Source organism: Klebsiella sp. 10-1, from assembly GCF_009758445.1.
In the GTDB taxonomy this organism is placed as follows: domain Bacteria; phylum Pseudomonadota; class Gammaproteobacteria; order Enterobacterales; family Enterobacteriaceae; genus Klebsiella; species Klebsiella scottii.
Genome location: NZ_WQRE01000006.1, coordinates 1 through 57,671 on the forward strand (window position 1 = coordinate 1; position 57,671 = coordinate 57,671).

Annotated in this window: 46 protein-coding genes, 3 tRNA genes and 1 pseudogene (1 of these 50 running past the window's edge); 18 read left to right on the forward strand and 32 right to left on the reverse strand. The window is 57.5% G+C overall.

All coding sequences use genetic code 11. The annotated features are described in order from the left end of the window. Together GO007_RS19955 and GO007_RS19960 are read right to left on the reverse strand one after the other, a co-directional pair. Nucleotides 1–944: molybdopterin-dependent oxidoreductase (locus tag GO007_RS19955; RefSeq protein WP_145980613.1), on the reverse strand; the 944-nt coding region annotated here is incomplete at its 3' end. A gap of 240 nt (nucleotides 945–1,184) precedes the next feature. Next, complete coding sequence (locus tag GO007_RS19960) at nucleotides 1,185–2,630, reverse strand: nucleobase:cation symporter-2 family protein (protein WP_095102995.1); 1,446 nt, start codon at nucleotides 2,628–2,630, stop codon at nucleotides 1,185–1,187. A gap of 412 nt (nucleotides 2,631–3,042) precedes the next feature. On the opposite strand from GO007_RS19960, the gene ygfT reads away from it, so the two are divergent. Both ygfT and GO007_RS19970 read left to right on the forward strand, forming a co-directional pair. Continuing rightward, nucleotides 3,043–4,986 carry a formate-dependent uric acid utilization protein YgfT gene (gene ygfT / locus GO007_RS19965; protein ID WP_095102996.1) on the forward strand — a complete coding sequence of 648 codons (1,944 nt, stop codon included), beginning with the start codon at nucleotides 3,043–3,045 and terminating at the stop codon, nucleotides 4,984–4,986. Further along, nucleotides 4,983–5,456, forward strand: a complete 474-nt coding sequence (locus tag GO007_RS19970) for a 4Fe-4S dicluster domain-containing protein (RefSeq protein WP_095102997.1) — start codon at nucleotides 4,983–4,985, stop codon at nucleotides 5,454–5,456. The genes ygfT and GO007_RS19970 overlap by 4 nt, the downstream gene beginning before the upstream one ends. A 514-nt stretch (nucleotides 5,457–5,970) precedes the next feature. On the opposite strand, the gene ssnA is transcribed toward GO007_RS19970, so the two are convergent. Beyond that, nucleotides 5,971–7,299 carry a putative aminohydrolase SsnA gene (gene ssnA / locus GO007_RS19975; protein WP_189339907.1) on the reverse strand — a complete coding sequence of 443 codons (1,329 nt, stop codon included), beginning with the start codon at nucleotides 7,297–7,299 and terminating at the stop codon, nucleotides 5,971–5,973. A gap of 2 nt (nucleotides 7,300–7,301) precedes the next feature. Beyond that, the gene (gene ygfK, locus GO007_RS19980; protein WP_095103000.1) at nucleotides 7,302–10,406 is read right to left on the reverse strand and encodes a putative selenate reductase subunit YgfK; all 3,105 of its coding nucleotides are present in this window, start codon (nucleotides 10,404–10,406) and stop codon (nucleotides 7,302–7,304) included. 657 nt (nucleotides 10,407–11,063) lie between these two features. Here ygfK and GO007_RS19985 point away from each other — a divergent pair. Continuing rightward, nucleotides 11,064–11,843: pseudogene (locus GO007_RS19985) on the forward strand (XdhC family protein); the annotation flags it as partial. Between the two features lie 95 nt (nucleotides 11,844–11,938). On the opposite strand, the gene arcC reads toward GO007_RS19985, so the two are convergent. The 5 genes from arcC to ygeW all read right to left on the reverse strand — a co-directional run bounded on the left by arcC (nucleotide 11,939) and on the right by ygeW (nucleotide 18,056). Then, nucleotides 11,939–12,871: a carbamate kinase gene (arcC, locus tag GO007_RS19990; RefSeq protein WP_095103001.1), complete on the reverse strand. Its 933-nt coding sequence runs from the start codon at nucleotides 12,869–12,871 to the stop codon at nucleotides 11,939–11,941. Nucleotides 12,872–12,883: 12 nt separating this feature from the next. Then, nucleotides 12,884–14,290: a dihydropyrimidinase gene (gene hydA / locus GO007_RS19995; RefSeq protein WP_095103003.1), complete on the reverse strand. Its 1,407-nt coding sequence runs from the start codon at nucleotides 14,288–14,290 to the stop codon at nucleotides 12,884–12,886. A gap of 51 nt (nucleotides 14,291–14,341) precedes the next feature. Further along, a complete protein-coding gene (locus tag GO007_RS20000) occupies nucleotides 14,342–15,553 on the reverse strand; it encodes a YgeY family selenium metabolism-linked hydrolase (protein WP_095103004.1) in 1,212 nt (403 codons plus the stop codon). Nucleotides 15,554–15,614: 61 nt separating this feature from the next. Next, on the reverse strand, nucleotides 15,615–16,814 hold the full coding sequence (dpaL, locus tag GO007_RS20005; RefSeq protein WP_095103005.1) for a diaminopropionate ammonia-lyase: 1,200 nt from the start codon (nucleotides 16,812–16,814) through the stop codon (nucleotides 15,615–15,617). Between the two features lie 60 nt (nucleotides 16,815–16,874). Then, nucleotides 16,875–18,056, reverse strand: coding sequence for a knotted carbamoyltransferase YgeW (ygeW, locus tag GO007_RS20010; RefSeq protein WP_095103007.1), 1,182 nt, complete (start codon nucleotides 18,054–18,056; stop codon nucleotides 16,875–16,877). Between the two features lie 485 nt (nucleotides 18,057–18,541). Here ygeW and GO007_RS20015 point away from each other — a divergent pair, with 485 nt between their 5' ends. The 3 genes from GO007_RS20015 to GO007_RS20025 all read left to right on the forward strand — a co-directional run bounded on the left by GO007_RS20015 (nucleotide 18,542) and on the right by GO007_RS20025 (nucleotide 23,029). Further along, nucleotides 18,542–20,320 carry a sigma-54 interaction domain-containing protein gene (locus tag GO007_RS20015; protein WP_095103014.1) on the forward strand — a complete coding sequence of 593 codons (1,779 nt, stop codon included), beginning with the start codon at nucleotides 18,542–18,544 and terminating at the stop codon, nucleotides 20,318–20,320. 272 nt (nucleotides 20,321–20,592) lie between these two features. Then, nucleotides 20,593–22,242, forward strand: a complete 1,650-nt coding sequence (locus GO007_RS20020) for an OFA family MFS transporter (protein WP_095103567.1) — start codon at nucleotides 20,593–20,595, stop codon at nucleotides 22,240–22,242. Nucleotides 22,243–22,393: 151 nt separating this feature from the next. Beyond that, nucleotides 22,394–23,029: a carbonic anhydrase gene (locus tag GO007_RS20025; protein ID WP_095103016.1), complete on the forward strand. Its 636-nt coding sequence runs from the start codon at nucleotides 22,394–22,396 to the stop codon at nucleotides 23,027–23,029. A 53-nt stretch (nucleotides 23,030–23,082) separates the two neighbouring features. Here the strand turns inward: GO007_RS20025 and GO007_RS20030 are convergent, their stop codons facing one another. Together GO007_RS20030 and GO007_RS20035 are read right to left on the reverse strand one after the other, a co-directional pair. Beyond that, nucleotides 23,083–24,297, reverse strand: coding sequence for an MFS transporter (locus tag GO007_RS20030; protein WP_095103018.1), 1,215 nt, complete (start codon nucleotides 24,295–24,297; stop codon nucleotides 23,083–23,085). A 221-nt stretch (nucleotides 24,298–24,518) separates the two neighbouring features. After that, on the reverse strand, nucleotides 24,519–25,403 hold the full coding sequence (locus GO007_RS20035) for an SDR family oxidoreductase (protein ID WP_095103020.1): 885 nt from the start codon (nucleotides 25,401–25,403) through the stop codon (nucleotides 24,519–24,521). A gap of 556 nt (nucleotides 25,404–25,959) precedes the next feature. Here GO007_RS20035 and GO007_RS29210 point away from each other — a divergent pair. Next, nucleotides 25,960–26,109, forward strand: coding sequence for a hypothetical protein (locus tag GO007_RS29210; protein WP_223261812.1), 150 nt, complete (start codon nucleotides 25,960–25,962; stop codon nucleotides 26,107–26,109). Nucleotides 26,110–26,152: 43 nt separating this feature from the next. Here GO007_RS29210 and GO007_RS20045 read toward each other — a convergent pair whose 3' ends face one another. Then, nucleotides 26,153–27,763 carry an FAD-NAD(P)-binding protein gene (locus tag GO007_RS20045; RefSeq protein WP_095103023.1) on the reverse strand — a complete coding sequence of 537 codons (1,611 nt, stop codon included), beginning with the start codon at nucleotides 27,761–27,763 and terminating at the stop codon, nucleotides 26,153–26,155. A 730-nt stretch (nucleotides 27,764–28,493) separates the two neighbouring features. Here GO007_RS20045 and GO007_RS20050 point away from each other — a divergent pair. After that, nucleotides 28,494–30,761 (forward strand): TonB-dependent siderophore receptor, encoded by a 2,268-nt coding sequence (locus tag GO007_RS20050; RefSeq protein ID WP_095103025.1) that lies wholly within the window; start codon nucleotides 28,494–28,496, stop codon nucleotides 30,759–30,761. Nucleotides 30,762–31,067: 306 nt separating this feature from the next. Here GO007_RS20050 and GO007_RS20055 read toward each other — a convergent pair. From GO007_RS20055 to GO007_RS20075, 6 genes are all read right to left on the reverse strand, one after another. Further along, nucleotides 31,068–31,144, reverse strand: a tRNA-Val gene (locus GO007_RS20055). Between the two features lie 3 nt (nucleotides 31,145–31,147). Next, a tRNA-Val gene (locus GO007_RS20060) sits at nucleotides 31,148–31,224 on the reverse strand. A 4-nt stretch (nucleotides 31,225–31,228) separates the two neighbouring features. Next, nucleotides 31,229–31,305: transfer RNA gene (locus GO007_RS20065), tRNA-Val, on the reverse strand. Nucleotides 31,306–31,723: 418 nt separating this feature from the next. Then, entirely contained in the window at nucleotides 31,724–31,807 is an 84-nt protein-coding gene (gene ydgU, locus GO007_RS29735) for a small membrane protein YdgU (RefSeq protein ID WP_455430947.1), read from the reverse strand. Nucleotides 31,808–31,876: 69 nt separating this feature from the next. After that, entirely contained in the window at nucleotides 31,877–32,302 is a 426-nt protein-coding gene (asr, locus tag GO007_RS20070) for an acid resistance repetitive basic protein Asr (RefSeq protein WP_095103027.1), read from the reverse strand. A gap of 188 nt (nucleotides 32,303–32,490) precedes the next feature. After that, nucleotides 32,491–33,120: an NADPH-dependent F420 reductase gene (locus GO007_RS20075; protein ID WP_095103029.1), complete on the reverse strand. Its 630-nt coding sequence runs from the start codon at nucleotides 33,118–33,120 to the stop codon at nucleotides 32,491–32,493. 107 nt (nucleotides 33,121–33,227) lie between these two features. Between GO007_RS20075 and GO007_RS20080 the strand changes: the two genes are divergently transcribed. After that, a complete protein-coding gene (locus GO007_RS20080) occupies nucleotides 33,228–34,136 on the forward strand; it encodes a LysR family transcriptional regulator (RefSeq protein ID WP_095103031.1) in 909 nt (302 codons plus the stop codon). Between the two features lie 35 nt (nucleotides 34,137–34,171). Here GO007_RS20080 and mdtK read toward each other — a convergent pair whose 3' ends face one another. Further along, entirely contained in the window at nucleotides 34,172–35,545 is a 1,374-nt protein-coding gene (mdtK, locus tag GO007_RS20085) for an MdtK family multidrug efflux MATE transporter (protein WP_095103033.1), read from the reverse strand. Nucleotides 35,546–35,761: 216 nt separating this feature from the next. On the opposite strand from mdtK, the gene GO007_RS20090 reads away from it, so the two are divergent. Beyond that, entirely contained in the window at nucleotides 35,762–36,397 is a 636-nt protein-coding gene (locus tag GO007_RS20090; RefSeq protein ID WP_095103035.1) for a riboflavin synthase subunit alpha, read from the forward strand. 170 nt (nucleotides 36,398–36,567) lie between these two features. Here the strand turns inward: GO007_RS20090 and cfa are convergent, their stop codons facing one another. Both cfa and punC read right to left on the reverse strand, forming a co-directional pair. Next, the gene (gene cfa / locus GO007_RS20095) at nucleotides 36,568–37,716 is read right to left on the reverse strand and encodes a cyclopropane fatty acyl phospholipid synthase (protein WP_095103037.1); all 1,149 of its coding nucleotides are present in this window, start codon (nucleotides 37,714–37,716) and stop codon (nucleotides 36,568–36,570) included. 298 nt (nucleotides 37,717–38,014) lie between these two features. Next, nucleotides 38,015–39,199, reverse strand: a complete 1,185-nt coding sequence (punC, locus tag GO007_RS20100) for a purine nucleoside transporter PunC (protein WP_095103039.1) — start codon at nucleotides 39,197–39,199, stop codon at nucleotides 38,015–38,017. Nucleotides 39,200–39,311: 112 nt separating this feature from the next. On the opposite strand from punC, the gene punR reads away from it, so the two are divergent. Beyond that, a complete protein-coding gene (gene punR, locus GO007_RS20105; protein ID WP_095103041.1) occupies nucleotides 39,312–40,223 on the forward strand; it encodes a DNA-binding transcriptional activator PunR in 912 nt (303 codons plus the stop codon). A 17-nt stretch (nucleotides 40,224–40,240) separates the two neighbouring features. Here punR and purR read toward each other — a convergent pair whose 3' ends face one another. After that, entirely contained in the window at nucleotides 40,241–41,266 is a 1,026-nt protein-coding gene (gene purR / locus GO007_RS20110) for an HTH-type transcriptional repressor PurR (RefSeq protein WP_095103044.1), read from the reverse strand. A 294-nt stretch (nucleotides 41,267–41,560) separates the two neighbouring features. Here purR and cydH point away from each other — a divergent pair, with 294 nt between their 5' ends. Beyond that, entirely contained in the window at nucleotides 41,561–41,650 is a 90-nt protein-coding gene (cydH, locus tag GO007_RS20115; RefSeq protein WP_004862736.1) for a cytochrome bd-I oxidase subunit CydH, read from the forward strand. 163 nt (nucleotides 41,651–41,813) lie between these two features. Next, entirely contained in the window at nucleotides 41,814–42,980 is a 1,167-nt protein-coding gene (locus GO007_RS20120) for an MFS transporter (protein WP_095103046.1), read from the forward strand. A 39-nt stretch (nucleotides 42,981–43,019) separates the two neighbouring features. Here the strand turns inward: GO007_RS20120 and sodB are convergent, their stop codons facing one another. Continuing rightward, entirely contained in the window at nucleotides 43,020–43,601 is a 582-nt protein-coding gene (gene sodB, locus GO007_RS20125) for a superoxide dismutase [Fe] (protein ID WP_095103048.1), read from the reverse strand. Nucleotides 43,602–43,720: 119 nt separating this feature from the next. Beyond that, a complete protein-coding gene (locus GO007_RS20130) occupies nucleotides 43,721–44,605 on the reverse strand; it encodes a C40 family peptidase (RefSeq protein ID WP_095103050.1) in 885 nt (294 codons plus the stop codon). 337 nt (nucleotides 44,606–44,942) lie between these two features. Here GO007_RS20130 and GO007_RS20135 point away from each other — a divergent pair, with 337 nt between their 5' ends. Further along, nucleotides 44,943–45,290 (forward strand): Grx4 family monothiol glutaredoxin, encoded by a 348-nt coding sequence (locus GO007_RS20135; protein WP_095103052.1) that lies wholly within the window; start codon nucleotides 44,943–44,945, stop codon nucleotides 45,288–45,290. A 52-nt stretch (nucleotides 45,291–45,342) separates the two neighbouring features. On the opposite strand, the gene rnt is transcribed toward GO007_RS20135, so the two are convergent. From rnt to GO007_RS20170, 7 genes are all read right to left on the reverse strand, one after another. Beyond that, nucleotides 45,343–45,990 (reverse strand): ribonuclease T, encoded by a 648-nt coding sequence (rnt, locus tag GO007_RS20140; protein ID WP_095103054.1) that lies wholly within the window; start codon nucleotides 45,988–45,990, stop codon nucleotides 45,343–45,345. A gap of 106 nt (nucleotides 45,991–46,096) precedes the next feature. Further along, nucleotides 46,097–46,504 (reverse strand): lactoylglutathione lyase, encoded by a 408-nt coding sequence (gene gloA, locus GO007_RS20145; RefSeq protein WP_095103056.1) that lies wholly within the window; start codon nucleotides 46,502–46,504, stop codon nucleotides 46,097–46,099. A gap of 199 nt (nucleotides 46,505–46,703) precedes the next feature. Next, a complete protein-coding gene (locus tag GO007_RS20150) occupies nucleotides 46,704–47,879 on the reverse strand; it encodes a YncE family protein (protein ID WP_095103058.1) in 1,176 nt (391 codons plus the stop codon). A gap of 71 nt (nucleotides 47,880–47,950) precedes the next feature. Continuing rightward, on the reverse strand, nucleotides 47,951–50,170 hold the full coding sequence (locus tag GO007_RS20155; protein ID WP_095103060.1) for a TonB-dependent receptor domain-containing protein: 2,220 nt from the start codon (nucleotides 50,168–50,170) through the stop codon (nucleotides 47,951–47,953). A 225-nt stretch (nucleotides 50,171–50,395) separates the two neighbouring features. Further along, nucleotides 50,396–51,175, reverse strand: a complete 780-nt coding sequence (locus GO007_RS20160; RefSeq protein WP_223261801.1) for an energy transducer TonB — start codon at nucleotides 51,173–51,175, stop codon at nucleotides 50,396–50,398. Nucleotides 51,176–51,183: 8 nt separating this feature from the next. Beyond that, nucleotides 51,184–52,050, reverse strand: a complete 867-nt coding sequence (locus GO007_RS20165; protein WP_095103062.1) for a ChaN family lipoprotein — start codon at nucleotides 52,048–52,050, stop codon at nucleotides 51,184–51,186. Between the two features lie 235 nt (nucleotides 52,051–52,285). Beyond that, nucleotides 52,286–53,119 carry an oxidoreductase gene (locus tag GO007_RS20170; protein ID WP_095103064.1) on the reverse strand — a complete coding sequence of 278 codons (834 nt, stop codon included), beginning with the start codon at nucleotides 53,117–53,119 and terminating at the stop codon, nucleotides 52,286–52,288. A 164-nt stretch (nucleotides 53,120–53,283) separates the two neighbouring features. Between GO007_RS20170 and GO007_RS20175 the strand changes: the two genes are divergently transcribed. Further along, entirely contained in the window at nucleotides 53,284–54,216 is a 933-nt protein-coding gene (locus GO007_RS20175; protein WP_095103067.1) for an AraC family transcriptional regulator, read from the forward strand. Here GO007_RS20175 and GO007_RS20180 read toward each other — a convergent pair. Further along, nucleotides 54,205–54,855 carry a GntR family transcriptional regulator gene (locus tag GO007_RS20180; RefSeq protein WP_095103069.1) on the reverse strand — a complete coding sequence of 217 codons (651 nt, stop codon included), beginning with the start codon at nucleotides 54,853–54,855 and terminating at the stop codon, nucleotides 54,205–54,207. The genes GO007_RS20175 and GO007_RS20180 overlap by 12 nt on opposite strands. Nucleotides 54,856–55,083: 228 nt before the next feature. Here GO007_RS20180 and GO007_RS20185 point away from each other — a divergent pair, with 228 nt between their 5' ends. The 3 genes in view from GO007_RS20185 to GO007_RS20195 are tightly spaced (at most 13 nt apart) and all read left to right on the forward strand, a layout consistent with a single transcriptional unit that may run on beyond the window. Then, the gene (locus GO007_RS20185; RefSeq protein WP_095103071.1) at nucleotides 55,084–55,944 is read left to right on the forward strand and encodes an alpha/beta hydrolase; all 861 of its coding nucleotides are present in this window, start codon (nucleotides 55,084–55,086) and stop codon (nucleotides 55,942–55,944) included. A gap of 12 nt (nucleotides 55,945–55,956) precedes the next feature. Next, the gene (locus GO007_RS20190; RefSeq protein ID WP_223261802.1) at nucleotides 55,957–57,063 is read left to right on the forward strand and encodes a C45 family autoproteolytic acyltransferase/hydolase; all 1,107 of its coding nucleotides are present in this window, start codon (nucleotides 55,957–55,959) and stop codon (nucleotides 57,061–57,063) included. Between the two features lie 13 nt (nucleotides 57,064–57,076). After that, nucleotides 57,077–57,671 carry the 5' portion of an ABC transporter substrate-binding protein gene (locus GO007_RS20195; RefSeq protein WP_095103073.1) on the forward strand. 950 nt of this gene lie beyond the right edge of the window, so only the first 595 of its 1,545 coding nucleotides appear in the window; the start codon lies at nucleotides 57,077–57,079; its stop codon lies beyond the right edge, outside the window.

Consider the following 57,671-nt stretch of genomic DNA (forward strand, 5'->3'; position numbering starts at 1 on the left):
AGGCTGGTCAGCGAGCGCACGGTTTCCACGCCCTGATAGAACTGGGTGACGCCCATGCCCCACAGGATGGCGGCGGATTTGGCGCCGGCGTACATCCGGGCGCAGGCGCGGATCTCCCGGGCGCTGATGCCGGTTATCTCTTCCACCGACTCCGGCGTATAGCCTTCAACGATTTTACGGTACTCCTCGAAGCCCTCGGTACGGCTGGCGACGAAGGATTTATCGTAGAGATCCTCTTCGATAATGACGTGTCCGATGGCGTTGAGCAGCGCGATGTTGGAGCCGTTTTTCAAGGCAATATGCATATCGGCAATGCGCGCGGTTTCAATTTTGCGCGGATCGCAGACGATAATCTTCGCCCCGTTGCGTTTGGCGTTAATCACGTGATTCGCCACGATGGGGTGTGAGTCGGCCGGGTTATAGCCGAAGATAAAGACGAGATCGGTGTTATCAATCTCGGTGATGGCATTGCTCATAGCGCCGTTACCGACCGACTGGTGCAGACCTGCAACCGAAGGGCCGTGTCAGACGCGAGCGCAGCAGTCGACGTTATTGGTACCAATAACGGCGCGGGCGAATTTTTGCATCACATAGTTGGTTTCATTCACGGTTCCGCGGGAGGAGCCGGTGGTCTGGATGGCATCCGGGCCGTACTTCTCTTTAATCGCGCTGAGGCGGGTGGCGACGTAGTCGAGGGCCTCGTCCCAGGAGACGGATTCCAGCCTGCCGCCGCGCTGGCGGCGGATCATCGGGGTTTTCAGGCGCGGGGTGAGAATTTGGGTATCGTTAATAAAGTCCCAGCCGTAGTAGCCCTTCAGGCACAGGGTTCCCTGGTTGTTTTTCCCCATCGCCGGCTCGGCGCGGATAATATTCCCCGCTTCAGTCACCAGCCCTATTTTACAGCCGGCGGCGCAGTACGGGCATACGGTCATCACCATTTTCATTGGGATAAGACTCCTTTAATCATGCGGCAGCGATGTCGCGATTAAAAAAACAAAAAAAAACCAAACCGGCTGCTGATAGCGAGATCGATCGCCGCTTGTATAACCGGAAGGCTCAGCAGCAGCAGCAGGGTCGCGGCGAGGGTCAGGCGAAGTAGCATGGTGGTTTCTCCTGAAAAAGAGGGTGCTTATTCGCAACATGAAGCACGGCAGCGGGGGAGCCCGATGCCGCCCTGGTTAGCGCTATTCCTCATGCTGCTGCTTTTTAACCTTGCGCATTAATAGCCACATGCGCACCGTGCGCGGCGCACGCTGCGCCCCCTGGGCTTCCGGCACCAGACCGGTGTGCTTGTTGTAGCCGTTGAAAAACAGGTTCAGGGTGACGGCGCTAAACGTGGCCAGCATGATCCCGCTGTGCAGCAGCGGCTGCAGTACCTCGGGGAATTTAGAGAAAAACTGCGTCGATAGCGTTGGCGTCAGGCCGACGCCAAGGCTGATGGCGACGATATAGAGGTTGTAGCGATTGGTGGAGTAGTTGATGCGCGCGAGAATGCGTATCCCCGTTGCCAGCACCATGCCGAACATTACCAGCCCCGCACCGCCCAGCACGAACTGCGGAATAGAGGCCACCAGCACCGCCATCTTCGGCACCATGCCAAATATAATCAGAATGGCGCCAGATGCGACGCAGACCCAGCGGCTATGGACGCGGGTGACGCTGACCAGGCCAACGTTCTGCGAAAAGGAGGTGTGCGGAAAGCTATTAAACAGCCCGCCGAATAGGGTACCGATGCCGTCAACGCGCAGGCCGCGAATGATATCCTGCGGCGTCAGCTTGCGGCCGACAATTTCGCCAAGCGCCAGAAACATCCCCATTGATTCAATGAAAACGATGATCATGACGGCGGTCATCGTGATGATTGATATCGGATCGAAGACGGGCGTACCTAAGGCCAGCGGAGTGACCACGGCGAACCAGTGGGCGTCATGCAGGCCGTTGAGGTTAACCTCGTTCATCATCATCGACAGGCCGAAGCCGAAAACGATGCCTAACAGTACGGCGACGTTAGACATAAAGCCTTTGGCAAAGCGGGTGACCAGCAGAATAAACAGCAGTACGGCAAACGAAATGCCCAGATAGATGGGGCTGCCATACTCCGGATTACCTTTCCCTCCTGCCGCCCAGTCGATCCCGACCTGCATAATGCTCAGGCCGATGGACGTGATGACGACGCCGGTGACCAGCGGGGGAAAAAGCGGCATCAGTCGTCCGATCAGCGGCGCCAGCAGGGTGGTAATGATCCCGGCCGCAATCGTCGCGCCGAAAATACCCATCAGTCCGGTATCGGGATGCATGCCGATGGCCAGCATCGGCGTCACGGCGGCGAAGGTTACCGACATAATGACCGGCAGACGAATGCCCATAAAACGCCCGACGCCGATACACTGCAGCAGGGTTACGACGCCGCAGCAAAACAGATCGGAGCTGATCAGCAGCGCGACCGTTTCTTTGCTTAGCCCCAGCCGGTCTCCAATCATTAAAGGGACGGCGACGGCGCCGGCATACATAACCAGAACGTGTTGCAAACCAAGAACGACCAGCTTCCCCGGGGATAAGACGCGATCCACCTCATCAATTGTGTGGGGGCTACCAGTGACCGATGGTGGTTGAGAATCAATGGCGCTCATAATGTATTTCTCCTTAATATCCAACGGCGGGCTCAGGAGCCAACCGGGAGGGGGGTGAATAGAGAGAGTGCAAAGCTCGCTATTACCTATGCTTAGGCAGTGCCAGTTTTTCTTCCTGCAGGCAAAATAATGTTGAAATGAGTCAACTATCACAGAAAGAGACGATAACGGCGGCGAGCGGCGGGAGAAAAAACGGCGGAGAGAAAATAGCGTCTCATAATGAGAGGGATATAATCATTCTGACTCACAATATGATTCTGAGGCGCGTCTGACTGATATTTATTAGCGTTGAAGGGGATATTTTTTTGAGGCTGCTCGCAAAAATAAGTTTGCCCTGATTGAGAATGTAAAAAGCGCCTGATTATTGCATCGCGACCCTTTGTCAATTTCAGAATAATAAAAAGGGAAGCCAATGAACCGATTTATTGTTGCCGATGCCGCGAGCTGTATTGGCTGCCATGTTTGCGAAGTGGCCTGTGCTATCGCCCACAGCGAGGATTGCTGGCCGCAGCGGCGTCATGATTTCCTGCCGCGCATTCACCTCGTCTCTGATCGTGACGCCAGCCGCGTGACCACCTGCCGTCACTGCAACGATGCCCCCTGCGTGACCTCCTGCCCGACTCAGGCGCTCTGTTTCGCCAACGACAGTATCCAGCTGAAGCAGGCGAAGTGTATTGGCTGTAAAAACTGCGCAATTGCCTGTCCTTTTGGCGCCATCGAGATGGTGGCCGTCGGAGAGGATGCGCCGCAGCTGGCGCAGAAATGCGATCTTTGTCAGCAGCATCCGTCGGGTCTGCAGGCCTGCGTCGCCAACTGCCCGACGCAGGCGCTGCGGCTGATGGATGAGGCCGGGCTCAGCCGCCTGCGCCGGGAAAGACAAATTCGCGCCGCCCAGGGGCAACCGGTACAGGTGCGGCGCAGCGACCGTCGCGCGGCATTCCTCAGCAAACCGCCTCGGGTGGGCGCGACGAAGATCGCCGCCGAGGAGCGCAAAGCGCATTTCGAGGAGATCTATCACCGACTCGGCGCCTGCGATGCCGAATATGAGAGCGATCGCTGTCTCTACTGCGCGCAGAAAGCGTGGTGCAACTGGACCTGTCCGCTGCATAACGCCATCCCGGATTTTATTCGGTTAGTGAATGAAGGAAAGATTATTGAGGCCGCAGAGCTGTGCCACCAAAGCAGCTCATTGCCGGAAATCTGCGGCCGGGTCTGCCCGCAGGACCGGCTATGCGAAGGCGCCTGTACCATGAAGGAGCGGGGCGGGGCGGTGACGATCGGCAACCTTGAGCGCTATATCACCGATAGCGCGCTGGCGATGGGCTGGCGGCCGCAGACCGGGGACGTCAGCCCTCGCGAGGAGCGGGTGGCGGTGATTGGCGCCGGGCCGGCAGGCCTGGGCTGCGCCGATATCCTGGCGCGCGCGGGGGTGCAGGTCGACGTTTTCGACAGGCATCCGGAAATCGGCGGCCTGCTCACCTTCGGTATTCCGCCGTTTAAGCTGGATAAGAGCGTGCTGGCGGTGAGAAGAGAGATTTTCAGCGCCATGGGCATTCAGTTCCATCTTAACCACGACGTGGGGCGCGACGTGGCGTTCGCCGACCTGCTGGCCGGCTACGATGCGGTATTCCTCGGCGTCGGCACCTATGGCCTGATGGCCGCCGGTCTGGAGGGGGAAGATGCGTCCGGGGTGATTCAGGCGCTGCCGTTTCTGATCGCCAGCACCCGCGAAGTGATGGGACTCGAGGCGACCGAAGAGTATCCGCTGACCGAAATTCAAGGTAAGCACGTTGTGGTCCTCGGCGGCGGCGATACGGCGATGGATTGTCTGCGCACCGCCGTTCGACGCGGCGCGGCGAGCGTGACCTGCGCCTATCGCCGCGATGAGCCGAGCATGCCGGGTTCGAAAAAAGAGGTGCTGAACGCCAGGGAAGAGGGCGTGGAGTTCCGGTTTAACGTGCAGCCGCAGCGGATCCTTCGCGGCCGTAAAGGGGCGGTGCGCGCGGTGAGTATGATCCGCACCGAAATGGGCGCACCGGGGCCGGACGGGCGACGTCGCCCGCGGCCGGTTGCCGGTTCTGAATTTGAGCTTACGGCCGACGTGCTGGTAATGGCGTTTGGCTTCCAGGCGCACGATATGCCCTGGCTGCGCGGTCACGGGGTCCAGCTCGACCGCTGGGGGCAAATTGGCACGGGCGGAGAGGGCCGGGCCAGCACGCAAACCAGCAATGATAAAGTTTTTGCCGGCGGCGATGCGGTACACGGCGCAGATCTGGTGGTGACGGCAATGGCTGCCGGACGCCAGGCTGCGAATGAAATGTTGGCCCTCTTTGCGGATCAAAAGGGGGGGATATGACCCGATTTATCCTGGCCAGCGCGCAGGCCTGTATCGGCTGTCGGACCTGCGAAGTCGCCTGCGCGCTGGAGCATGGCGGCACCGGCGCGGCGTTCCAGCCGCGCCTCAAGGTCCAACGTCTTGATAACGTCACCGTCCCGATTATGTGCCACCAGTGTGAAAACGCCCCCTGCGTCTCGGCCTGTCCGGTGGCGGCGCTGACCATCGGCGAGGCGCGGGTTGAGGCGGATGTGTCGCGCTGCATCGGCTGCCAGAGCTGCGCGGTGGTCTGCCCATTTGGGGCCATCACCGTTGAGAGCGCTGCCGCGCATCCGCCACTGATTATCAAATGCGATCTGTGCGCAGAACGCGAGCGCGGCCCCGCCTGCGTGGAGGTTTGCCCCACGGCGGCACTCAGCATCATGACCCCCGAGCGGCTGGCGGCGCTGCTAAAACAGCGTAAAGAGGCCGCCGCCGCGTCTGGGATATAGCGGCTTGCCAAACGATCCCCGCCCCGAAGGGTGAGGAGCAGCTTTCATGCGGGCCAGCAGGGAGGTATTCCGTTCACCGGACGCTTTGCAGAACATGCGGTGTCGGTGTCGGTGCCAGGTGACCGGGTTAAAGGGAAGATAACCGTCTTTCCCTTAACAATCCCCGCGGTCCCGCACGGAAATTGGTGCTGCGCACTGCGCTCACCTCCCGGCCTGCAGCCTGCGGTCGGCCCAACTCGACCTGCTCGCCCGTTCCGGGGCTCGCTCCTGTCTCGATTCGCCTCTTGCCGCCATCCCTGGCGGACAGCCCTTGTCTTCCGGCCTTCGGTTCGCCGATTTCAGCGGGGAGCCAGGGCCCCGCTGCACGCCTTTTCGCTACGGGACGCGCGTCGTCGCGGTTGAGTCAGGCAGCAAGCGGTGCACTCGCGGAGCAGGTAAAAAAGCCGGTCAGCTGCTCTGCTGACCGGCTTGAGACCTCGTGGAATAACCCGCTCCGATGCATGCCGGCGCCGCCTTAAGGCAGCGCGTCCATCCGCGCCCACATTTTCACCGCCGCCTTCCGCGCCTCGGCAAAGAGCGGTTCGTGATCGAAGGTAAACTGTCGGTTCTCGTAAATCATCTCCCCGTTGACCATCACGCTATGGACGTGATGACTGCCGAGACCAAAGGCGATATGCCCGGCGATATTTTCGGCCATCAGCGGCGTTGGCGCAGGGTAGTCGCAAATCGTCAGGTCGGCTTTATATCCCGCCTCAAGGCGGCCAAAGCGGGCGTTAAAGTTGCGGCTGAGCAGCTCGTTGCCGTTGCTTAAGGCGCGGGCAAAACCGTCCGGCCACAGCGACCCGCCGGCGTCACGGTGCTTAAAGAAGGCAAACTTGAGCTCTTCGAACATATCAGATCCCAGGCCGTCGGTGCCCAGCGCCAGGTTGCGGAAGTCGACCAGCCGCTGGTTATAGCCGACGTGGTTGTTCATATTGGAGCGCGCGTTATGCACCAGGAACCCATCCTGAGAATTGAGGATCTCAATATCTTGATCGGAGAGATACAGGCCGTGGGCAACCAGCGTCCTGCGGTCAATCAGGTTAAACTCCGCCAGCCTGACCAGCAGGTCTTTTGCGTAGCGATGATGGCTGTGGCTGACGTCGTAGCGGTCCTCCGCCGCATGGATATGCAGGCCGCGGCCGGTGGCGCTCAGCGCCTCGCTGAGCATCGCCAGCCCCTCATCCGGCACCGTAAAGGGCGCGTGGGCGCCAATATGCGCTTCAACCAGGTAGGGTTCGCGACCCTGTTTTCGCGCCAGGTCGATTTCGCGGGCAAAGCGAATGTTCTCCTCGACGCCGGCCCGCAGTTCTTTAATCCCGCCGTTGCGATCGGTGGTTTCAAAACAGGTCATTCCCCGCAGGCCGATCCGCAGGAAGGCGTTGCGCAGCTGGCTGAGCGATCCGGCGATATAGTTGGGCGAAGCATGGTGGTCAATCACCGCGGTACAGCCGCTGCGCACGGCTTCCATAGCGCAAATCAGCCCGCTGTAATAGAGGGATTCTTCATCCAGCGCGCGGTCGAGCCGCCACCACATATTTTTCAGCGTCGAGATAAAGTCAGGGCTGGGCGCAATATTGGCCTGAATCCCTCGCGACAGGCCGGAATAGAAGTGGTTATGCGAACACACTATCCCCGGCATCACCAGACGACCGTGCATCTCTTTGACCGTGGCCTGCGGATAGCGCTGAGCGAGACCCGGGGCAATAGCGAGAATTTCGCCGTTTTCGATCGCAATATCGACGCTTTCCGTGACCTTCGCCGGATAGAGCTGCGCGGCGGTGGCATTTTTCAGAATTAAGATACTCATACTTCGACGCCTCCCAGCAGGTATCGGTGGTTAAGATGAACATGGCTAATGATGCGGCAAAGATCGGCAACGGTAGGGGGAACGTCAGCGATATGGCCGCTATCGTCGATTTTTAGCAGCCAGGTTTGCTCGTTTTGCCGTACGTGGACGCTGTCGTCCTCTACGAAGAAGCCGGGGTTGCTGCTGTTGGCGAAATCCTGCGCCAGGCTAAAGACGGTAATTTTGTCTTTGTAGGGCTTGCCCTGCCAGGGGCAGAACTGCGCGCAGTTGCCGCATTCGTTGCAGTATGCGTCGAGATGCAGCGTCTGATAGCGGTTCTGGAACCCCGGCACGGCAATAGAGACGTTGGCGCGGTTTGGGCACACGTCCACGCATTTGCTGCACACGTAGTTGCACTCCAGGCAGCGGGCCGCTTCCTGAGCAACGAACGCCTCGCGGTCATCGCTGGCCACCTCCGCGACGGCGATTGTCCCTTTGCGCTGGTAGATGTCCGCCGGATCGACGTTATTCCACTGTTTATGCTGATAGCGGGTGGCAATGTTTTCTCGCGCCAGAATAGCATCCGCTGCCCGACGGGCGTTGCCGATAGCCGAGACGATGGATGACGGGCCGCGCTGGACGTCGCCGATAAGAAATACGCCCGGCAGCGCGGTTTCGCCGCTGAGATCGACCGCCGGCCAGCCGCTGCCGTCCAGCGGAATGCCCATCGCCGCCAGCGCCTCAACGTCCTGCTGTTCGCCGATGGCGGCGATCGCCGTGTCCGCCCGTAGGGTGCGGGTTTGGTTGGTTGCTAGCGGGCGACGGCGGCCCTGTTCATCGGCGTCGCCGAGCTGCATCACCCGGACGGTCAGCGTTCCGTCGGCGTAGAACTGCTCAGGATTACTCAGAAACTCGAACGACACGCCGTCACGCAGCGCCTCTTCATACTCTTCGCGCCATGCCGGCATCTCCTGCTGCGAACGGCGGTAGACGATGGTGACTTTTTCCACGCCCGGCACCCGCATCGCGGCGCGCGCGCAGTCCATGGCGGTATTGCCCGCGCCGATAATCACCACCTGTTTGCCGAGCTGGAGGGCGTCACCGCGATTATATTCGCGTAAGAACTGCAGCGATTTGCGCACGTTAGGGTTATCACCGCCGAGGCTTACGCCGCTGTTTTTGTCGGTACCGGTGCCGACCAGCACGTAGCGGTAGCCCTCGCGGCGAAGTTTCTCCACCGTCAGCAGCGGATCGCAGCCGTAGACGATATTAACGCCGTGCTCGATCACGAAGTCGATATCGTGCTGGATAAGCTCGGCGGGGATGCGGAACTGAGGAATGATATTGCGCACCACGCCGCCCGCGTTGGCCTCGCGCTCAAACAGGGTCACCGGGTGTCCGGCGCGGGCCAGAAAGTAGCCTGCGGCAAGCCCCGCCGGGCCCGCCCCGATCACCGCCACCGGGTTCATCGCACCGGAACCGGCCGGTTTGTGCCAGCGCCGCTGATACTCTTCCCAGCCTTTCTCGAGCGCGATTTTCTTCAGTTCGCGAATATTGAGCGAACTGTCGTAGTCAAGGCGGGTACAGTTATGCTGGCACTGATGATCGCAAATATGGCCGGTAATGGCCGGCAGCGCGTTACGCTGATAGATAAGCTCAAGGGCGTCGGCATAGCGCTGCTCGCCCAGCAGGCGAATATACTCGGGAATATCCTGCTTAATCGCGCAGGCGCTCACGCACGGCGCGACGTAGCAGTCGGTGAGCGGCAGCGGCTCTGCGACCACAATGCGGTCCTGAGGTTTCCAGTGCTTCTGGGTGTACTCCATGCTGATGGCCTTTTCGGCCAGCGCGCTGAGGCGCCCGACGTCCACCTGCTGCAGCTCCCACCCGTTGGCCTGTTCCAGCTCGCGCATGCAGGCGCTTAGCCGCAGATAGCCGCCCGGTTTTAGCAGGTCGGTGGCCATAGTAATCGGGCGGATCCCGGTTTCAAATATCTCGCGGATCGTCAGCTGGCTGGCGCCGCCGGAGTAGGAAATAGGCAGCCTGCCGTTAAATTCGCGCGACAGCAGGGCGGCGACGTTGATGGCGAGGGGGAAGAGCGCCCGTCCGGACATATACATCTCATCGCCGGGCAAAGCGCCTTTGCGATTGATCGTCCCGAGGGTGTTGGTCAGCTTGACGCCGAAACCTAGCGCTTTTTCTTTCGCCAGCGCCATCAGGCGATGAAGCATCTCCAGCGCCTGACCGATTTTCAGGTCGTGATCGAAGGATTCTTCACTGAGGCCGATATAGCTAAAGCCGCAGGTATCGAGGATTTCACGCACTCGCGGATAGCCAAGCAGCGTCGGATTGAGCTTCACGAAGGTATTAAGCCCTTTCTCTTCCAGCATATAGCGGCAGATGGCCTCAATTTCATCAGGCGGACAGCCGTGCATGGTCGAGAGCGTGACGCCGCTAACCAGCCTGCCCGGGACCCGCTGGGCCAGCTTCGCCAGCTGCGGACGAATGTCCTCAAGCTGATTGCCGACCACAAAGCGGTCGCTATGCGTCCAGCGGTAAAGCGTATCGCGATACTGCGCGAATTTCGGATGAGATCCGGCATCCATCATATTGTCGATAAACTGCTGCATCGGCGGCTGCTTAATGCCGTCGAGGTTATAGCCGACGCTCATATTAAAAATAAACGACTTGGCGGATTTTGACGGCGTGAACGGGAATATCTCTTCCAGCAGATGGAGGATAAACCAGGCCTTCAGATATTCATCCCAGGCTTTGAGCAGCGTAAATTCGGTGGACCATTCGGTGTTAAAACACTCATCTTCGGCGTCAATGCAGGGCTTTTCCAGCTCAAGGCGGTCGAGTATCTGCACGGTTTTCAGCTCAATAAACCTTCCGCCGGTGAGCCATGAGGTGATGATATTTTGCGCCAGCTGGGTGTGCGGCCCGGCGGCGGGGCCGATGGGCGTGGCGCAGCTCTCGCCAAATACGCTCACTCGTCTGGATGTCGCCGGGATATAAAACTGTTGTTCCGGGATACCAAAAATTGAACGGTGGTGCTGATACTCATCAAAAATACGCGTCAAAAGTTCCTCAAACGGGACGGGACGCATAATATCACCCATAACCCTCTCCTTAGATTCATTTATGAGATCAACGTTGCCGGTACGGGCTCGTTATTTTTAAGGCTGCCGCTTTGCGAGCGACGGAAAAATAGCGGGCGTCGCATTAATTCCGACGGATGGGAAAGGAACAGCAACATTCGCACCAGTTATTTCACTGGTGGCAGGATTAGGCATAAATTTGTGAAGGAACTCTAAATTAAAGGTGGTTATTGTCGCGATGACGTCGGTCTAAATGGGAATTAAAATCACTCAATAAAATGTCGGGAGAGTATTGTTAAAAATTATCCGCGAGCTATCACAATGATAATATTTTTTTAGCGGATTTATTATGCTGCGCGCGAATTATTCAGGTAAATGAATAACGGACATTCCGTCGGCAAATAAAGCCGTCCGTCTGACCCCGCTTTCCGCGACGCTGTTCACGAATTTGCGCTAAAAGCCGCGGCTCAGCATGAACCTTGCATACTCAATTCTGCCGTCAGGCCGTTGTCGTCAACGCTGCCCGCCGGTTCAGGCGCGCCGGCAGGGCGTCGCCGATGTGGTTGTTGAATCAGCTGTCTCAAAGTGAGAATGGGCGGCCAGCTCGCAGACGATGCATTGGAGAGTAAAGGACCCGGCCCGGTCGGGCTGACCACAGGAATAGCCATTGAGGTTGTTATGAATATTTTCTCAGAAGCCGCAAGGCTTGAAGCACAAAACTGCCCGTTTGCGCTGGCGCAAATCGTCGAGAGCCGCGGCTCAACGCCCAGGCACTCCGCGCAGATGCTGATCCGCGCTGATGGGAGCATTATTGGCACCATCGGCGGTGGGATGGTCGAACGCAAGGTCATTGATGAAGCGCTGGAGGCCTTGGCTGAAAAGGCCTCGCGCATGTTTCATGGCCGGATGGCGCGCAGCGGCACCGACGCCGTGGGTTCCGACTGCGGCGGGGCAATGTCGGTGTTTATCAGCGTCCACTGCCAGCGACCGCGGCTGGTGCTGGTCGGGGGCGGGCACGTTAATCGCGCAGTTGCGCAGGGCGCCGCGCTGCTGGGATTCGAAGTTGTCGTCGTCGATATCCATTCTGCCAGCCTCGATCCGCAGCTGTTTCCGCCGACGACCCGGCTGCTGCATGCCGACAGCTTCGCCGCAGCCGTTGAACAGCTGGCGGTTCGTCATGATGATTTTGTCCTGATCGCCACGAATAACAAAGATCGTGAAGCGCTGGATAAGCTGATCGCCCGGCCGGTGGCCTGGCTGGGGCTGCTGGCCAGCCGCCGCAAGGTGCAGGTTTTTTTACGCCAGCTGCGGGAAAGCGGGGTGGCGGAAGAGCATATTGCGCGTCTCCATGCGCCGGTAGGCTACAACATTGGCGCCGAAACGCCGCACGAGATTGCCGTCAGCGTACTGGCCGAGATCCTGCAGATTAAAAATCAGGCTCCCGGCGGTCTGATGATGTCTGTACATTCGGAAATTGAGGGACAAAAAGCGCTGACGACCGCATGATGCGACTCCCCCGCGACGGAGGCGAGGGGCCGCTGGCGCCGGGTTGGCTACCCCTCAATCAGCGTCCCCGTTTTTCCTTCTATCCCTTCCCGGGCCTTGCTTAGCATGGTAATTAAGGCCCGGCGCCCAGGCCGCGAACGGGCGAACGCCGCGGCGGCTTCGACTTTCGGCAGCATAGAGCCTTTGGCGAAATGACCTTCGGCAATAAAGCGGTCGATATCGTTAAGCGAGAGCCTGTCCAGCCATTGCTGATTAGGCTGGCCAAAGTTGATCGCCACTTTTTCCACCGCGGTGAGGATAATCAGCATATCGGCATCGATCGTGGCGGCGAGCCTGGCGCTGGCCCGGTCCTTATCAATGACCGCGCTAACCCCGCGCAGGTGGTTCCCCTCGCGGATCACCGGGATACCGCCGCCGCCGACGGTAATCACCACCTGTCCGGCATCCATCAGCGCCTTCACCGTCTCTTTTTCGATAATATCGACGGGCTCCGGGGAGGCCACCACCCGACGATAGCCGCGCCCGGCATCCTCTTTCAGCGTGTAGCCCTGGCGGATCAGGACCTGGGCTTCCGCTGCGCTGAAGAATGAGCCGATGGGTTTGCTGGGATCGCGGAAAGCTTCATCGGCGGCGTCAACCTCAACCTGGGTGATCACCGTGGCGACCGGAACGGGCATCCCGCGCGCGAGCAGCGCCTCACGCAGCGCATTTTGCAGATCGTAGCCAATATACCCCTGGCTGAGCGCGACGCAGACCGACATCGGCAGCATCGGGGTATGGGCCTCGGTTTTGGCGGCGGCCTCGAAGGCCAGATTGATCATCCCGACCTGCGGGCCGTTGCCGTGCGTCACCACGACCTGATGCCCTTGGGCAATGAGATCCACAATCGCCTGCGCCGTTTGCGTAACGGCCTGCATCTGTCCGGCAAGATCGTCCCCTAAGGCATTCCCGCCGAGGGCGAGAACAATTTTCTTACTCATGGATTCCTCTCTTTAAAGGCGTGCGCCGCGCGCCAATGCCTGCGCGGTCGAAAAAGGGTTACGGCGTATAAAACGGCCTTGTCCGGCGCTGCCGGTAAAGGTGCCGTTGCTGAAAATGACCCTGCCATGAGACAGCGTCTGGCGGATGGCGCCCTGGCAAATAAACCCCTCCCACGGCGAGTAGTCGGCGTTGTCGTGGAGCTGCTGGTGGCGGATGGTGGTGGTTCGTCGCGGGTCGATAATGACCACATCGGCATCCGCGCCGGGCGCCAGCAGGCCTTTTTGCGGCCAGAGGCCAAACAGCTTCGCCGGAGTGGCGCTGGTGAGCGCCACGAAGCGCTCCGGCGAGATCCTTCCGCTCATCACGCCGTGCGAAAACAGCAGCAGCAGGCGGTTCTCAACCCCGGGAAGGCCGTTTGGACAGCGGCTAAAATCGCCGCCGGATAGCTGCCGCCGCTGGGCCATCGAGAAGGCGCAGTGATCGGTTGCCACCACGTCAATGGCGCCATCGGCTATGCCGCACCACAGCGCGTCGTTGTTGCTGGCGTTGCGCAGCGGCGGGCTGAGCAGAAACTGCAGCGCGTCATCACGCTCATAGCAGCGATCGTCGAGCAGCAGATACTGCGGGCAGGTTTCGACCCAAACCGGCTGTCGACGCGCCTGGGCAAGGCGGAGATAATCGAGCCCCAGTCGGTTAGACAGGTGCACGATATACAGCGGCGCGTTGCCGGCAAGCCGGGCCAGGTTGATCGTCCTGGCGATGGCTTCGGCCTCGCACTCCGGCGGACGACTCAAGGCGTGGTAGCGGGGCGCGGTTTTGCCGGCGGCGAGAAATTCGGCGCGCTTTTGCGCAATGGCGGCATCGTTTTCCGGGTGGACGGTGGTGAGCGCTCCGGCGTGATGCAGATGCTTTAGCGCCTGAAGCAACTCGTCATCGTTCAGCTTGTACTGGTAGGTTAAATAGAGCTTAAAGCTGCTGATCCCTGCCTCAACCATCGACGGAATTTCATCAAGAATGGCGTGGTTGATATGCTGAATAACGCCGTGAAAGCTGTAATCGATTGTCGCTTTGTAGGCGGCGTAGCCGTGGTAGGCTTCGAGCTGATGGTGCAGCCGGCAGCCGGCTGGCCCGAAGCCCATATGATCGATAATGGTCGTTGTTCCGCCGCAGGCGGCGGCGCGGGTACCGGTAAAAAAATCATCACAGCTGCGGGCGAGGCCGGTATCAATATTGAAATGCGTGTGGACGTCAACGCCCCCCGGCATCACGTAGCATCCCTCGGCGTCAATTATTTCGCAGGGTTGCTCCACGGCGATGTCTGCCGCCAGCTGGCTGATTAATCCGTTTTCAATCAGCAGGTCCTGTTTGGCCTGGCCGTCAGCGTTGACGACGGTGCCATTTTTAATCAGTACGCGCATAAAAAGCTCCAGACTCCCGTCGCAGGCGGCGGGAGGGATTGCGGATCATTATTATTCTGTTGCCAGCCAGCTAAGCGGGATAGCGGCGTACATTGCGGCGCAGGTCACGAGGTGCGATTTCCAGGTTTTTTCATTCGGGGCGTGGGCTTCCGGCTCTTTGCCGGGGCCAAAGCCAATGACCGGGATCCCGTGACGGCCCATGATCGAAACGCCGTTGGTAGAGAACGTCCATTTATCGACCACCGGCGCTTTGCCGAACAGGCCTTCATAGGCGTTGCTGAGCGCCTGGACGGTAAAGTGGTTCTCCTCTACTTTCCAGGTCGGGAAATAGCACTCTGTGGGGTAGACGAGGCCGGTCCAGGAAGGGCGATCGTAGTTGTACATCGACACCACGGCCCCCGTTTTTTGTACCGCCGGCAGGGCGCGGATTTCGTCCAGCGCGCCTTCCCAGGTTTCTCCCCAGGTCAGGCGGCGGTCGATGGAGACGGCGCAGCTGTCGGCGACCGCGCAGCGGCTTGGCGAGGTAAAGAAGATTTCCGAAACGGTCAGGGTACCTTTGCCGAGGAAGTCGTCGTTGCCCAGATGTCGGGAAAGGTCCTGCAGTTCGTTAAGAATCGGCCCCATTTTGAAAATAGCGTTATCGCCGCGTTCCGGCGCCGAGCCGTGACAGCTGACCCCCTGTACGTCCACGCGGATCTCCATGCGCCCGCGCTGGCCGCGGTATATCTGGCAGTCGGTGGGCTCAGTGCTGACCACGAACTCGGGGCGAATGCCGGACTGCTCGATGATGTACTGCCAGCAGAGGCCGTCGCAGTCCTCTTCCTGGACGGTGCCGGTCACCAGCAGGGTATACTCATCCTCCAGGCCCAGGTCTTTGATGATTTTTCCGGCATACACCATTGAGGCCATGCCGCCTTCCTGATCCGACGTCCCGCGCCCGCCGATCAGCTCGTCGGTCTCCATACCCTCGTAGGGGTCGAAATTCCAGTTTTTGATATTGCCGATGCCCACGGTATCGATATGCGCATCCATTGCCACCAGGCGCGGGCCGTGGCCGATATAGCCGAGTATGTTGCCCATCGGGTCGATTTCAACTTTGTCGAAACCGACCTTCTCCATCTCTTCTTTTATTCGCTGGACGACGCGCTTTTCGTCGCAGCTTTCGCTGGGTATGGCCACCATATCGCGTAAAAAGCGGGTCATGTCCTGCTGGTAGTGGTTGGCTCTTTCGAGAATCAGTTTGAATGGAATTTGCTTTGCCATGGATTCGTTCTCCGGTCCTGTTTTCCCGCCGCGCGGGATGAGTTGAAAAGTATGCTGAGGCCTATCGCGTCGCCGGGTGTTTGCCTTCCCAGACCACTTCCCGGTAGTGCTTCACGTCGGTGTCACCTTCGGTGCTGATGACCAGCACGATGGAGTCGCTGTCCAGCCTGAGCTTGTGCATTAGCGCTTCGCGCTGGGGATGAAAATGTACGGCGGCCAGCACTCCGAGACCGACGGCGCCGGACTCGCCGGAAATCACCCGCGGATCGTCGCCGGTAGGGTTACCCAGCACGCGCATCCCGAGGGCGGCAACGGCGTCCTGACAGGAGATAAACTGGGTGGCGCAGTTGCGCAGAATTTCCCAGCCCAGCGGGTTGGGTTCGCCGCAGGCCAGGCCGGCCATGATGGTGGCCATTTCGCCGCCGACGTTGACGATTTGGCCTTTAACGCCGGAGCGGTATAAGCAGTCGGCCAGCTCAGGTTCGATAATCACCGAATGCAAATTGTTGGCGCCATAGGCGTCGACCAGGTAGCCCAGCACGCCGCCCGCCATCGCGCCGACGCCGGCCTGCAGGAACACGTGAGTGGGGCGGGCAATTCCCATCGAGGAGATCTGCTCGACCGCTTCGTCGGCAAGGGTGGCGTAGCCTTGCATAATCCAGGTCGGGATGCGGGTATATCCTTCCCAGGCCGTATCCTGCACCACCTCCCAGCCGTTTTGCTGCGCCGTTTGCAGAGTGAAGCGCACGGTATCGTCGTAGTTCATTTCGGTGACGATACATTCGGCGCCGAGGCGTCGGATGGCGTCGACGCGCTCCTGAGCAGACCCTTTTGGCATGTAGATCACCGCATTCTGCCCCAGCTGCTGGGCGGCCCACGCCACGCCGCGGCCGTGGTTGCCGTCGGTGGTCGTCGCGAAGGTCATCTTCTCCGTCATGCCGGGCCTGAACGTGTCGAAGGAAAATTCGTTGATATCCAGGCGGTATTTTTCGCACAGCAGCTGCGCAATGGCCCAGGCGCCGCCGAGCATCTTGAATGCGTTCAGGCCGAAGCGCTGCGATTCGTCTTTGACCAGAATCCGGCCCAGGCCAAAGAGGGCGGCAAGGTCGTTCAGGGCATACAGCGGGGTGGGTTTATAGCCGGTGATTTTTTGATGAAAATGGCGCGCCTGTTTCGCCTGCTGGCGAGAAAAAAGCGGCGAACTGATGGCGTTAAAAAACCGATTATCGGCAATATCCATTTTCAATGAGAAAGCAGACATACTCTTTCCTTATCCTTCATGGCGTGAGCGGAGAGCCGGCCAGCAGGCCGGCCTGAGGGGTTATTTGATTCGTTTTTGCGCTTCGACGAGCAGTTGTTCCAGCAGCAGGCCGGGTTTGGCATATTTACGGCAGAGGATCATCGAGGCGATGATGTACGGCTTCCAGCTCGCCTCTTTGTAGGTGGCGATGCGATATTTTTCGAAGACCGCTTCGGTGACTTCGCCTTCAGCGCAGGAGACGCCGGTGATATCGGCCGGCAGGCAGTGCATATACAGAGCGTCGCCGGTTAGCGCCATCATCTCTTCGGTGCAGTGCCAGTCTTTATGATTAGCGTTCTGTGCCAGACAGGCCGCCTCAAGGGCTTTCAGCCCTTCGCGATCCTCGGCGCGCAGCAGTTCGGTACGCTTTTCCATCACTTTGTACGGCGCCCAGGATTTCGGGTAGACGATATCCGCATCCTTGAAGGCCTCTGCCATCTCGGTGACCTGGCGGAAGCTGCCGCCGGAGGCCTCGGCGTTGTTTTTCGCCACTTCGATAACGTCGGGGATCAGATCGTAGCCTTCCGGGTGGGCGAGGGTGACATCCATACCGAAACGGGTCATCAGGCCGATGATGCCCTGCGGAACCGAAAGCGGTTTGCCGTAGCTGGGTGAGTAGGCCCAGGTCATGGCGATTTTTTTGCCCTTGAGATTCTCTAACGATCCGAAATGCTCCCGCAGCCAGGCGAGGTCGGCCATTGCCTGCGTTGGGTGATCGATGTCGCACTGCAGATTGATAAGCGCCGGGCGCTGCGGCAGCACGCCCTGACGATAGCCGTCGTCGAGCGCTTCGCCCACTTCGCGCATATAGGCGTTGCCGGCGCCAAGGTACATATCGTCGCGGATGCCAATAGCGTCAGCGCAGAAGGCGATCATATTGGCCGTTTCACGCACGGTTTCGCCGTGGGCGATTTGCGATTTCCCCTCGTCCAGGTCCTGCTGCGCAAGTCCGAGCAGGTTCAGCGCCGAGGCGTAGGAAAAGCGCGTACGGGTTGAATTATCGCGAAAAACCGAAATTCCCAGACCGCTATTGAAGACTTTGGTGGCGATATTTTCCGCGCGCAGAGTTTTCAATGCCGCCGCAACGTCCAGTACCTGTTTTAGCTCATCCGGGGACTGCTCCCACGTCAGCAGGAAGTCCTTCTGATGAAGATGCGAGTTCAGCTTGTTGATATCCTTAATCAGGTCGTTAACAGTTTTCATTTTTTAAATCCTGGAGTGAGTGACGGCTTAATGATTGCTGTGCGGTCGGAAAAGGGTGGTGACTGAATAGCGACTGCCAGCGCTATATTTCTACTAACAATAAGCATGCCAGTTCATACAGCCCCAGGCGTAATATGGCTGAGGTGGCGAAAATTATGCGAGGGATGTCACGAAATATAGTTTCGAATGGGGGCGGGAAATAATAACCGGGCGATCCTGTCAGGAGGGGAGTGAAAGCACTTCCCGCATCCGGCGAGATATACCAGCGGCAGCGACGTTAAAACCCACCAAAGTGATAAAGGCGGCGCGTCTATTCTCATATTGATATGAAAATGTGATACTTCTTACATATTTTCGTCAAGGAATGAAAAAGAAACCTGCCTCAGTCAAATATTGTTGGCGGCTGGGTTAGTATCATGACCGAAGAATAAGAGCAGTCACATTGCCAGATATCTCAGCTGGTTAGTGATATTAAAAGGTTTATTATGATGACCTCGAACACATTTTCCGTTTTGATGCAGATTCAGCCGACCATTCAGCGTTTTGCCAGGATGCTATCCAGCGTGCTTCAGCTCGAAGTTGAAATTGTCGATAACACGCTATGCCGGGTTGCCGGGACCGGCGTGTATGCCAAATCGCTGGGGCGCAAATTAAATACAGATTCGCGACTTTTGCGCTACATTATTGAAACAAAAAAAGAGAAGGTGGTGACCCATTCCCGCTTTGACCCTTTATGTAAAGAGTGCACCAGTAAAGATAGCTGTAAAGAGAAAGCCTTTCTTGGTACGCCGGTTATTTATCAGGATCGGTGCGTCGGAGTCATTAGCCTGGTGGCATTAACCTGCGAGCAGCAGGAGCGTATTAATGACAACCTGCGCGAGTTTTCCGATTATGTCCGCCACGTCTCCTCGATATTTGTTTCCCGGCTGCTGGAGGACCAGGGCGGCAGCGATAATATCCAGAAAATGTTTTTAACGATGATCGAAAATATGGATCAGGGGGTCCTGGTTATTGGTCACGATCAGAAGGTCAAGTTTGCTAATCACACGGCGTTAAAAACTCTCGGGGTGAACCAGGGAAATATGATCGGTAAACCCATCAATTTTAGGCCGCTGACTTTTGAGCATAATTTTACTCGCGGCCATATGCAGCACGTGATCTCATTCGATAACAAGACCGAAATGATTATTGGCCAGCTGCACGCGGTTCAGGATCAGTGGCTGTTTTTAATGGCCTTCCATCAATCGCACTCATCTTCAAGTTTAAGCGCCTCTGTGGAAGAGCCGCAGATTGAGCAGATGGTGGGAGAGTGCCGGTCGATGCGCCAACTGAAAAAGCTGATCAGGCGCATTGCGCCCAGCCCCTCAAGCGTCATGATTGCCGGCGAAAGCGGCACCGGGAAGGAGGTGGTCGCCAGAGCGATACATAAGCTCAGCGATCGTCAGGCCAAACCTTTTATCGCCATCAACTGCGCGGCCATTCCTGACCAACTGCTGGAAAGCGAGCTCTTTGGCTACGTCAAGGGCGCTTTTACCGGCGCCTCGGCGAACGGCAAAACCGGGCTAATCCAGGCGGCGAACCACGGCACGCTGTTTCTCGACGAGATTGGCGATATGCCGCTGACGCTGCAGGCTAAGCTGCTGCGGGCCATTGAGTCGCGAGAAATCCAGCCCGTCGGCGCCAGCCATCCGGTGCCCGTCGATATCCGCATTATTTCGGCGACTAACCAGAATCTCGAACAGTTTATCGTTGCCGGCAAATTCCGCGAAGATCTCTACTACCGGCTCAACGTTATCCCTCTGATGCTGCCGCCGCTGCGGGAACGTCAGGATGATATCGAGTTGCTGATTCACTACTTTCTGCAGCTGCATACGAGGCGCCTGGAGCTGGTCTACCCCGGCGTGGCTGCGGAGGTCGTCGCCATGCTCAAGGGCTACCGCTGGCCGGGTAATATTCGCGAGCTGAGCAACCTGATGGAGTATCTGGTCAACGTGGTTCCCTCAGGCGAGGTTATCGACGCCTCACTGCTGCCGCCCAATATCATCAGCAGCGCCAGGCTGGCGGAGCGTGAGCCGGCCGCCGTCGGCCCGCTGAGCGTGCCGGGAGAAGAGGAGAGCGTCACGGCGCTGGATGAGATGGAAAGGCAGATGATCCGCGAAGCGCTAACCCGCCACAGCAATAAGAAGCAGGCGGCAGATGAGCTGGGTATTGGCATTGCCACGCTGTATCGTAAGATTAAAAAGTATGAGCTGGTGGGGCTGTAAAAGCGCCGGCCGCAGGGGCTGAAAGCGCCCCGCGTATCACTCTGAGAGTCCGGTTATCAAAATCGCTACCGGGCGCCCGCTGCGTTGCCGCTATTTGATGAATTTGGAGTTGTTCGTTTTTTGAGCGCAATGTTCAAAGCGATCCGCCGTCGTGCTTGCTCGCTTCAGTCGCCATTTCATAGTCTTAACGGGATGAATGGCACCGTTCTTGCCTTGTGATGTTCTCTTCGGCCGCCGCGGCGGCCGGTAGCAAACATGATAAGGACAGGAACATGGCGCAAACCAATGACAATATCGCTCCCTCATCCGTACCCTCGCGACACGCTTTTTTTTCAAAACCGCGTATTATCGCGCGACCGGGATTTAACCGCTGGCTGGTGCCGCCGGCCGCGCTGGCGGTGCATCTCTGTATTGGGATGGCCTACGGTTTTTCCGTTTTCTGGCTGCCGATGTCGCAGCTGGTGGGCGGCAGCGGATCGCTGCCGTGCCGGGTCACGATGTCCTTCTGGCAGCAGCTTTTTACCCGCGAATGCGACTGGAAAATCTCGCTGCTAGGCTGGACCTATACGCTGTTTTTTGTCTTTCTTGGCTGCTCCGCGGCGCTGTGGGGAAGCTGGTTGGAAAAGGTCGGGCCGCGGCTGGTGAGCTTCATCGCAACGCTATGCTGGTGCGGCGGGCTGCTGCTCTCAAGCGTCGCCATCTATTTTCATCAGCTCTGGCTATTGTGGCTGGGGGCAGGGGTTATTGGCGGAGTCGGCCTTGGGCTGGGCTATATTTCACCGGTCTCGACCCTGCTGCGCTGGTTCCCCGATAAGCGCGGAATGGCCGCCGGCATGGCGATAATGGGCTTTGGCGGCGGCGCGCTGGTGGGGGCACCTCTGGCAAACGCGTTGATGAATTTTTTCGCCGACGCGACGGGTAACGGCGTCTGGCAGAGCGTTCTGGCGCTGTCAGCCATCTATGCCCTGTTTATGCTCTGCGGTACCTTCGGCTATCGTCTGCCGCCGATGGGCTGGCATCCTGCCGGGGAGAAGGCGCTAAAAGTGATGAGCGCGCATTCCACCATTCAGGTACACGTCAGCGTAGCCTGGCGCACGCCGCAGTTTTGGCTGCTGTGGCTGGTGCTGTGGCTGAACGTGACGGCGGGGATCGGTATTTTAGGGATGGCCTCACCCATGCTGCAGGAGATTTTTGCCGGCAAGCTGCTGGCGACGAGTCTGCAATGGCACGAGCTTAACGCCGACCAGCTGCGGCGCATCGCGACTATGGCGGCAGGCTTTACCGGGCTGCTGAGCCTGTTTAATATCATCGGCCGCTTCTTCTGGGCTTCGGTTTCGGATCTTTGCGGCCGGAAAATGACCTTTGCCATGATTTTTCTTCTCGGCGCCGCGCTGTACGGCTCCCTGCCGCTGATCAACCACGGCGGCTACGTCGCCATTTTCGTCTGCGCCCTGTGCGTTATCATTTCGATGTACGGCGGCGGCTTTGCCACTATCCCCGCCTATCTGGCCGATATCTTCGGCGCGCAGATGGTGGGGGCGATTCACGGGCGTCTGCTGACGGCATGGTCCGCCGCCGGTATTAGCGGCCCGGTTTTAGTGAATTATTTACGCGAATATCAGCTGGCCCAAGGGCTTGCTCCACAGCGGGTGTACGATATTACGCTGATGGTCCTCACCGGGCTGCTGGTTATCGGCCTGATCTGCAACCAGCTGATCCGCCCGATACCGCAAAAATATGCCATGTCCGCCCAGGAACAGCAGCAGGCGAAGGGGCTGTATACGGTGAATGAAAACGCGCAGCTCAGCTGGGAGCCGCGGCCGTCGCGGGCGCTGATGGCCTTGAGCTGGTTTGCGGTAGGAGTGCCTCTGCTGTGGGGAATAGGGAGCACCTTCCAACAGGCGGTGAAGTTCTTTATGTAGCTATCCGTCAGGCAAGCGCCCGCCGGGGCATTGGCCGGGTGCTCGCTAAATCGCCGTTTATCAAAATAATTCCCATTCGACCCGTCGGTGATACACTACATACTGTGATCTTTGTCATACCGTAATTAAAACAGAGAAAAGAGACACTGCTATGCAACATATCATTGAGGGTTTCCTCAACTTCCAAAAAGAGATCTTTCCCCAGCGTAAAGAGCTTTTCCGCAGCCTGGCTTCCAGCCAGAATCCCAAAGCGCTTTTCATCTCCTGCTCCGACAGCCGTCTGGTACCAGAACTGGTGACCCAGCAGGAACCTGGACAGCTCTTTGTTATTCGTAATGCGGGTAATATCGTTCCTTCCTTCGGGCCGGAGCCGGGTGGGGTCTCAGCTACCATTGAGTATGCGGTTGTTGCCCTCGGGGTGACCGATATCGTGATTTGCGGCCATTCGAACTGCGGCGCGATGACGGCGGTTGCAACCTGTCAGTGTCTGGACTCCATGCCGGCGGTTTCCCACTGGCTGCACTACGCCGATGCGGCCAGAGCGGTGGTTGACAGCAAAACCTGGAATAGCGAAATCGATAAAGTGAATGCGATGGTGCGCGAGAACGTCATCGCCCAGCTTAACAATATCAAAACGCACCCGTCGGTAGCCGTCGGCCTGCGCGACGGCGCGCTGCGCCTGCACGGCTGGGTATATGATATCGAAAGCGGCGCGATTGGCGCCCTGGATAAAAACACCAAATCCTTCGTCTCGCTCTCTGAAAACCCTGAAGTTTTCTTCGAGTAATTCTTCAACAGGGCATGGAAGCCCTGCATCCCGCACCGCGCCGCCACTCTCCGTTACGCCCGCGCTGGCCTGATACAGGCTTTGCCAATCACCAGCAGCGCGACAATCAAAATGAACCCCGTCCCGCTGAACAGATAGAGCGAGCCGGTGACCCCGATAGCATCAGAACAGTATCCCGCGCCGATCGACACCAAAGCCGAGATCGCCATCTGCAATCGGTAGCTTCTGGCGATCGCGGTCGGAACCTGCTGTTGATCGAAGCTTCTGAGCAGCGTATAGACGGCGAGGGAAAACACGACGTTGGAGAAAACGTGCGCCACAAAGACCAGCGCCAGCGCCAGGTAGGGCGACGGTGAGAAGGGGAGCAGCCCGTAGCACAGCAGAAAAATCGCCAGGCAGCCGATCGACAGCCCGTTGCTGCTGCTGTTTTTTTCAAAACGCGCGGGATTGAGCAGCAGTGGCCCAATCAGCTGGCCGAGACTGCGGGTAAAAAGCAGCGCCAGGGCGATCGTTTGTTCCGGCGATCCTGAAAGCCCCCCGGGAGCGAGCCCCGGGAGCAGCGCCATTGCCGGCGCGCCCGCAGCGGCCAGCAGAGGCAGCAGCAGCATCGCGCGGCGCTGGGAATGGTTCAGGGTCTGCCAGCGCAGCGGGGATACGCTGCGGATGTGATTGACAAAATGCGCGCTGAAGTGCGTTTTCGCCCGTCCGAGTATGAGGACGGCGGCGGCGAAGCTCAGCAGATCGATAACCAGCAGATAAGCCGCGCTCATATATCCGATCAGGGCTAACCCCAGGCCAATGCCGCAGAGCACGTTACCGGCAAAAATAATGCTTTCGAGGGTAGTGGCGACCGGGAGTTCATCTTCGACAAGGCCGGTTTTGAATATTTTACTCAGCGCCGGGAAGGTCATGCCGGTGGTGAACGCCCCGATTGCCTGAGCGATGAGAAGCAGCGGGATGGAATCCATCGCCACGGCGTAAAACGGTGCCGCCAGGCCGATAAGTCCGAGCCCCTCGCCGAGTATCAGGATCGTAAAGGGGCTCAGGTGCTGGCAAAAGCGTTCCCCCGCGATGCTGCCGAGGAGTCCGGGGACGGTGGAAAGAATGTAGGCGAGAGCCAGCGACGCGACGGGGGCCGACAGGCGGATCAGTTCACTAAAAACGACGATCCAGGTGATGCCGTTGCCTATCGAGGAGATAAGAAACGCGAGAGCGAGCAGACGCAGCCACGGCTTGTCCGCCACGGTCCGGAGAAGGATTCGAATCATTGTCATGTCCGTAATAAGCGAAAAATTACCCTTTCAGCCACGGGCTAGCTGCCGTTAGCTGAAAAATTAATACGATTGTCATCGGGCTTATTTCAGGACATTACATAACCAAGGGTCCGGCGGGGATGAGTGAATGTGTTAATTTAATATTGCATATTTGTAGCGTTGTCAACGCCGGGCGCTGACAACGCTATCGGAAGCCAGGCTATGCGCCGGGCGCCTTACAGCACGCCGTCGCCGCCGTCCGAGCACCAGACCTGGCCGGAGGTGAACGAGCAGGCGTCAGAGGCCAGCGTCACGTACAGCGGGGCAATTTCGACCGGCTGTCCCGGGCGACCGAGCGGAGTATCCGCGCCAAACTGGCGGACCTTCTCCTCAGGCTGGCCGCCGCTGGATTGCAGAACCGTCCAGTAAGGACCGGGCGCAACGGCGTTGACGCGGATCCCTTTTGGACCCAGCTGCCTGGCTAATGATTTGGTGAAGGCCACAAGGCTGGCTTTTGTCTGAGCATAATCAAACAGTATCGGGCTGGGCTTAAAGGCCTGAACCGAGGAGGTGTTGATGATAGCGCTATGCTCTTTGAGATGGCGCAGCGCGGCTTTGGTTATCCAGAACGGCGCGTAGACGTTGGTTTTGAAGGTGGCGTCAAAATCCGCCGTCGTGAGTTCCGCCAGAGACTCGCAGTACTGCTGACGTCCGGCATTATTGACCACAATATCCAGACCGCCCAGCTCTCTGGCGGCCTTTTCAACCAGCGCTTCGCAGAAAGATTCGCTGCGAATATCGCCGGGAATAGCCGCCGCTTTGCGCCCGGCGGCCTCAATCAGAGCGATGACCTCTTCGGCGTCGGCTTCTTCCTCCGGCAGATAGTTTATCGCCACGTCCGCTCCTTCACGAGCAAAAGCAATGGCCACCGCGCGGCCGATACCCGAATCGCCGCCGGTAATCAGCGCCCTCTTGCCGGCAAGCCTGGCAGATCCGACGTAGCTTTCCTCGCCATGATCCGCAACGGGCAGCATTTCTGATGCCAGGCCGGGGGGCGTTTGCGGCTGGTCAGCAAAGGGGGGACGGGGATAGTTTGCGCTGTGTCTGGCGTTGTCGCTCATATGAAGTTCCTCCAGCTAAATATTAAGCATAGGCTCTGTGACGGCCAGCTAAAGATATTTAACGAGTCAATTAACCCGTGTTGCAAAAATTATTATGCTATCCTCTGGAGTATGTTTCCGTAATTATCTGATAATCCATCAAGTTTTATATATGTGGTCGGAGCGGACTGCGGTTATTTTTAGGATTGTTCCGGCGGCAGGGGCGGAAATTTATTGCTGGCGCGATGGGGGGAATTTCCCTGCGCGCAGCGCGCGCCCGCGAAATTAACCGAAAAACCCGCATGGTATTAATTTTATGTTCTTTACAAACTCCCGTATTTTACCGCTGAAAATAGAGTTCAGCCCTGCTCTGTTTGTTATCCAGCAGCGGGTTACGCAGGATGGAGTGAGATGTTTAAATTTATTTCTCGCGGTATCTTTTCGTCCTGAACCGCCGAGAATACGGCGCGACGGTTTGACACCGGCCTTATATCACTTACTGTTAACGCTCGACGGCGATGATTTGCTATTGCGGATCATTTTATATTACCGCCGCCCGCAACGGAGGATAAATAATATGTCCCTGTCTACCATGAATGACCCTGATAAAGCCGGCCAGCATCCGGCAAAAGACGATCCCCGTGAGCGGGGGGAAATACCGCGTAAAAGGGATGATAGCGAGGATCGGAAAAAAGATCCCTGGCATCCGGCCCCCGAGCGGCGCTAAGGGCAGGCGTCGCCTGCCCGCTGGTGAAACGCGTCAATGGCGGCTAGCGCTCGATAAACGGCAGCCACCGCCGCGGACGCGCTGCCGGCTGCGACGCGGCTTTGGCCATCGCCGCACCGATCTCCGCGCACACCGTAAGCCCCTGAACGAACGGGCGGTCGTGCATCAGATAGGGCAGTGCGCCAAACGCAATACGCCCGCGAACGATGTCCGGCTGAAGTAGAGTGTAGTCTTCACCGACTTCGGGGATAGCGTCTCCGGCGGCGAGGATCTGCCCGCGCAGCGTCGGAAACGGCAGGTCTTTAGTCTTAAGCGGCTTTTGCCCGCGGGCATCGATAAATACATCGAAGGCGTACGTGGATTGCCCAACGGTAATTTCCGTCAGGTTATCCTCAATGGCGATGGCGTAATCGGGGCCAAGGGGGAGAATGTCGATCGCGCCTGCCTCGCGCAGCGCCAGCAGCCGGCGAATGGATTGTGAAGGGATCGCCGCGTAATTATCGATAAATACCCGGGCCAGGCCGGCGCTAAACCGCTTGCTGTCCCGGGAGTCGAGGTGGGGAACGATGGCCTGGACCGCTTCGTGCAGTCTGAGGATCGCGTAGCGCCAGGCTACGGTGCGCCTGTCACGCTTGTTGCGTTCCACCTCAATGAGATTCTCCTCAGCCCAGCGGAAAGGGTCACATTTCCTGCGCGCGGCGAACCAGGCATCGTGGAAGCTGTCGGCGTTGAGCGCGTGAAGGGCTATCTCCCGGCTCCACCGCGGGTCGGCTGCGTCAATTTCCTGCGCCATCAGCGCAAAGACCCGGTCGAGCAGCCCCTCGGGTCCGGCGGCGATTTGCTGTTGAATAGCTTCGTCGCTGGCGATGGCTAAAGGCTCATAGGGGATGGGGCAGTAGAAATCTGCTTCAGGTAGGATCCCGGAGCGGGACATCATCACCATCTTCAGCTCCTCGCTGCCGCGATCCAGTCTGAAGCTAAGCGACTGGTCCTCGGCCTCCACAAACTCCCCGTGCTGCGCGGCCACCGCCATGACGGCATCGATACCGCTGAGCGACGTTCCCATGACTCCGACCCGACAGGGCGCGATACGCGCGCTCATTAGCCCTGACCACGGGCTCGGGAAGTGGGCGCGCGGCGTGGTATCGTCATCAGGCCAGACGTGGCCGGTGGCGATGACCGCAAGGTCAAAACGCGCGGGTTCTGCCACACCCTGGGCGGAAAGCATCACGTCTGCGGGAGTGACCTGCAGATCCTCTACCTGGCAGGATTCGTGGATCGCGACCGCAAACCCGCGCTGGCGGGCTGCGGCAACCAGCTGCTGAAACTGGTCATGGAAATATTCGCCCAGCAGCAGGCGCGGCAGGAACTGGCGGACATGCAGGGATTCTTTACGCACCCCGTAGCGCGCCAGATGCTCAGCGCTCAGCCCCTGCAGCCACTCAATATAGGTCGAGAAAATGGGGGGGATTTCGATGCTGGCAATGTTCGCCAGCATCATCCGCGCGGTGTCTTCCTTGCTATAGGGCATCCCGACGCCGGCCCGATCGGCCTGTTCATAGATGGAGACGGCAAGCGGTACCGCGCTCTGTAAAAGCGCGTGAAAAGTATAAATCCCCGTCGGTCCGGCGCCGATAATCGCAATTTTCTTCATTGATATGGGCTCGTTGTTTTAGGCGCAGCCATCCATTAGCGGGCTGCCGCTGAAGGTGTCCCTAAGGGCACTACCCGAAGTATAAACGAGGGATGGCGGGGCAGCGGTAAAGTGCCTGTTGCTGATAGCGAATGGTTGGCTGAAGCTGCGGGGAGCGCCATGTCATTAAAGAGGGCTTAAAATCATCTTGCCCGGTAAGCCGGTACCAGGCACTGCATATCATCGAGTGAACGGGCGTGAATAATAACCGGCGCGGCATTTTTCTGGCAATAATAAAGGCGTGTCGATTTTAACAATTGTGGGGATATTATGATTAAATTGTGCTTATTTAATGTAGATGTAATTCATTTATTTTAATGCGTTTAAAATTTAAATATAAATCATGTATCTGATTGATTTTACTGTGATATTTAAATATAACAGTCTGCCGTTTAATTATCGGCTTGATAATAAATCTCATTTCTAATAACGTAGAGCGGCACAATAATCCGATTGGCTGCCGATCGGAATACGCTATCAAAGAATAGCGTGGCGCGTTTATTTCTTCATTTTTCCAGGGCGGAATTTTTTCGGTGCAAATGGTTAATTAATATCCCGATATGACCTCGGGGGGCTTTGCTTTCGCCAAAACCAGAGAAGATGTTCTGTGCCTGGAAGTCGCTGCCGGTGTTTATCTGACGAATGAAGAAGGCGTGCCCCGACGGCAATAAAAGAAAACAGGGCATATTCCATGAAACATTATTCACACTACTCGCTGGCCGTGCTGATTCATATGGCTATCTGGGGAGTGGGGTTGCCGGCGCAGGCCGCTGACGACAGCACTCCAGACGAAACGAAGAGATCCGCCGCGGCAACCGCATCGGAGAATCACGACGAAACGATGGTCGTTACCGCGGCCGCGCAGACTCTCCAGGCCCCCGGCGTTTCCACCATCACTGCCGATGAAATCCGCAAACATCCACCCGCACGCGACGTTTCCGAACTGATTCGCACCCAGCCCGGCGTCAACCTGACGGGCAACTCCACCAGCGGTCAGCGCGGCAATAACCGCCAGGTCGATATTCGCGGGATGGGGCCTGAGAACACGCTGATTCTGGTGGACGGTAAACCGGTGACCAGCCGTAACTCCGTGCGCTACGGCTGGCGCGGTGACCGCGACACGCGCGGTGACACCAGCTGGGTACCGGCGGAAATGATCGATCATATCGACGTTATTCGCGGCCCGGCGGCGGCCCGCTACGGCAATGGCGCAATGGGGGGCGTGGTCAATATCGTCACTAAACCGACCAGCAGCGAGTGGCATGGTTCCTGGAATACCTATATGAACGCCCCTCAGCACCGTAAAGAGGGTTCGACGAAGCGCACGAACTTCAGCCTAAACGGTCCGCTGTCGGATGAGGTCAGCTTTAATCTATGGGGCAATCTGAGCAAGACGCAGGCCGATGCCCAGGATATTAACTCCGGCCATGAAGCGGCACGAACCGGTACCTATGCGGGATCCTATCCTGCAGGGCGCGAAGGCGTTGTGAATAAAGATATCCACGGCAAGCTGCGCTGGGAGTTTGCGCCGATGCAGGCGCTGGAGTTCGAAACCGGCTACAGCCGTCAGGGCAACCTGTACGCCGGCGACACCCAGAACACCAACACCAGCACGCTGGTAAAAAGTATGTACGGCAAGGAGACCAACCGCCTCTATCGCCAGACTTATGGCGTGACCTGGACCGGCGGCTGGGATAACGGGGTGACCAGCAACAGCTACGCCCAGTATGAACATACCCGCAACTCCCGGATGAACGAAGGGCTGGCGGGCGGAACGGAGGGCATCTTCTCCAGCAGCGAATTCTCGGATATCGACCTGTCGGACGTGCTGTTGCACAGTGAAGTGAATATTCCGTTTACCCTCGGGGTTGAGCAGAATCTGACGCTGGGCACCGAGTGGAACCAACAGCGGATGAAGGATGGCGTGTCGACCACCCAGTCTCTCTCCTATGGCTCCATCGACGGCATCTCGGCAACCGGGCGCAGTCCGTACTCCAGCGCCGAAATTTTCTCGCTGTTTACCGAAGACAATATCGCGCTGACGGATAGCACCATGCTGACGCCAGCCCTGCGCTTTGACCACCACAGTATTGTCGGCAATAACTGGAGCCCATCGCTGAACCTCTCCCAGGGGCTCTCAGATGACTGGACGCTGAAGCTGGGAATTGCCCGCGCCTATAAAGCGCCGAATCTCTACCAGCTCAACCCGAACTATATTCTGTACAGTAACGGCCAGGGCTGCTACGCCAGCAGTTCCGCCTGTTACCTGATGGGTAATAGCGATCTGAAGGCAGAAACCAGCGTCAACAAAGAGATCGGCCTTGAGTATAAGCACGAGGGTTATCAGGCGGGGCTGACCTGGTTCCGCAACGACTACCGCAATAAGATTGAATCCGGCTACTCGGCGGTAGGCACGGCCAGCAACGGCACGACCAATATTTATCAATGGGAAAACGTGCCGAAGGCGCTGGTAGAAGGGCTGGAAGGCTCGCTAAGTCTGCCGGTGAGCGAAACGGTCAGCTGGAGCAATAACCTGACGTGGATGCTGCAGAGCAAGAACAAGACCACCGGCGATCGCCTGTCGGTGATCCCGCAGTTCACGCTGAACTCGACCGTGAGCTGGCAGGTGCGTGACGATCTCTCTTTACAGAGCACCTTCACCTGGTATGGCCGCCAGAAGCCGAAGCGCTTTAACTATAAAGGTGAGGCGGTGTCCGCAAGCGAGCTAAACGAAGTCAGTCCATACAGCATCGTTGGGCTGAGCGCGACCTGGGACGTGAATAAAAACCTCAGCCTGACCAGCGGCGTGGATAACCTTTTTGATATTCGCCACTATCGCGCCGGTAATGCGCAGACGACGGGGAACTCGACAACCGGGGCTTATCTGTATGGTGCCGGCGCGGAAACCTACAACGAGTCGGGGCGGACGTTCTATGTGGGCGTGAATACGCATTTCTAAGGCGTCATTCATCGCGGGCCGGAATATTTGCTATTCCGGCTTTTTTTTGCCGCCAGCTAAAACGGCAGAGGGAAGCTTCACGACTTGTCCGTAGCGTTTGCCGGGCGGATTGCTGGCGCTGAAAGCGCTTGCGGTCCGTGCTGCCCACAGGTCCGATCAAGAATCCGGGGCTCTGGGATATCAGGTTGGCAGCAGGCGTAAGGGATTAAATGAGTTTAAATGCCGTGGAATAAGGGGGCGTTGCGTAAGGCTGAACGGCTGCAGGAAGGGCTTCTTTCGAGGAAAATGCACCAGATTAAGAAAATCTGGTGCGTCCGAGTGGACTCGAACCACCGACCCCCACCATGTCAAGGTGGTGCTCTAACCAACTGAGCTACGGACGCATTTGGTGCGTTTAATTGGACTCGAACCAACGACCCCCACCATGTCAAGGTGGTGCTCTAACCAACTGAGCTATAAACGCTTTATGGTGCGTTCAATTGGACTCGAACCAACGACCCCCACCATGTCAAGGTGGTGCTCTAACCAACTGAGCTATGAACGCAATGTTGTGGTGACAACGGGGACGCATATTAGCGATCGGGAGAGGTTGTGGCAAGAGGCAAACGTCACTTTTCTTGCAGATCGCACGCGATTGCGGAAGTTTTACTCATATTGCCTATATTTTACTGATGATAAAGGATATTTGTTGTCCCGTTCCGCCCGGCAGGTTTTATCGACCGGTCGTCAGGGGGGCTTTACCTTGCCCGGAGGGGAGTCCATTGAATAGCGGGGCGTTCAGGCGAAGCCGGATACCTCTACCGGTACTTCATACGGCCAGTTCGTAGTCATTGACGTTGCGCCTGGGGTATTAGACGTGACGCGTCGCACTTAATTAAAAGCATCTGCGCGGGCCGTTTATAGTATTGATGTTCCCAAGATCGCCGCTGCGGCCTTTTTATGGTTTTAGCAGGCGTTGAATGTTATTTAAATATAAGGCGAAGGGTGAAGAGTGCGCAGATTATCAACAGGATCAGAATGAGCTCAAAACGATAGCGTTGCAGCATAGTGCTCTCCTAAAAAAATCGGCGCTGAAGCAGCGCCGATTTACTACGAAACCAGACTAACCCGATTAATTATGCAGCCGGCTGTGCAGCAGGTTTAGCCGCAGCATGGTGTTTGGTGGTTTTGTGATGTTTTTTAGCAGCCTGAGCTTTCTGCGCTACCGGTTTAGCAGCGGCTTTGTGGTGCTTTTTAGCGGCCTGGGCTTTCTGGGCAGCGGCTGGTTTAGCGGCGGCTTTGTGGTGCTTCTTAGCGGCCTGGGCTTTCTGAGCGGCAGCCGGTTTAGCTTCAGCTTTTTTGTGTTTTTTCACAGCCTGAGCTTTCTGCTCTGCGGCCGGTTTAGCGGCGGCTTTGTGATGTTTTTTGTGATGAGTGGTCCTGGCAACGGTGCTGTGAGTTGCAGCAGCCGGAGCCTGAGTGGTGCTTACCGCGTCAGCGGCGAAAGCAGCAGAAGACAGACCCATAGCAGCGGCAACGACCAGAGCTAATACTTTTTTCATTCTGATATCCTCGAAAATGTTTCTTCAGTTAACCCCACTGCGGGGCTGTTGAAACAACTATATGCTGGTCATTGCGGGAGTTCAGTGAGTGTTTGGTATCGGCAGGTAACCGAATGTACGATGAGGTGGCGGGAGAGCGTAAGAGGTTATCCGCTAACGAGAAAGCGTTAGCGGAGGTGGAGCATAGCTTAGCCGCGCGGCGTTCGGGCAAGCGTTGAGACAAGCTCCTGGCGGGTCATGCGTACGCAATAGGCGGGTGTGCCGCGTTCAAAGCGCCACCCCTCGGACAGCGGCCCGGCGTCAACGGCATCAAAACCAAAGGCTTCGTACAGCGCGGCGGCGATGGCTTTCCCCTCTGCGTCATCGCCCGCCAGCGGCAGCGCCCGGCGATTTTCCGCCCCTGCGGGTAAGCCATCGCTTTCCAGCTGCGTCATCGGAATGGCGTTAAAGGCTTTGGTTATTCTGGCGGCGGGCAGGATACGCGCCAGTAATTCACTGGTGGTGGTTTGCCCGCTATCGAGCTCGGCGATTTCGCCGTCCCGGTCAGGGTAGTAATTGACCGCATCCACGACCTGTTTATTTTTAATACCGGCGACCGGCAGCGCGTTTACGGCGCTGAGAGGGACGGCAATCACCACCACCTCGCCAAATTCGGCGGCTTCGTCTGCGCTGCCAACCTGACAGCCGATCATCGGCCGCAGGCTGAACAGCGTCTGCGGCCCCCGCGAGTTGCTGAGCATGACTTCATGCCCGGCCTGCAGGGCAAGTTTCGCGATAGATCGCCCCACAAACCCGGCACCTATTATTCCGATCTTCATCTTTCACTCCTGACAAATTGCCTCGTTGAGTGAATAAATTTAATTCCCTCATCACAGAAGATAAATCGTAAGATGGTTGCATGATAAACAACTAAAATGAGTGAATCATGGACCAGCTCACCAGTATGAAGGTTTTCGTCAAGGCGGCGGAAACCGGCTCATTTGCCGCCGTCGCCGAGCAGCTGCAGCTTTCGCCGCAGATGGTTGCCCGCCACGTGGCCGCGCTGGAGGCGCATCTCGGCACCTCACTCATCGCGCGGACGACGCGACGGCAAACGCTTACCGATATCGGCCGCAGCTATTATGAACGCTGCCGCGTGGTGCTGGACGAAGTCGCCGAGGCGGACGCGCTGGCGCTGGAGATGAAAGCGACCCCCTCAGGCATCATCAGAGTCAATGCGCCGGTCACCTTCGGCTCGCATGCGCTATCGACGTTTATCACCGACTATCTCGCCCGCTACCCCGATGTTCAGGTTGAGCTGACGCTCAGCGATCGTATCGTCGACCCGATAGAAGAGGAGTTCGAGGTCATTATTCGCATCGGCGATCTGGCCGACAGCACGATGGTCGCCTGGCCGCTTCTCCCTTACCGGCTAATTGCCTGCGCCTCTCCTGACTATATTTTGCGCCGCGGCGAGCCGCAGACGCCGGCCGATCTGCAGCAACACTCCTGCCTGGTCTACGGCCACTGGTCGGCCATGAACGCCTGCCGCTGGCAGTTCACCAGGGAGGGAACCACGGTAGAAGTGAAACCCGCCGGACGCTTCCGCTCGAACGACTGGAAAGCGCTGATGAACGCCGCTCTCGCCGGGCACGGCATCACGCTCGGGCCTGAAGAGGTGCTGAGAGTTGAAGTTGAGCAGGGGAGGCTGGTGCAGGTTTTATCTGGATTTTCCGGCCCTTCGCGGCCGATGCATGTGCTGGTGCCGGCCGGACGCCGACGAACGACCAAAATAAAATGCTTTGTGGAGGCGCTGAGAAAGGCGCTAGGTCCGCGCGGACCCGGCTATCGCTGAGAAACGGCGCCCCACAAACGGGGCGCCGCAGGAGGCTAGCGCGCAGCGCGCTGTAAAATGACGTTCGACGGCTGACGCTGGAGGAAGCGCATCCGCAGCATCATCAGGATCGCCGCGGAGGTTAACCCGATAATAAATCCACACCAGAAGCCGGCAGGCCCCATACGCGGAACGACCATATCGGTTAATGCCAGCACGTAGCCGCTCGGCAGCCCCAGAACCCAGTAGGCGGTGAAGGTAATAAAGAAGATTGAGCGCGTATCTTTATAGCCGCGCAGGATCCCGCTGCCAATGACCTGGACGGAGTCAGAAATCTGATATATCGCCGCCAGCAGCATCAGCTGGGAAGCCAGCACCACCACTTCCGGGTTGTCGTTATAGAGGAGCGCGATTTGTTTACGCATCAGGATGGTGAAAATCGCGGTGATCGCGGCCATACAGACGCCAACGCCGACGCCGGTTCTGGCGGAGGTTTGCGCATCCAGGGTTGAGCCCTGACCGAGGCGAAAACCGACGCGGATAGTCACCGCCGCCGCCAGCGATAGCGGTAAAACGAACATCAGCGAGCTGAAGTTAAGCGCAATCTGATGGCCGGCGACATCGACAATGCCCAGCGGAGACACCAGCAGCGCAACCACCGCAAACAGGGTCACTTCGAAAAACAGCGCCAGCGCGATCGGCAGCCCAAGCTGAACCAGACGCTTGAGGACGGCGAAATCCGGCTTGCTGAACCCCTCGGCGCCCCGAATATCACGCATTGAGCGCGACCGGCGAACCCAGGAGATCATGCTGAAAAACATCACCCAGTAAACGGAAGCCGTTGCCACGCCGCAGCCAACGCCGCCCAGTTCCGGCATCCCGAAATGGCCGTAGATAAAGATGTAGTTTACCGGGATGTTCACCAGCAGGCCGATGAAGCCCATAACCATCCCCGGCTTGGTTTTCGCCAGGCCTTCGCACTGGTTACGCGCAACCTGGAAGAAGAGGTAGCCTGGAGCCCCCCACAGCAGCGCGCGCAGGTAGCCGACGGCTTTATCCGCCAGCGACGGGTCAATATTATGCATTGAGCTGATGATATAGCCGGCGTTCCACAGCACCACCATCACCAGCACGGAGACGAACCCCGCCAGCCAAAAACCCTGGCGCACCTGGTGCGCGATGCGCTCACGGCGCCCGGAGCCGTTGAGCTGAGCGACGACCGGGGTTAACGCCAGCAGCAGGCCGTGACCAAAGAGGATCGCCGGCAGCCAGATAGAGGTTCCGATAGCAACTGCCGCCATATCGGTGGCGCTATAGCCGCCCGCCATGACGGTATCGACGAAGCCCATTGACGTCTGGGCCACCTGCGCAAGGATGACGGGAATAGCCAGTGCCAACAACTGACGCGCTTCAATGAAGTACTTCTGCACCTGTACACCTTTATATTGTTGTTATTTTGAGACTAAAAAAGCCGCCGTAAATGGCAGCGAGAAGAAAAAACAGAGGGATTAGCCAGTCTATTGTAGCGAGGATTAGCCATTAAGCCAGTGAAAAAATGGTAGGGCACGATGCGTGCTGGCAACCTTATTTACCACCTGTTATTGTTCCCGATTAATATATTGTGAGCATTTCTACAGGAGCAAAGCATGTTTACTGGCATTGTGCAGGGGACCGCTAGAGTGGTGTCCATCGATGAGAAGCCCAACTTTCGTACCCACGTGGTGGAACTGCCTGAGCACATGCTCGACGGACTTGAAACCGGCGCGTCGGTTGCGCACAACGGCTGCTGTCTGACGGTAACCGAGATTGACGGCGCGCGCATCAGTTTTGACCTGATGAAAGAAACCCTGCGTATTACTAACCTCGGCGCCGTGCGTCAGGGTGACGTGGTGAACGTCGAGCGCGCGGCGAAGTTCAGTGACGAAATCGGCGGCCATCTGATGTCCGGCCATATTATGACCACCGCTGAGGTGGTTAAGATCCTGACCTCGGAAAATAACCGCCAGATCTGGTTCAAGGTCCAGGACCCGACGCTGATGAAGTACATTCTGTATAAAGGCTTTATCGGCGTTGATGGCATCAGCCTGACGGTTGGCGAAGTCACGCCGACGCGCTTCTGCGTGCACCTGATCCCGGAAACGCTGCAGCGCACCACCCTGGGCGTGAAAAAGCTGGGTGACCGGGTGAATATCGAAATTGATCCGCAGACGCAGGCGGTGGTCGATACCGTTGAGCGCGTGCTGGCGGCGAAAGAGGCCGTGCAAAAGGCGACGGAAGAGTAATAGTCCCGGGTCGTCTGCTATGCGATCTTTCTGCCGAATTCAGCGGGGTGCCAGGCCCCGCTGCAGGCGTTTTCCGCGCCTAACGTGCAGCATCGCGGAAATAAAGACAGGATGGGCAAAAAAAAGCCTGCCGGTGCAGCCACCGGCAGGCGTGATAGGTGGATGCAGGCTTAGCGCGCAACGCGAAGGCCGTTCTCAACGCCGCGAGAAAACACCACCTGCCACAGCTGAATATCGCGCGCGCGGAAGGCGCCGGCGCAGGCGTTCAGATAATAGCTGAACATGCGCTTGAAACGCTCGGTATAGTTATCGGCAATATCCGGCCAGCTGGCGAGGAACCGCTCGTACCAGGCCATCAGCGTGGTATCGTAATCGGCGCCTATATTGTGCCAGTCTTCCATAACGAAATGCGTTTCGCTGGCTTGCGCAATATGGCGTACCGACGGCAGGCAGCCGTTAGGGAAGATATATTTATTGATCCACGGATCGACGCTCAGGTCCGTTTTGTTTGAACCGATGGTGTGCAGTAAAAAACGACCGTCCGCTTTCATATTTCGGTCGACTACATCGAAATAGGTCGCGTAGTTTTTCGGCCCCACGTGCTCAAACATACCGACGGAAACTATCCGGTCAAAACTATCATGTAAGTCGCGATAGTCCTGCAGCAGGATAGTGACGTCTAATCCTTCACACCGCTGCTGGGCCATTTTTTGCTGTTCGGCAGAAATGGTCACGCCAACCACGCTAACGTGATAATTTTTTGCCATGTAATAGGCCAGACCGCCCCAGCCGCAGCCAATATCCAGCACCCGCATCCCGGGCTCAAGCTGCAGCTTACGGCAAATAAGATCTAATTTAGCCTGCTGGGCCTCTTCCAGAGATTGCGCCTCTTTCCAGTAAGCACAGGAATATTGCATATAGGGATCGAGCATCCGACTAAAAAGATCGTTGCCAAGATCGTAGTGCTCTTTGCCGACTATCCAGGAACGTTTTTTACTTTGCAGATTGAACAGGCGAGCGGCAGCAATACGCAGCGTGTCTTTGATATGGCGGGGAAGCTGGTTTTCCAGCCCGGCGCGCAGCACCTTGTGGAAGAAAATATCCAGACGCTCGCAGTCCCACCAGCCGTCCATATAGCTTTCACCTAACCCCAGAGACCCTTCCTGTAGTACGCGCTTAAAAAAGAGGGGGTTTTTTATCCGTAGATCGGCGGGAGCGGGGCCATTAATTTCAATACCCGCACGACCGAGTAACTCAGCTGTAATTCGGTACCAGTCATCATTTGGTACACTTACTTCTTCTATACACGATGAACTCATAGCTTCTCCATCACGCCCAAGTGATCAGAACCTTAAAACAGCGTAGACGCTTTTTTTGGCATTGTGAGAAATCTCACGGAAAAATCCGTGAAGCTGCTATCCGACGTAGAACAGAGGAAGGGAGATAACCCTTGCCGAAAGGCCTTCCATGGTTAAACGGGAGGCATCCTGCCCCCGTTAATATCGATAAACTTTCTATTTATGTGATACGGGATCCAGTATAGGCCCCTATTTTAAGGCTTTCAATAAAAAGATATTAGCAGGCTAATTACTGGACCGTAACATCACTGAAACCCTTTTATGCGTGTGACGACTCGGTGCTCAGACGGGTTGTACGCAGCTGCATGACATACCCCAGCCCGGCCAGCGCGATGGAGGCCAGCATCACGCTGGTTGTGGTGAGCAGCGGGGTGGCAATCAGCGTCGACACCAGCAGGCTGGTCAGGAAGCACAGTCCGAGCTGCAGGGTATTCTGCAGCGCGGCGGCGCGACCCGTGGCCTGAGGGAATGGCCGCAGGGCCTGAGCGACGACAATCGGGTAAATCCCGCCGTTAACGATAGCCATCACGCAGAACGGTGCCATCAGCGCCACGATGGAGACATCCTGCTGCAGTCCCACCAGCCAGGTGGCGGCAACGCTGATAGCAAAAATGACCAGCAGCCACGGCAGCAGCTGCTGCCCCTGCCATTTCTGCAGCGCCGCCCGGCAGCCGTATCCGCCGATTAAAAAGGCGATAGTCTGCGGCACGTAGCTCAGGCCGATTGCGGTTGGCCCGTAGCCCATGTCATGCAGAATAAACGGCGAGCCGGTCAGCCAGGCGAAAAAGCTGGCGGAGCAGGCGGCGTAAATCAGCACGTTGCCGCTATATTCGCGTGAGCGCAGCAGCGCCAGGAAGGTCAGTTTTTTCTGCGTACCGCTCTCGGGCTTGCTCACCGGCTTGAGGCGTAACGCGGGCAGCATCAGCAGCAGGGCGATGACCAACAGGGTCGCGAAGATAGCCTGCCAGTCGAAATGGGCGAGCAGCCAGCTGCCGAGCAGCGGCGCCAGGGCCGGCGATAGACCTACCAGCGGCATAATGGTGGCGAAGATGCGGTTAGTACGTTGGGCTGGATAATAGTCGGTGACCATCGCCTGCCAGGTTACCGCCGCCGCGCAGACGCCGATGGCCTGCACAAATCGCAGCGCCAGCATCAGGGTCGCGTTCTGCACCCACAGCATGCCAAGGCAGCCGACGGCGAAGATCGCCAGGCCGCTGAGCAGCACCGGCTTGCGCCCGTAGCGATCGGAGACCGGGCCCCAGAACAGCTGACCAATGGCGAAACCGGCGAGAAACACGCTGAGGCTGGCGCTGACCGAAGCCGCCGAAGTGTTGAGATCCTGTTGGATCGCCGAAAACGCCGGCAGATACATATCGGTTGCCAGGAAGCCGAGCACGCTGAGGCCCGCCAGCCAAACCAAAAATCCTTTCCCAGGTTGTTGCATAAAGTTCTCTTTCTTCTGATGCAGGTAAGATGCCGCTGAGTGTAGGGAGTGCATTCTGGCTTGTGAAACGCTAATATTTGTTACATGCGTTCAAAAAATTTGCAGGCAGAATATGTGGTCCGAATACTCTCTTGAAGTGGTTGATGCGGTTGCGCGCAACGGCAGCTTCAGCGCGGCGGCTCAGGAGCTGCATCGTGTACCCTCGGCGGTCAGCTACACCGTGCGTCAGCTCGAAGAATGGCTGGCCGTTCCGCTCTTTGAGCGACGCCACCGGGACGTTGAGCTCACACCAGCCGGCGTGTGGTTTTTACAGGAAGGACGTTCTGTTATCAAAAAAATGCAGATCACCCGCCGTCAGTGCCAGCAGATCGCCAACGGCTGGCGCGGGCAGCTCTCGATCGCGGTTGACGATATCGTTAAGCCGGCGCGCATTCGGCAGATGATTGTCGATTTTTATCGTCACTTTCCGGACGTCGAGCTGATTGTCTTTCAGGAGGTGTTTAACGGCGTCTGGGATGCGCTGGCCGACGGCCGCGTGGAGCTGGCCATCGGCGCGACCCGCTCGATTCCGGTCGGCGGACGATACGCCTTTCGCGATATGGGCATGCTGAGCTGGCACTGCGTGGTAGCCAGCCACCATCCGCTGGCGAAAATGAGCGGCCCGCTGAGCGATGACACGTTGCGCAACTGGCCGTCGCTGGTCAGGGAGGATACGTCGCGTTCGTTGCCCAAGCGCACGACGTGGCTGCTGGATAACCAGAAGAGGGTGGTGGTGCCGGACTGGGACGCCTCGGCCACCTGCCTGTCGGCCGGACTCTGCATCGGCATGGTGCCGTCGCACTTCGCCCGCCCGCGGATCGATAGCGGCGAGTGGACGGCGCTGGAGCTGGAAAATCCGTTCCCGGACGCCGCGTGCTGCCTGACCTGGCAGCAGAGCGATATCTCGCCGGCTCTCTCCTGGCTGCTGGACTATCTTGGCGACAGCGAAACGTTAAATCGGGAGTGGCTGCGGGCGCCGGAATAGCCGGCGCCACGGCAGGATTAGCGGCGGTAGTCGACGAACGGGCCGTCGATCACCGAGCGACGCTCGACCAGTCGCGGGTGAACTTCGATAGACTGCGACTCTTCGCGCTTATTGACGATACGGTCCATCAGCATATTGAATGCGGCTTCGCCGAGTGAATCCTTCGGCTGATGGATGGTGGTCAGCGCCGGGCTGAAGTAGCGGGCGTTGCGCACGTTGTCATAGCCAATGAGCGAAATATCCTGCGGGACGCGCAGGCCCATTTCGTCGGCGGCGCAGATGGCTCCCATTGCCATGATATCGCCGCCGCAGAAGATGGCGGTCGGGCGATGCGGCTGGCTGAGGATCTGCTGCATGGCGCGGTAGCCGGATTCCGGCTCGAAGTCGCCCTGAACAACCCAGCTTTCCGGGACGCTAATCTGCGCTTCTTCCATCGCTTTCATAAAACCGGCCAGGCGTCCGGCGCCGGTATTGCGCTCCAGCGGGCCCGGAATCACGCCGATTTCACGGTGGCCGCGCTCAACGAGGTAGCGACCGGCCATATAGCCGCCTTCAAAGGCGTTATCGATCACCGAATCGGTAAAATCAGCCTTGGACTCACCCCAGTCCATGACGACCATCGGGATGTTGCGGTACTCTTCCAGCATGGACAGCACCGACTGCGGATATTCGGAACACATCACCAGCAGGCCGTCGACGCGCTTTTGCGCCATCATCGACAGGTAGGCCTGCTGCTTTTCCGGATCGTTCCATGCGTTGCCCAGAATCAAGGTGTAGCCCTTCTGGAAGCAGCTCTTCTCAACGGACTCGATAATCTCGGCGAAATAGGCCGCTTCGCTGCTGGTAGCCAGCAGACCGATCGATTTGGTGTGATTAACCTTCAGGCTGCGCGCCACCGCACTCGGAGAGTAGTGCAGCTCTTTGATGGCAGCCCATACCGCGTTGCGGGTCTCTTCAGCCACAAAGCGGGTTTTGTTAATTACATGTGAAACTGTTGTAGTGGAAACGTTTGCGCGCTTCGCTACATCTTTAATTGTTGCCATTACTTCTCTCTCCAGACCTTGACCTGATCGTCTGATTATCGATACGGAAACGTTTGCCTATACACACCCTGAGCACAATGTTCAACATTGCATCACGTCGGGAAACGACACAGAACGACAGGAAGGGGTCAATGGCCGATACGCTTTCAAATTAGCGTGGGATTTTGTCCGATCTTGCGGCAAAGGGGAAGAGTAAAAATGTGCATCACCCTAAATCTCAGAAGATTTTTGTGCAATATTGTGCAAAAATGAGCAGGCTCACTTTTCTTGTGGGGATAATCAGGGGGAAAATTGATGGATACAGATTTAAAGTTTTCGCTGACCACGACGATTATTGTACTGGGTCTGATCGTGGCCGCAGGGCTGACCGCCGTACTGCACTAATTTTTTCGGGGGAGAGGCTCCTTTCCCCCCGTTCCCGCGCATTATTATCAAATTCGCAAAAATCTTTTGCCATTTCGTTTACTTTTGTTTTTCTGTGATTGATGTCATGCTTTTGACTTCTGATGAGATACCGTCGCTGAGGACGGTTTGCTGGAGTCATTGAATGAAAATCAACTTTCCCCTGTTAGCGCTGGCCGTTGGGGCGTTTGGTATCGGTACGACCGAATTTTCCCCGATGGGATTACTGCCGGTTATCGCTAAAGGCGTGGATGTGTCTATTCCCGCCGCGGGGATGCTGATCAGCGCCTATGCTATCGGCGTGATGGTCGGAGCACCGCTGATGACGCTGCTGCTGTCGCATCGCGCGCGCCGCAGTGCGCTGATTTTCCTGATGGCTATTTTCACCCTTGGCAACGTCCTCTCGTCAATGGCGCCGGATTACACCACGCTGCTGCTTTCGCGCATTATCACCAGCCTGAACCACGGCGCCTTCTTCGGCCTCGGCTCGGTGGTGGCCGCGAGCGTGGTCCCTAAACACAAGCAGGCCAGCGCGGTGGCAACTATGTTTATGGGGCTGACCATCGCCAACATTGGCGGCGTCCCGGCGGCGACCTGGCTGGGTGAAACCATCGGCTGGCGCATGTCCTTTCTTGCCACGGCGGGTCTTGGCCTGGTGGCGATGATCGGCCTGTGGTTCTCGTTGCCAAAAGGCAGCGCAGGGCAGCGGCCGAACGTGAAGGAGGAGCTGTCGGTTTTGATGCGGCCGCAGGTGCTCTCCGCGCTGCTGACCACCGTGCTCGGAGCCGGGGCGATGTTCACCCTCTATACCTATATTTCGCCGGTGCTGCATACCATTACCCACGCCTCGCCGCTGTTCGTCACCGCGATGCTGGTACTGATTGGCGTCGGCTTCTCTCTGGGCAATTATCTTGGCGGAAAATTTGCCGACCGCTCGGTTTCCGGCACGCTGAAGGGCTTTTTACTGCTGCTGATGGTTATCATGCTGGCGATCCCGCTGCTGGCGCAGTCGCAGATTGGCGCGGCCATCAGCATGGTGGTGTGGGGCGCGGCGACGTTTGCCGTGGTGCCGCCGCTGCAAATGCGCGTGATGCGCGTGGCTCACGAAGCGCCGGGGCTATCTTCTTCGGTGAATATCGGAGCGTTTAACCTTGGGAATGCGCTCGGCGCGGCGGCTGGCGGGGCGGTGATTTCTTCTGGCCTGGGCTACGCATTTGTTCCGGTGATGGGCGCTATCATTGCCGGGGTGGCGCTGATGCTGGTGTTGTTCAGCGGTCGCTCGCGGCCGGAAGAGGCCTTAGCCAGCCGCTAATAATTACCGCAGAAGGGGAAACCCTTCTGCGGTAGAGTTTTATGCCGCCAGATTAGCCGCGACAAACTTCCAGTTTACCAGCGCCCAGAAGTGCTCCAGATAGTTTGGACGGGCGTTACGGTAGTCAATGTAATAAGCATGTTCCCAGACATCCACGGTCAGCAGCGGTGCGGCATTGCCGGTGAGCGGCGTACCGGCGTTGCTGGTGGAGACAATCGCCAGGCTGCCGTCGGAATTTTTGACCAGCCACGTCCAGCCAGCGCCGAAGTTTTTCACCGCAGCATCGGTGAATTGCGCTTTAAAATCAGCAAAGCTGCCGAAGGATTTAGCGATGGCTGCCGCCAGTTCGCCTTCCGGCTCACCGCCGGCATTCGGCGCGAGACAGTTCCAGTAGAAGGTGTGGTTCCAGACCTGGGCCGCGTTGTTAAAGACGCCGCCTTCGGAAGAACGAACGATCTCTTCTAAAGAGTGGCCTTCAAAAGCGGTGCCCTTGATCAGGTTGTTGAGGTTAGTGACGTAGGCCTGGTGATGCTTACCGTAATGGTATTCCAGGGTTTCAGCGGAAATGTGCGGCGCCAGGGCGTCTTTCGCATATGGTAATGCAGGTAATTCGAACGACATTGCTACTCTCCTTATTATATTAATGCGTGCAATAACCATGTAATGCACAGGGAGATAGTAGCAAATTAAAAGATGTGGCAAAAGAGAGAGTTAACCTGCCGCAGGCGCGGCAGGGGGCGTCAGCGGATGGTTTTAGGCGTCATCACGCGGCGGGCGCCAACGTAGTGGCGAACCCAGTAATCTTCGCTTAACGAGGTAATCTGAATATCGCGTCCGGTACGCGGCGACTGAATAAATTTACCGTTACCGACGTACACGCCGACGTGATCCGCCGTGCCGCGGCCGCGGGTGCGGAAGAAGACCAGATCGCCGCTCTGCAGCTCACCGCGATCTACGGGGCGAGCATCGCGCAGGTGGTACATCTCGTTCGCCGTCCGCGGGATATGAATTTTCACCAGGTCTTTATAGGCGTAATAAACCAGCCCGCTGCAGTCAAAGCCGGTGCGCGGCGAGGTGCCGCCCCAGCGGTAGGGCTTGCCAATTTGGCCCATCAGCTTCGACATGGCGGTGCTCTGCGCTTTTTGCACCCGCACCTTATGCGCATCGGCCAGCGTCAGCGGCACTTCCTCTTCAACCACCGGCTTACAGCGCTTTTTGTAGCCTTTCCGCACGACGCATTTCTGCTGCACGTTGGCCATCGCCCGCGTCGGTTCGATGTTTGACTTAGCCGACGTCGCGCACTGCTTTTTATAGCCCTTGCGCAACACGCACTTTTTGGTTCCGCCGGCGGCCTGACGGTTTAATGCCGTTTGGCTGGAGGCGGTGGTGCGGGTAGGGTGTTTGGCGCGGGAGGAGGTCGATGCTTTCTTGCTGGAGGTTTTGGCGCTGGATTTTGTTTTCTGACCGGAGACTTTTTTCTTGCGTTCGGTGGTGCCCTTTGCCTGATGCGCTTTTGACGCGGCGGAGGCGTGCGTATGCCCTGAAGCATGCGCCAGTGGTGTAAATGAGATAGATGTAAACAGTAATGCGCAGAGCGAAATCGCGATTTTGTTTAGCCGCGCCACCGAGCACTCCCCTGATTAATTACAGACATGTACACATACCTGACCATGAATGACAAAACCCAACGATTCTAATGCATAAAAACCCTGAAAGTTAATACTCTTTTGTATCTAAAGTGTCGTTTGATTAACAATTGCAAAAAAATATGCCAGACATTGACCGCCTTGTACAGAAAGTGCGCGGCAGGACGGCGCGCTGGCTGATGAAGTAATATTTTTAAGGCAACTTCAGTCCACAGAAGATAAAATAGAACGAGTGAACAAAATGTTATTATCTGTCCTGCGTTCAGGACGCTACAATGACAAATTACTGCCGTATAGAAGTTAAGGAAGCATGACAATGAGTACTACTGTAGAAAAAATCGAACGTCAAATCGCTGAAAACCCGATCCTGCTGTACATGAAAGGATCGCCGAAACTGCCAAGCTGCGGCTTTTCCGCTCAGACCGTGCAGGCGCTGTCCGCGTGCGGCGAACGCTTTGCCTACGTAGATATCCTGCAGAATCCGGACATCCGCGCGGAGCTGCCGAAGTATGCAAACTGGCCGACCTTCCCGCAGCTGTGGGTTGATGGTGAGCTGGTTGGCGGTTGCGACATCGTGATTGAAATGTATCAGCGCGGTGAGCTACAGCAACTGATCAAAGAAACGGCGGCGAAGTACAAGGCCGACGAGCCGAAAGCAGAATAATTTTGCTGCCAGTAAAAAAGCGACTTCCAGTGAAGTCGCTTTTTTTTGTCTCTTATTCCGCTTCAGGCTGCGGTAGCGGCCATCCGCCAAGACGCTTCCAGCGGTTGACTATCTCGCAGAACAGCCGGGCGGTCTGGTCGGTATCGTACAGCGCAGAGTGCGCCTTGGTGCCATCAAACGCCATACCGGCGGCAAGGCAGGCTTTAGACAGCACGGTCTGACCGAGCGCCAGCCCGCTCAGCGCGGCGGTATCAAAGGTGACGAAAGGGTGGAACGGATTGCGTTTTAGCCCGGCGCGCTCGGCGGCAGCCATGGTAAAACTGAGATCGAAAGTGGCGTTATGCGCCACCATGATGGCGCGATTACAATCGCTGTCCTTCATCCCTTTGCGGACCATTTTGAAAATCGCGTGCAGCGCGTCGTATTCGCTTACCGCCCCGCGTTCCGGGTCGTTAGGGTTGATGCCGTTAAATGCCAGCGCTTCGGGCTGCAGGTTCGCACCCTCGAAAGGTTCAACATGAAAATGCAACGTTTCGTCCGGCATCAACCAGCCCTGCTCATCCATTTTCAGCGTAATGGCTGCGATCTCAAGCAGGGCGTCGGTTTTGGCATTGAACCCGGCGGTTTCGACATCAATAACCACAGGGTAAAAACCGCGAAAACGGTCGCACAGACCATTAAGTTGAACGTTCTCGGACATCAGATTCTCTTTACTGGAAAAAAGTAGCGCGCATTATGGCAAATTTTGCCGCGCCTTGCAGCAGTCAGGGGATAAAACAGCGGGCGCCGACGGGCGCCCGCAACCGTTAGTGGCCGAGGCCTTTGCCGGCGTCTTTCTCTTCGATCAGTTCGATTTTGTAACCATCCGGATCTTCAACGAAGGCGATAACCGTGGTGCCGCCCTTAACCGGACCGGCTTCGCGGGTCACGTTGCCGCCGTTCTGACGAATACGCTCGCAGGCTTCTGCCGCATTATCCACGCTGAGGGCGATATGGCCGTAGGCGCTGCCGAGATCGTATTTGTCCACGCCCCAGTTATAGGTCAGCTCGATAACCGCAGTATCGCTCTCCTCGCCGTAACCAACGAAGGCCAGCGAGTATTTATATTCGGTGTTTTCGCTGGTACGCAGCAGCTTCATGCCGAGCACGTTGGTGTAAAACTCGATAGAACGCGGCAGATCGCCAACGCGCAGCATGGTGTGAAGTAAGCGCATGTTTGTATACTCCTGTTTTACAACAGCCTGTTAGCCGCCGTATTTGAAAATGGCCAGAATGGCATCAGAAACGGACAAGGCGTTTCCGGCACCGGAGCACTATAACGTAAAAAGGCGACCTTTTCAGGCCGCCCATACAATCAGAGGCATCATGCGCTAAAAACGATTGGCTGCCTTGTCCTGACCGCGCGCCGGTCGGCTACGATTTCGTCAAATCGATGCTCAGGATGCGCTCCTTCGCGCCTTCCACAAAGACGTCCGGGTCCCAGTCGCGGTTGAAGCCTTCCTTTATACCGACGTACAGGGTATTCATATCCGGCGATAGCACCATCTGGTTTGGATAAACAGGAGTGCGGAATTCACGGGTCACGCTGTAGGTCGCGGCATCGATTACGCTGAGGGTGCCGCTGGTGAAATTGGTGACGTAGAGCTCGTTATATTTCGGATTGTATTTTACCGCGTTGGCCCCGGCGCCGGTACGCACATAGCCCAGCTGCCTGCCGTCGCGCAGATCGAAAATATAGAGCCCGTCGCGGGGGCCGCTGCGATCGTCATGGTCGAAGGCCACGACAAAGATCCTGCCGGAGTCGGAGTCCACCGCCAGATTCTGCGCGCTGGGCAGCCGCGGCTGCGTATTCTGGAGGGTAATGGTGCGCAGCACCTGCTGCTTTTTCGCGTCAATCTCGTTGATGTAATCCCGGCCGCCAACGTAGATTTTCTGCGTTTTTTCATCGAGCGTCAGCCCATAGGCCGTGCCCTTATAAGCCTCTTTGACCTCGCCTTTTAGCGCCAGCGTCGTGCCGTCGAGCATCAGCAGTTTATGCAGCGGCTGCGTACCCTGCGCCGTCTTCAGCATATTGCTGTAGCTCACGAACAGGGTATCTGCATCCGGGCTGTAGACCATATGGCGCAGGTGCTCGAAGCGAGAATCGGCGGCGTTAGGCGTTTTAAAGCTGAGCCTGTCGCTGGTTTTGGTTAGCTTCCCTGTGGTGGTATCAAGCATGCTTATCCGCAGCGAGGCCGACTGGGTATGACCGATATAGAGCCGGTGCTGCGGCTGATTCATCGCCAGGGAAAACGCCCGGTACGGCATATCGTAGCGATGTTCAATTTTCAATGACGTCGGGTTAAAGGCGTATAAATAGCCTCTGTTCGCCTCGCGGTTCACGCGGTCGGTTACCGCCGCAAACACGTACTGATTGGCGTTATCGAAGGCCAGTTCGTAAATTCCTTCATCCGCCTGCTGAAGGTAATTGGTCTTCAGGGCGAAGCGCGAGGTTTCGCGCGGCGGTGGGTCAATGGCTAACGCCGAGGCCGGCAGGAGAGCCGCAATAAGCAGGCATCCCAGTCGTGTTCTTAAATTGAATCGATTCATTTTTTATTCCTGATATGCAAAGTGGGGGCGCGGGATAAAACCCGGGGCATTACCCCGCGCCGGGTTTTAACTCAGAACTGGATCTCTCCGCCGAAGATCCAGGTTCGTCCGCGGGCGGTGGTATTCACCGACGTGCCCGCCCGGGCGTAATCGACGCTCTGATTCATGCGGTTCAGCGCTTCGGCGTAATCGCGGTTGGTGACGTTCTGCACGCTGAGGCGCAGCTGGACGTTGTCGGTCGCCTGCCAGGTGCTGTAGAGGTCGATGATGGTCGGGATATTCGGCATGTCCTCTTTCGGTACGGTATTGCTGTCGAGGCTGATGCCCTCGGTGCTCAGGCGTTTGGTTTTACCGGTGAATTTGACCAGGCTGCCGACGGTCAGACGCCGGTCGAAGAGGCGGCCGCCGACGTCGAGCGTGGCGTAGCTATCGGGCAGGTCGCTGAGGTCGCTGTAGGCAAAGCTGTAAACCGTGCTGGCAATCGAGGTGGGCTGATCGGTGTGCTGCTTGCTCCATGAGAGGTTCGCATAGGCGAAGCCGATATCATATCCGGCCTCAATCTCGTAACCTGTGGCGGTTACCGTCGAAGGTACGTTGATGTAGATGTTGGCGTTGAAGCTATCGGATGCGTTATCGATATCCTGACAGAGCCTGCCATCGTGGCACAGGAAAAAGGATTCGCTGGTGATATAGTTTTTAATCCGCGAGCGGTACGCCAGCGCCTTTAAATGAAAGCTGTCCTGCTCGTGCAGCAGGCCCTGCTTATTGATATTAAAGCCGGCCTCCCAGGTCTCCGCTTTTTCCGGTTTGAGGAACGGGTTCATCGAGGCGCCGCCCTCGTTAGCGAAGAAGACCTCCTGCACGTTTGGCGCGCGGGAAGATCGGCTCCAGCTGACGAAGGGCTGCAGCCACGGGGCGACCTGGGCGGAAAACGTTGCCGATGGATTAACGTCGGTATTATCCAGCTTGAGATGGCTTTCCCCCTGCGGGAAACACTTCTCGTTATCGCCGCAGGCCGGCTTGTAGCCTGTAACCTGGCTGCGGGTGTAGTTAAGGTTGAGATCCAGCTGATAAATATCTTTGTTCAGCGTCAGGCTGCTGTATAAGGACGATATCTTTTGTTTGCCGGCGGGAGCAAAGGCGTTGTGATCGGTTTCAGTATTCTGCACAAAGCGCCGGGTATAGCGGGTATCCATTAATTTCCCGCCGACCTGGAATACGGTAAACAGATCCTCACTCATTTTAAATCGACTGGTGTTGCTAATATCGATAGCGTTGGATTTATTGGTGGTCGAAGAACTGTTGAAGTTATACAGCGATTCCGGCTTGTACGCCTGATTTCCGCGGCTGGTGCTGGCCAGCAAATTTAATTCCACCAGCTCATTCAGCGGGGCGTAATTATAGCGCAGGGCGTAATCGTCGCTGGTGATGTCGCGACGGGTAAAGCTGTTGCTGTAATTACGGCCGGAAAACTCAATTTTATTGAACTGGTCCGGATTGAAGTTCAGCTTATAAAGCTGGGAGCGGGGCTCCTGGCGCAAATATTTATTATCTTCGCCGATAAAATCTTCGCTGCTGCGCCCGCCGCCGTTTTTATAGGTCGCATAGGTTCGTCTACCGCTGATGCCGACCAGCGCGCCGAGGGCGCCGCCGTTTTCGAAGGTATCGGTCTTACCGGCCACCGCCACCATCCCGGTGCGCCCCAGCCCGTTATCGCCCACCGAGAAGCGGGAAAGTACCCCCGCCTGGCGTCCCTCCCGCAGAACGTCATCGATGCCGATGGTGCGCATATTGGCGCTGCCCGCGAGGGCGTTAACGCCCTGAGAGCCGGCGCTGCTGCCGCGCGTCACGTCAACTTCGGCAAGAAAGTTCGGGTCGAGCGGGACGCCGGCGGCGGTGTTGGCGCCGCCGTGATAGTTGGCGGGCGCCATGCCGAAGTAGGTCTGGGTGACGCCATCGACCATCGTATTCACCCGGCCCAGCCCGTTCATGCCGCGAATATTCACGCTGATCGAACCCTGCAGCGGATCGATTTGCGTATAGGTCCCCGCCATACTGCGCAGCGACGCATCCAGGCTCTGCAAGTTTTTATTTAGCGTACGCGAACTGTAGGCTCCGGGGCGGGTATAGCTCTCCTCAGAGGAGCCGACCTGATTTTTTTCAGCCAGCGGGTTATCGGTAATAGTGAGCGGAGAAAAGACCGACTCCCCCTCATTTTCTGCCGCAAAGGTATGGCCGTGGACAATAATAAGCCCGGCCATAATCCCTTTGGCTATTTGCGATTTTTCCATAATCAATTCCTGTTTTTGTATTTTATCAATGCACCAAATGAACAAAATTACCCCGCGTAGCCGAACGGCTGCGCTACGATAAATTGCTCATAAATAAAAATAAAAGCTCCGCCACTGCCCGAGAATACTCTCCCCGCAGCGGCCGGTTATTCAGAAATGAATAATCTAAATGACGCTATTTAAGTTTGTTAACCGACCAGCGGTTAATACAGGTAACGCTCATTGTTATATTTTTAACAGCCCGAACTCCACCGGTAGCGTGACCTTCTGGACGCCGTTTTTGAGCATCTCTTTTGGCGGCGGCGGCAGCGGTCGCGCGCTTTCAAGCGCAATGAGCGCCGCCCGATCCAGTGACAGGGTGCCGGATGAGGTGACCAGTTTTGTACTAAGTATTTCGCCGCGCTCATCGACGCTGAAGGCGATGACGGCCGTCCCGGTACGTTTACGCCGCCTTGCATCGTCCGGGTAGTTGCGCATTTTGTTGATTTTGCCCTTTACCAGAGATTCCCAGCTGATTTTACTTTGGCTGATTCTGGCGGCGTCGGTATCCAGCGGTGCCGTATTGCGCTGAGTCCGCGCGGACTGTACCGGCGGGGCGGCCAGGCTGGTGGTGGTCGAGTTTCCCTGCTCTTCTTTACGCTCCTGCGACGATTTCTTCTTTCTTTCCGTTTTCTTTTTGCGCTCTTTTTCCGGCGTTGCTGCCGCCAGCTTAAGCTCAGCGTCCTCGTGCTCGCGCAGCTTCGGCAGCTCTTTATTATGGAGCGACTCGCGTTCGGTCATGGCTTCTACCTTGCGCTGCTGGCTGACGCCTGGCGGCAGTTCGGGGCGAATGAAGGAGACCTCAAACTCAGGCGCATATTCAAGCATCACTGCGGCAGGCGTCGACTCGGGCTGGTTGAGGGAAAAATGAAGCATAAACGGCAGCACCAGCGCCGCGTGGAACAGCACGCTGCCGGCGGAGCCCTTTATCCACGGCGCGCGCGAGAGGATCGGTGGCCTGTTCATTGCGATCTTCATTTGGCCGCCGGTACCGACCAGATATAGTCGGCCTGTTTTGCCGTCAGCGTGGTGCCGTCGGTGGTGAGCATCACCACCCGCGGTTTTTCCGCGCCTAAGTCGGCCAGATGCAGGGGCACGCCGGTATCTTTGGCGGCGTGGTAGCCGCCGGCAATCAGCAGCGCCGGGCGCGGCGCTTGAATGAGCTGTTGGGCCATAAAGCGATCGCGATTCTGCTGAATGGCCATCATCGCGGTGACCTGTTCGCCGCTAATTTTGCCGTCGTGCATCAGGTAGATGATCGCCGACAGGGCTTCATGTACCTGCGGGCGGGAAGAGCGTTCTCCGCTCGGGAAAGTGGGGCGTTGGTACAGTTCGTTGACCTGCTGGCGGCTGATATTGGCGGCCAGCAGAGGCCAGGGACCCTCCAGCGCGGTCATCACCAGGTCACGGTACAGATCCCACGGCCAGCCGCTGTTCCAGCGCATCGCTTCCGCCGCGCGGGTGGCGCTGATCGACGTTCCGGACGCGCTGGCCTGCTTGACGCGGTTGACCGCATCCTGCTGGCTGATATCGATCATCTCCAGCAGCACGCTGCCCTGGGGGCGGGATTGGTTCAGATTTTTTAGCAGCCACTGCTCAATCTGATGGTGGCGCACGTTGGTGTGCTCTTCGCCGACGATAACTATCGAGGCGCTGCGCACCCTGGCGATAAGCTGCGCCGGCGTCAGGGTGCTGCCGGAGGCCGTATCCACAATACATGCGCACTCTTCCACCGATGCGGCGGCGGGGGCTGATGTCGTCGAGGACGCGCTTTGGCATGCCGCCAGGGCCAGAGCGCTGCTAACAACCAGAGATTTTAACAAGCATTCCATATTAAACATAAATATCCATTTTCTGTTTCATTGATAGCATTTATTTTCATGCTAAAATTTTTCACAGAATTATATGTAACAATGATAATGATTATCAAGATCATTCGCATTATCATTAATGCTCTGGTTTTAACCAAAACGTCGCAGAGAGCGGCAGGAGTCATGCGGAGAAGGGCGGGAGCTGGGGAGCGTCAAACGGCGGGCGGGTTCTCGTCCTTCCCTGGACAGAGATCCGGCGTATTTTTTAGCCATCCGTGGAGCGGCTGACCTCCTCCCAGGCGTCGATCCCGGCGCTCATCTGCTGCAGCTTTTCTTTAACCAACGTCACGGCATCGCTTCCCAGCAGCAGCGACGCCGGAGGGGACGGATGGTTAATCAGCTCCAGCATCGCCCGCGCCGCCCGGCGCGGATCGCCCGGCTGGTGGCCGCTGCGCTGCATCCGCGTTTCGCGAATGGGGCCGAAGCTGCTGTCGTAATCGTCAATACTACGGGCAGCGCGCACCATTGAGCGCCCGGCCCAGTCGGTTCGAAACGATCCCGGCTGCACCGCCGTCACGGCGATATTAAAGGGCTTAAGCTCTTTGCCTAGCGTTTCTGAAATACCCTGCAAAGCGAATTTGCTGCCGCAGTAGTAGCTGATGCCGGGCATGGTGATGAATCCCCCCATCGAGGTGATATTCAGAATGTGGCCGGCGCGGCGCGCGCGGAACCAGGGTAAGAAAGCTTTAATTACCGCGACCGCACCAAATACGTTAACGTTGAATTGCGCCACGAGCTCCTCAATCGGCGACTCTTCCATGATGCCCTCGTGGCCGTAGCCGGCGTTATTGACCAGCACGTCAACCGCGCCAATTTCCCGCTCTACGGCCTCAACGAGCGGCGGAATGGCGGCAAAATCGGTGACGTCCAGGACTCTGCCAAAGCACTGACCCGGCGACAGGGCCTCGAACTGCTGCCGATCTCTCTCGTTTCGTAGCGTTCCGACCACCCGATGCCCCGCGCTGAGCGCCTCTTCGGCCAGCGCCCGGCCAAATCCGCTGCTGACGCCGGTGATGAAAAATAGTTTTGCTGAGTGCATACCAACTCTCCTTCATTAAATTGAGCCGGCAGAATAGGGCCGAACGGCGCTCTGGCGTAGCCCCGATCCTCTTCGGTCTTTGCCTGTTCCTATGAGCCGTCTGGACGCGGCGGGCCGTGAGTGCCACACTTCACCTACGTTCCGGCTTCTTTAACGCAGGCTTTATGACAATGATCGCTGATCGGCAAATGGTGACGCTGCTGGACCACCTGACCCCGCAGGAGGGCTATAACCTCACGGTTTTACCTGACGTTCGCTTTTTGCGATCTAACCGACCGCTGCTGCGCACGCCGGTTTTATACGAGCCGGGGATCGTTATTGTGGTGCAGGGAAGAAAGCAGGGGTTTCTTGGGAATGATGTCTATTTGTATGACGCCCGGCATTATCTGATGGTCTCCGTGCCGGTGCCGTTCACCATGGAAACCGACGCCAGCGCCGCCGAGCCGATGCTGGCTATTTACATTCGGCTGGATTTCACCTTAGCGGCAGATCTGCTGCTGGAGCTCGACGGTCGCGGCGCCCCCGTCGTCGCCGCGCCGCGCAGCATGATGTCGAGCCTGATGGATGCGCAGATCGGCGGCTCGGTGTTACGCTTCCTGCAGATTATGTCTTCGCCGCTGGACGCGGAAATGCTCGGGCCGTCGATGCTGCGGGAGATATATTACCGGGTGCTTACCGGCGAGCAGGGGCCGGCGCTGCGCAGCGCCCTGCGGATGCAGGGCCAGTTTGGCAAAGTGGCGAAAGCATTACGAAAAATTCATGCGCAATATGCCGAGAGCCTTGACGTCACCGCCCTGGCGAAAGAGGTCGGAATGAGCGTTCCGACCTTTCACAGCCACTTCAAGGCGGTAACCAACACCTCGCCGATGCAGTACCTGAAATCAACGCGCCTGCATCAGGCCCGGCTGCTGATGCTGCGCAACAACCTGACCGCCTCCGCCGCCGGCGTGCGGGTCGGCTATGAGAGCATTTCTCAGTTCAGCCGCGAGTTTAAGCGCCTTTTTGGCCTGACGCCGGTGCGCGAAGTTGAGCGCATGAAGCACAATTTTTCCCTGCCCGCCCCGGTTACGCCCTCCGCGTTTATCTCATCGCATTGAGCCGTCCGCCGGGGCCGGCACATCGTCATCCTGTAAGATATGCTGGCGCAGCAGCGTCGCCAGGGTAGAAGGATCGCCTCGCTCTATCGCCTCGACCATCGCGAAATGTTCCTGCGAGGACTGGACGATCCTCGCATGCGAGTTCCATTGCCCCAGCGCCGCGGAGGGAACCCGGCTGCGGAGTTCGAAAATCAGTTCAATCATGTCTTTGTTCGAACACGGAGCAAGCAGCGCGCGGTGAAAGGCGAGGTTGGATTCATACTGTTGCAGGATCGTGCCGAACTGAGTGTAGTGGTCAAACAATTCGGCGCACTGGCGCAGGGCGGCTAACTGCGCGGGCTGGATATGCTCCACGATATCGCTGGCCGATGCGCTTTCCAGCACCGCGCGGATGCGCGAAATATTCCTACGCTGCTGCACGTCAGGCGAATAAACATGGTACCCACGATTGGGAACATGCTGCACCAGCCGTTCAATGACCAGCTGATCGAGGGCGCGGCGAACATCGCTGCGCGTACACTCATAGCGCTCAGCCAGCTCGACCTGTTTCAGCCAGGCGCCTGGCTGGAAAACCCCGGTATTAATATCCATCGCCAGCAGGTTGGCAACGTGCACCAGAGTGCTTTTACCTTGCATCATATCCTCAGCTCCTTGTCCTGGTTCCCGCGATTTTTTGCAGCCTGATAATGAACGGTTCCCGGCTTTGGCACCAGTTTAAACCGTCGGTCTATTGGCTTTTGCTCTGACCCAAAGCTGAATTGTGACATGAACCAGATCTTTTGTTAATAAATTGTTTATTAAATTGGCGCCAATTTTGGTTTTGTGTTTGAATCAATTTTGAACAGCCGATCAACGAGAAAACAATTTATGCAACTATCAGTAATTAAAAATGATTCTGAGCATGCTGCCGGGCGTAGCCTGGCGCTTTACTATCGCGGCAGCACGACTATCTTTTCCAGCCGGCACGATCCCCGCTTCCAGTATTGCCTGTACGTTCCGCCCGGATTCGATGGCGACAAAACCGATTATCGCCTGGTCGTGGCGATGCACGGCACCGGCCGTTCGATGGTGCAATACCGGGATGCTTTTACCGAGTTTGCCCGCTATAACCGCTGCGTTGTTCTGGCCCCGCTGTTTCCCGTCGGGCCGCTAGGTGACGGCAATTCACACGGCTTTAAATACATCATTGAGCAGGATATTCGCTATGACCTGGCGCTGCTGGCGATGATTGATGAAGTTAGCGAGCTGCTGGATCGCGACTTTGGCAAGTTTCTGCTGTTCGGCTACTCGGGAGGCGGTCATTTCGCCCATCGCTTCCTTTACATTCACCCGGAAAAGCTGCTGGGAGTCTCCATTGGCGCCCCGGGTTCCGTCACGCTGCTGGACGACAGCAAGGCCTGGTGGCCGGGGGTGCAGAACTTTGAGCAAATCTTTGGCAAACCTCTGGATTACCACGCCTTAAAACAGGTAGCGGTGCAGCTGGTGGTCGGCAAAGTCGATCTCGAAACCTGGGAAATCACCCATCAACCCGGCGGCCGGTATTATCAGCCGGGATGTAATGATGCCGGTATCACCCGAATCGAACGGAATACCGCGCTGCTCAACAGCCTACGCGAGCACGGCGTGAAAGCTGAACAAGAGATAGTGCCAAACGTCGGCCACGACGGCATGAAAGTGCTGGATCAGGTGAAAGACTTCTTCCTGCGCGTACTGCAGGCAAATCGCTGAGGAGCGAACAACGTGACGCAACCTTTTCCCTTAATCGAAATCTCCGGTACGCCGTACGAGCGGGGCTGCCAGTACGGTGAGCAGGCTAAAGCTCGGATCCACGCCAGCGTGGCTATTTATGGCGACCAGCTGAACGCCCTGCGGATCGGTCAGGAACAGCGTGACCGCCTGATTAATAGCTTCAGCGCCATCATCCGCGAGTTTGATGCGGACTATCTCGACGAAATGCGCGGCATTGCCAGCGCATCCGACGTTTCGCTGGAAGCTATTGTGATGATCAACGCCCGTACGGAAGTTATCGCTCAGGCGCGTAGCCTGCAGCACTGCCCGACGCCGCATGATGACAACATAAAAGATGGCTGTACCGGCGCGGTGATCCTGCCGCAGCGCAGCCCGCACGGCAAACTGATTCATGGTCAAAACTGGGACTGGCGCGCGGAGTGCGCGGAGAGTTCGGTGGTGGTGAAAATTAAGCGTCAGCAGGGGCCGGATGTCCTGACTTTCGTGGAGGCCGGAGGGCTTGGCCGCAGCGGGATGAACAGCGCCGGGATCGCCATCACCGCTAACTATCTGCGGTGTGAGCGCGATTATCAGCAGCAGGGCGTTCCGCTGTCGCTGATCCGCCGTAAAGCGCTGGAACAGCAGCATATGGCGCTGGCGATGAAGGTGGTCGCCACCACGCCAAAGTCGTGCTCTAACAATATGATCCTCAGCACAAAAGAGGGCTTTGCTATCGATTTTGAATGCGCTCCGGACGAAAGCTTCACCCTCTATCCGCAAAATGGCCTGCTGGTTCATGCCAACCACTGGGAGAGCCTGCCCGCGCGCTGCAAAATTCGCGAGGAGGGCGTCGATGCCTCGCCGGATTCGCTGTATCGCGGCTGGCGCGTCCATGAATTACTCAACGCCCATGCAAAACCGGGCGCAGAGGAGATGAAAAACGCCTTTTTCGATGACTTCGGCTCCCCCTATTCCGTATGTCGTCCGCCGCGGCCGGGGTTCAGCAGCGATTTATCCGCCACGGTGGCGATGATCGTGATGACTCCCGCTGAGGGGATGATGGATGTAGTACCGCTTCCGGCACTTAACCGCGACTTCACGCGCTACACGCTCGATTAACAGAGAGATCGCTATGAAAAAATTATTATCAGCTGTTGCCCTGTTACTGCCGGGCATGGTGGCGCAGGCGGCCGATGGCGAAGTTATCCGTTTTGCGCTGAATCAGGATATCCGCAGCAGCCAGCCGGGCGTCAACCGGGACGGAAACACCGATGATGTCCTGATGCACGTGGTGGAAGGCATGGTGGGCTACCGCGAGGACGGTACCGTTGGGCCGATGCTCTCGTCATCGTGGGATGTGAGTAATGAAGGCAAAACCTATACCTTCCATCTGCGCGAAGGGGTGAAGTTTCACAACGGCGACGCCATGACGGCGCAGGACGTGGTGTGGAGCTGGAAGCACTGGAACGACCCGAAAACGCAGTGGCGATGTTTGCGCGAATTTGACGGCAGCGGGTTGATTCATGTTACCGACGTCAGCGCGCCGGATGCGCATACCGTGGTCATGACGCTGGAGAAACCGGTGGCGCTGTTTCTGGACACGCTGGCGCGCACCGATTGCGGCGCTGCCGCGGTTATCAGCTCTAAATCGGTTGCCGCGGACGGAACCTGGATCGCGCCGATCGGCACCGGGCCGTTCAGCTTTGGCGAGTGGAAGCATGGTGAGT

Excerpts from the sequence above, each read along its gene's own strand:
- GO007_RS19960 (WP_095102995.1), bottom strand. The coding sequence starts at position 2,630 with ATGAGCGCCATTGATTCTCAACCACCATCGGTCACTGGTAGCCCCCAC.
- ygfT (WP_095102996.1), top strand. The coding sequence starts at position 3,043 with ATGAACCGATTTATTGTTGCCGATGCCGCGAGCTGTATTGGCTGCCAT.
- GO007_RS19970 (WP_095102997.1), top strand. The coding sequence starts at position 4,983 with ATGACCCGATTTATCCTGGCCAGCGCGCAGGCCTGTATCGGCTGTCGG.
- ygfK (WP_095103000.1), bottom strand. The coding sequence starts at position 10,406 with ATGGGTGATATTATGCGTCCCGTCCCGTTTGAGGAACTTTTGACGCGT.
- arcC (WP_095103001.1), bottom strand. The coding sequence starts at position 12,871 with ATGAGTAAGAAAATTGTTCTCGCCCTCGGCGGGAATGCCTTAGGGGAC.
- hydA (WP_095103003.1), bottom strand. The coding sequence starts at position 14,290 with ATGCGCGTACTGATTAAAAATGGCACCGTCGTCAACGCTGACGGCCAG.
- GO007_RS20000 (WP_095103004.1), bottom strand. The coding sequence starts at position 15,553 with ATGGCAAAGCAAATTCCATTCAAACTGATTCTCGAAAGAGCCAACCAC.
- dpaL (WP_095103005.1), bottom strand. The coding sequence starts at position 16,814 with ATGTCTGCTTTCTCATTGAAAATGGATATTGCCGATAATCGGTTTTTT.
- ygeW (WP_095103007.1), bottom strand. The coding sequence starts at position 18,056 with ATGAAAACTGTTAACGACCTGATTAAGGATATCAACAAGCTGAACTCG.
- GO007_RS20015 (WP_095103014.1), top strand. The coding sequence starts at position 18,542 with ATGATGACCTCGAACACATTTTCCGTTTTGATGCAGATTCAGCCGACC.
- GO007_RS20020 (WP_095103567.1), top strand. The coding sequence starts at position 20,593 with ATGGCGCAAACCAATGACAATATCGCTCCCTCATCCGTACCCTCGCGA.
- GO007_RS20025 (WP_095103016.1), top strand. The coding sequence starts at position 22,394 with ATGCAACATATCATTGAGGGTTTCCTCAACTTCCAAAAAGAGATCTTT.
- GO007_RS20030 (WP_095103018.1), bottom strand. The coding sequence starts at position 24,297 with ATGATTCGAATCCTTCTCCGGACCGTGGCGGACAAGCCGTGGCTGCGT.
- GO007_RS20035 (WP_095103020.1), bottom strand. The coding sequence starts at position 25,403 with ATGAGCGACAACGCCAGACACAGCGCAAACTATCCCCGTCCCCCCTTT.
- GO007_RS29210 (WP_223261812.1), top strand. The coding sequence starts at position 25,960 with ATGTCCCTGTCTACCATGAATGACCCTGATAAAGCCGGCCAGCATCCG.
- GO007_RS20045 (WP_095103023.1), bottom strand. The coding sequence starts at position 27,763 with ATGAAGAAAATTGCGATTATCGGCGCCGGACCGACGGGGATTTATACT.
- GO007_RS20050 (WP_095103025.1), top strand. The coding sequence starts at position 28,494 with ATGAAACATTATTCACACTACTCGCTGGCCGTGCTGATTCATATGGCT.
- ydgU (WP_455430947.1), bottom strand. The coding sequence starts at position 31,807 with ATGCTGCAACGCTATCGTTTTGAGCTCATTCTGATCCTGTTGATAATC.
- asr (WP_095103027.1), bottom strand. The coding sequence starts at position 32,302 with ATGAAAAAAGTATTAGCTCTGGTCGTTGCCGCTGCTATGGGTCTGTCT.
- GO007_RS20075 (WP_095103029.1), bottom strand. The coding sequence starts at position 33,120 with ATGAAGATCGGAATAATAGGTGCCGGGTTTGTGGGGCGATCTATCGCG.
- GO007_RS20080 (WP_095103031.1), top strand. The coding sequence starts at position 33,228 with ATGGACCAGCTCACCAGTATGAAGGTTTTCGTCAAGGCGGCGGAAACC.
- GO007_RS20090 (WP_095103035.1), top strand. The coding sequence starts at position 35,762 with ATGTTTACTGGCATTGTGCAGGGGACCGCTAGAGTGGTGTCCATCGAT.
- cfa (WP_095103037.1), bottom strand. The coding sequence starts at position 37,716 with ATGAGTTCATCGTGTATAGAAGAAGTAAGTGTACCAAATGATGACTGG.
- punC (WP_095103039.1), bottom strand. The coding sequence starts at position 39,199 with ATGCAACAACCTGGGAAAGGATTTTTGGTTTGGCTGGCGGGCCTCAGC.
- punR (WP_095103041.1), top strand. The coding sequence starts at position 39,312 with ATGTGGTCCGAATACTCTCTTGAAGTGGTTGATGCGGTTGCGCGCAAC.
- purR (WP_095103044.1), bottom strand. The coding sequence starts at position 41,266 with ATGGCAACAATTAAAGATGTAGCGAAGCGCGCAAACGTTTCCACTACA.
- cydH (WP_004862736.1), top strand. The coding sequence starts at position 41,561 with ATGGATACAGATTTAAAGTTTTCGCTGACCACGACGATTATTGTACTG.
- GO007_RS20120 (WP_095103046.1), top strand. The coding sequence starts at position 41,814 with ATGAAAATCAACTTTCCCCTGTTAGCGCTGGCCGTTGGGGCGTTTGGT.
- sodB (WP_095103048.1), bottom strand. The coding sequence starts at position 43,601 with ATGTCGTTCGAATTACCTGCATTACCATATGCGAAAGACGCCCTGGCG.
- GO007_RS20135 (WP_095103052.1), top strand. The coding sequence starts at position 44,943 with ATGAGTACTACTGTAGAAAAAATCGAACGTCAAATCGCTGAAAACCCG.
- rnt (WP_095103054.1), bottom strand. The coding sequence starts at position 45,990 with ATGTCCGAGAACGTTCAACTTAATGGTCTGTGCGACCGTTTTCGCGGT.
- gloA (WP_095103056.1), bottom strand. The coding sequence starts at position 46,504 with ATGCGCTTACTTCACACCATGCTGCGCGTTGGCGATCTGCCGCGTTCT.
- GO007_RS20150 (WP_095103058.1), bottom strand. The coding sequence starts at position 47,879 with ATGAATCGATTCAATTTAAGAACACGACTGGGATGCCTGCTTATTGCG.
- GO007_RS20155 (WP_095103060.1), bottom strand. The coding sequence starts at position 50,170 with ATGGAAAAATCGCAAATAGCCAAAGGGATTATGGCCGGGCTTATTATT.
- GO007_RS20160 (WP_223261801.1), bottom strand. The coding sequence starts at position 51,175 with ATGAACAGGCCACCGATCCTCTCGCGCGCGCCGTGGATAAAGGGCTCC.
- GO007_RS20165 (WP_095103062.1), bottom strand. The coding sequence starts at position 52,050 with ATGTTTAATATGGAATGCTTGTTAAAATCTCTGGTTGTTAGCAGCGCT.
- GO007_RS20170 (WP_095103064.1), bottom strand. The coding sequence starts at position 53,119 with ATGCACTCAGCAAAACTATTTTTCATCACCGGCGTCAGCAGCGGATTT.
- GO007_RS20175 (WP_095103067.1), top strand. The coding sequence starts at position 53,284 with ATGACAATGATCGCTGATCGGCAAATGGTGACGCTGCTGGACCACCTG.
- GO007_RS20180 (WP_095103069.1), bottom strand. The coding sequence starts at position 54,855 with ATGATGCAAGGTAAAAGCACTCTGGTGCACGTTGCCAACCTGCTGGCG.
- GO007_RS20185 (WP_095103071.1), top strand. The coding sequence starts at position 55,084 with ATGCAACTATCAGTAATTAAAAATGATTCTGAGCATGCTGCCGGGCGT.